Source organism: Allobosea sp. MMO-172 (assembly GCF_037147855.1).
Classification (GTDB): domain Bacteria; phylum Pseudomonadota; class Alphaproteobacteria; order Rhizobiales; family Beijerinckiaceae; genus Allobosea.
In genome coordinates this window covers 108,586-164,754 of record NZ_JBBCUM010000014.1, presented here as the reverse complement: position 1 = coordinate 164,754, position 56,169 = coordinate 108,586, and the positions used below count along the sequence as shown (strand labels likewise).

The following is a 56,169-nucleotide window of genomic DNA, read 5'->3' as shown; positions in this document are numbered from 1 at the left end:
TCCGGCCTTCGATCACGGCGGCGGGCTGGGCATGCCACCGGGATTTTGCAGCAGGATCGGGGGCTTGTTGCCGATGGCCCCGTGCGGCCGATCCTCGTTGTAGTATCTGAGCCAAGCCTCCATCTTTTCGGCCGCATCCGCAAGCGTCATGAACCAGTGCGTGTTCAGGCACTCGCTGCGGAAGCGTCCGTTGAACGCCTCGATGAAAGCGTTGTCGGTCGGCTTCCCCGGCCGCGAGAAGTCGAGCGTGACGCCCTTGGCATAGGCCCACAGATCGAGATCGCGGCTGACGAACTCGGAGCCCTGATCGACCCCGATCGTCTTCGGATAGCCCAGCTTCGCGCAGACCCTTTCGAGCGTGGCGACGACATCCTCGGCCCGGTAGCTGAAGCGCGGATCGGCGGCCGGCGAGAAGCGCGAGAAGGTGTCGACCACCGTCAGAACCCGGATCTTGCGCCCCGTGGCGAGCTGGTCATGGACGAAGTCCATCGCCCAGACATCGTTCGGCCGTGTCGCCGGGGCGCGATCCTCGCGCAGCTTCGCCTTGACCCGGCGTTTGGGCGTCTTGTTCCTGAGCTGCAAGCCTAACTCATTGTAGATCCTTCGAATCCGCTTCTGATTGACATGCCAGCCCTCGCCCTCGTGCCGCAGCAGCACGTCGACACGACGATAGCCATAGCGAATGCGGGTCTCGCAGATTGCTTTGATCCGGGCAGCCAAGGGGGCCTGGTCGGGCCGGCACGATTTGTAGTGGTAGCTCGACGTGTCGAGCTCCAGGACCGCACAGGCCCGCCGGATCGACACCTGCCATTCGCCACACATCACGCCGACGAGCTCGCGCTTGCGACCAGGCCTCAGAGCTTTCGGCGGATCACGTCCTGCAGCATCTCGCGGTCCAGCGCGAGATCGGCGACGAGCTTGCGCAGCTTCGCGTTCTCGTCCTCAAGCTGCTTCAGCCGGCGCATCTCGGCCGGCAGAAGCCCCTCGTACTTCTTCTTCCAGTTGAAGTAGGTCGCCTGGCTGATTCCGGCCCGCCGGCAGATCTCCGCCACCGGAATCCCGTCCGCGCCCTGCTTCAGGATGAACGCCTTCTGGGCGTCCGAGAACTTCGAATCCTTCATCGTCTTCCGCTCCTCCCAGCCCAAGGGAAACGACGCGGAAAACTCTAACCCAAAGCGGTCCAGTTTTAAGGGCTCAGATCAATCATCTCCGGCCTCAGGCGTCTTGCTTTTCCAGCATGGGTTTGAGGGCGAGCTCGACGGGCGTGATGTTGCAGAGGGCCGAGTGGGGTCGGCGGCTGATGGGGATCGCGCGCTCGACCAGTTCCGACAAGCCGACCACCAGCATCGACGACACAGCGCTCGTCGAGACGATGGCGGCGATCCCCGACAGCTTCGAGGCCGATGGCTGTCGTCGTCCTCTCCGCCTGCGCCGTGCTATCGTCGGCGTCTTGAGACCAACGACGACGCCTTCTTTGCAGTCCTGGCCGAAGCCCTCCGAGACAATCCTAGCCTGGCACGCAAAGCAGGAACTCGGCTCCTCCTCGCAAGCTGACGCTTGCAAGATACGTCAATAGTGGCCTTGGACCCCAAAGGAGAATGCCCGGGATACTATGACGCGGCCGCAACCACTGCAGCCCACGGACTGGTCGGATGCGCCATCCCGATGAAGCCGCGCTTGGAGGCCATCACGGCGGAGGGAATCGAGAAGTTCACGGGATAGAGCGTGTCCTCGACGATCTCGACCGGGAACGCACCCGCCACGGTCGCCGCGACGTCCGCCTCGGCGCGCGCGTCGATCTTGATGCGCGGGGTCGAGGCATCGATGCGCGGGCGGTGAAACGCCTCCTCGAGCGACAGGCCGAAATCGGCTAGGCCCGAGATCAGCTGCAGAACCGTCGGGAAGATCGTGCGCCCGCCGGCAGCGCCGATGGCAAGCACGGGGCGGCCGCCCTGGCTGAGCACGAGCGGGCACATATTGGCGAGCGGCTTCCTGCCCGCCGCGATACTGTTGGGCTGGCCGGGGCGCGGATCGAACCACATCATGCCGTTGTTCATGATGATGCCGCTCTGCGGCAGCGCGACTTTTGCGCCGAAGCGCGAAAGCAGCGTGTTGGTGAGCGAGACCATCGTGCCAGTGCGGTCGACCACGCTGACATGGGAGGTGCAGCCGGCTTCCGGCGTCGCGGCGTGGCCGAGCGTGTTGAGCCGCTTTTCATAGGCTGCGCGGATGGCGGTCGCGTAGAGCAGGGCAGCCTGGGCTGCCGATGTCTCGCGTGACAGCGGCCCGTCGGCGAGGCGCTGCGCGGCGTCGAAGAAGGTCGGGCCACCGCTGAGGCCCGGCACCGCGGCGATGTGGAAATCGCGATAGCGGCCGGTCAGAGCCGGCGCCCAGACCACGTCGTAGGCGGCCAGATCACGGGCGCGCAGCGGCGAACCGCCTGCTTCAAGGTCGGCGGCGATGGATGTGGCGCTCTCGCCTTCATAAAAATCGCACGCTCCCGCCTTGGCGAGCCGCCTCAGCAGCTTGGCCTTGAGCGTCATCGGCTTGAAGCGCTGTGTGTCGGCGCCGGCCTTCGGGCCATGGCCGTCATCAAGCAAGATCGCCGACAGCGTCGGATCGCGCGCAAGGCCCGGGGCCTCGATCGCAATGCAGAGCGCGGCGAACCAGTCGATTTCCAGGCCGCGTTCGGCATGCTCGATCGCGGGCTGCAGCGCTTCTTCCCAGGAGATCGAGCCATGGCGTTCCAGCGCGGCGGCGAGGCCTGCGATCGCGCCGGGCACGCAGATCGCGCCATAGCCGGAGACGTTGCGGTCCCCGACCACCGAGGGCCAGCTGAACCAGTTGCCGGCCTGCGCATCGGCCAGCGGATAATCCGCCGGGTCGAGCCCCGCGGCGGAGCGCACGTTGAAGTCGAGCGTCTCGGTCGCGCCGGTCCGGCCGTCGGCATGGACGAGGAAACCGCCGCCGCCGATACCCGAGAGCCAGGGCTCGACGGTGCTCAGCACCAGCGCGGCCACGACAGCCGCGTCCATGGCGTTGCCGCCGCGCGAGAGAACATCCGCCCCGGCCTGCGCCGCATGACTATTCTGGGCGGCAACGAGACCATGCGCCGAATGCACGGCCGGCCTCCGGATGCTGAAGGTCTGCATCAGCGCGGCGCCTTGAAGCGATGGGGGGCGCTCGCTTCCGGCAGTCGCATCGACACACTGAAGCGCGCGGCATTGTCGCTGGCGGCATGATGCGCCGCGAGTTCGCCGACGGTCGCGATCCAGGTTCCCGGCGAGGTCGTGATCACGTCGAGCAGCTTTTCCAGCATGCGGACACGGCCGGCCCTTCCGGAAATCCAGTCATGGATCGTCAGCATCATCATGCGGCCTTCGCGGTGGAGCACGTGCCATTCGTCGAGCCAGGCTTCGAGGATGCCGCCTTGCGGCGACGGCGGTGCGCGATCGGTCGGGCTGCCGGTAAAGCGGAAATAGATCGCGTCGTCGACGGCCCAGAGCACCGGTACCTGCGTGACGCCGTCGATCGTGTAGGGGTGGTCGAAACCCATCAGCGAGGAATCGTAGAGGCCCCGACGCTTGACCTCGGCCAGCATGAACGGCGTCATCTCCCAGGCCGGCGAGCGGAAGCCTTTGGGCACGATGCCAGCCTGACTCTTGAACAGCGCCAGCGATTCGTCGAGCGCGCGGGCGAATTCCTCCGGGCCTGCTTCGGTGGCGAGCTCGTGGAAATAGCCGTGCAATCCAACCTCATGACCGCGCGCGACGAAGGCCGGCAGCAGCTCCGGATGGTTCCTGGCAACGAGCCCCGGCACGAACATCGTCGCCTTGATGCCGTAGCGGTCGAGCAGGTCGAGGATCCGCCAGATCCCGATACGCGGCCCGAACAGACGCTGCTCGATCTGGCCGAGCGTCTGCGGGGCGTCAGTCGCGAGGCTCCATTGATAGGGACTCTCGGCATCGACATCGACGCTGAAGCAGAAGGCGCCGCTCTTGCCCTGCGGCCATTCATAGGCGGAGACGGGAAAACGTGCCGGCGCGAGCGGAGGCATGACCTGGTTCATGGCAGTCCTCTTACAGCGCGCTCTTCTTGTCCTGATGGACCACGAGAGAGCCGATCGAGTTGCCGCCATCAACCGTCAGCGTCGCGCCAGTGACATAGGATGACGCGTCGCTGGCGAGGTAAAGCAACGCATTACCGACATCCGCGCGTGAAGACGGCCGCCCCAGCGGAATCTGTGAGATCGTGCTCTGGATATGCGCCTGCGTCAGGCTGCTGACCGTGCTGCCGGCCGCGAAGCCGGGCTCGAGCGCGTTCACGCGGATACCGTATTCGGCCAACTCCACGCCAAAGCCCTTGGTCAGGCGGTCGAGCGCCGTCTTCGAGGTGGAGTAGACGGCAGCAGTCCGTCGCATCTTGCGCGAGGCACCCGAGGAGATGTTGATGATCGAGCCCTTGACGCCCTTGCGAACCATCTGCGTCGCCAGCTCCCGGTTCAGGATGAAAGGCGCGCGCAGGTTGATCGAGAAGATGCGGTCGAACTCCTCCGTGGACGTGTCGAGCAGGAAGGCGCTGGGATAGATTCCGGCATTGTTGACGAGGATGTCGGCGGCGCCCCAGCGCTTGCCGATTTCTTCCGTCAGCGCCTTGATCGAAGCCTCGTCGGTGAGATCGGCGGCCTTGACGAAGCTATCGCCGCCGAGGTCCAGCGTCCTGGCGAAGGCTTCGAGCTCGCCTTCCTTGGCGTCGGTGAGCGCCAGCGTGGCGCCGGCCTCGTGCAGCGTCTCGGTGATCCATTTCCCGATCACGCCGCAAGCCCCGGTGACGAGCGCGCGCTTGCCCTTGATGTCGTCGAACATGGTGCGATCCTTAGCGAAAATGGGGGTCAAGGCGATCGCGCACGGCATCGCCAGTCAGGTTGACGGTGAGCACCAGCGCGAACAGGCAAAGTCCGGGCAGCGTCGCGACCCACCAGGCGGTAGCGACGTAATTGCGGCCGGTGGAGAGCATCGAGCCCCAGCTCGCGGTCGGCGGCTGAACGCCGAGGCCGAGGAAGGAGAGCCCAGCCTCGAACAGGACCATCAGGCCGAACTCCAGGGTCGCAACGACGATAAGCGTGCCCGCGATGTTGGGCAGGATGTGCAGGAAGAGAATTCGCGCATTGCCGGCGCCCGAGAGCACCGCGTTCTCGACATAGGCCATGCCGGCCGTCGCCAATGTTTGCGCATGTGCGACGCGGGCATAGCGCGGCCAGCGCGTGAGGGCGAGCACGAGGACGACATTGACCAGGCTGGGCCCCAGCACCGCGACGGTGATGATGGCGAGAAGCACCGCCGGGATGGACAGGAACACGTCGGCGATGCGCATCACCGCAATCTCGACCCAACCGCGCCGATAGCCGGCGATCAGCCCGAGCGCGGTTCCGAACGCTCCGGAGAGCAGGACGGAGAGCACGGCGACGAGCAGCGAGACGCGCGTGCCGTAGATGATCCGGCTGAGGAGATCGCGGCCGAGTTCGTCAGAGCCGAGCCAGTAGTAGAAGCTGCGCGAAACCGTGCCCGGTGGCTTCAGCCGCCCGACGAGGTTCTGGGCATTCGGATCATAGGGAGCCAGCAGGGGCGCGCAGATCGCCGTCAGGACGAAGACCGCGAGAATGGCGATCGGCCACCAGCGTTTCAGTGGGAAGCGCCGGCGGGACGGCGAAACAGCCGGAGCGCTCATCGTCCGCCCCCCAATGCGATGCGCGGGTCGACGACGCTGTAGAGGAAATCCGAGAGCAGATTGAGCCCGATCGTGACCAGGGCCCCCAGCATGACGACGCCCTGCACGACCAGGAAGTCGCGTGCGAGGATGGCCTGAACCGTAACCTGGCCGAGGCCGGGCCAGGCAAACACCGTCTCGACGATGACCGCGCCGGCCAGCAGGTTCGAGATTTCGAGCGCGGCGACGGTGATGATGGGAATCGCCGCGTTCTTCGCGACATGCCGCAGCAGAATGCGCACCGGACCGACACCTCTTGCGCGGGCCGTGCGGACATAGTCGCGCGTGAACTCCTCGATCAGCGCCGCCCGCGTGATCCGGGCGAAGGTCGCCATCGAAAGCAGGCCGAGCGCAATGGACGGCATGATCAGGTGCGAGAAGCCGCCCGTCGAAGACGGCGGCAGCCAGCCGAGGGTCACGGCAAAGAGCAGGATCAGAAGGATGCCGCTCCAGAAGGTCGGCATGCTCTGGGCCGCGAGCACGAAGCCGGCGGCCGCCTTTGCCGCGGCGCTGTCGCGGAACAATGCGAGCAGGATTCCGATGGGTATGCCGATGCCGCAGGCGACCGTCAGCGCCCCGCCCGCGAGCATCAGCGTGTAGGGCAGGCGCGAGGCGATGATGTCGATCACCGGCACGCGCTGCACCACAGACTGGCCGAGATCGAAACGGGCGAGATCGGCAAGGAAGCCGAGATACTGGACGATCAGCGGCCGGTCGAAGCCCAGCGCGTGGCGCAGGGCTTCGATATCGGCTTGCGTAGCGGTTTCCGGCACGAGGAGATAGGTCGGATCCCCCGTCAGCCGCTGGACGAAGAAGATCAGCGTCGCCACGCCGAAGATCGTGACGAACGCCTGCCCGGCGCGCTGGAGGAGGAAGCCGACCACGCCGCGTCAGTCCTTCCAGCTCATACGGTTGACGAAGATGCTTTCATTGGGCGTGGGGGTCCAAACGAGGTTCTTGGACGTGCCGTACATCTGTGCCGCCTGATAGAGCGGGATCACGAAGTACTCGCTGGCGATGCGTTCGTGCACGGTCTTGTATGCGGCGAGACGCTTGGCCGGATCGAGTGTCTGGCGCCCGGTTTCAAGCGCTTCCTCGATCGTCTTATCCTTGGCGTTGGCCCAGCCGCTGGCGCTGTGCAGAATCGGGAACAGCACGCCGTCCGCGTCCTGGCAGCCGCAGGACCAGCGGCTGAACGCCATCACGGGGATGGAATCGGGGCCACTCTGCATGCGCTTGAGCCAGGAGCCCATGTCGGTCATCTCGATCTTCACGCTGAGGCCGGCATCGACCAGCATCTGCTGCAGGGCCTGAACGACGCGCTGGTCGTAGACCGGCGCGGTGACCAGGGCGATCTCCTGCTTGGCCTTGGGGCCGACCGCCGCAAGCTCCGCCTTGGCCTTGGCGAGATCGAAGGGCAGATCCTTGATCCCCTCGACGAAGCCCTCATGCGCAGGCGAGAGCATCTGGGCCAGCGGCTTCTCGGTGCCGCCGAGCACGCCGTCGGTGATGGCTTGCTTGTCGATCGCCTGGGCGATGGCGCGGCGGACGCGCGGATCGTTCAGCGGCTCCTTCTGAACGTTCATCGCGAGATAGGCGACGCGCTCGGTCAGCACCGGCACGGGCTTGGCGCGCTGCGAGGTCTTGAGCTGGGCGGCGAGATCGCCATCGAGATTGGCGGCGAGGTCCGAGGCGCCGGCCATCAGATTGGCGACGCGCGTCGCGGCATCGGGAATCGCGCGGAAGACGACGCTCGGGAACGCTGCCTTGGTGCCCCAATAGGCGTCGTTGCGGTTGAGCGTCACGGACACGCCGCGCTGCCACGCGCCGAACTTGTAGGGGCCGCTGCCGACCGGCGCCAGATTGAAGGCATCCTTGCCTACGGCCTCGACGACCTTCTTCGGTACGACCGAGAGCTTGACGAGCTGCGCGAGCAGGGCCGGATAGGCACCCTGCGTGGTCAGCGTCACCGTTTTGGCATCGTCTGCGACGGCGTCGATGATCTTGTCGAACTGGCCGAGTTGCGGGCTGGCGAACTTCGGATCGGTGATGCGCTTGACGCTGAAGACGACGTCGTCGGCGGTCAGCTTAGAGCCGTCATGGAAGGTGATGTCGTCGCGCAGCTGGAACTGGATCTTCGTGTCGGAAAGTTGCTTCCACGAAGTTGCGACCTGCGGAGCGATCACCCCCCTGTCGTCGCGTGTAACGAGATTGTCGAAGATGTTGCGGTAGACGTAGTAACTGTCCGGGTTCCACTGGACATGCGGGTCGAGCGAGTTCGGTTCGCCGACGAGGTCGATCGTCAGGCGTTCCTTGGCGGCGAAGGCCGCGCCCCCCGGTAGCGACAGGGAAGCGGCGAGCAGCGCGCTTGCGAGCATTCGGCGTGTTCGCGTCATCAGTCATTCCCCTTTTTGGTTGGCAGCGCCCGGTCTCCTCCCGGCGCCTTGGGCTTGCAGGGCTGCTGGCGGCCGTTACGGCTCAGTCGTTCCAGCTCATCCGGTTCAGGAACATGCTTTCGTTCGGCGTCGGCGTGAAATTCAGGTTCTTGGTCGCGCCATAGATCACGACCGCCTGATAGAGCGGGATCACCGGCGCCTCGGCGGCCACGATCTCATGGACCTGCTTGTAAGCGGCGAGGCGCTTGTCCTTGTCGAGGGTCTGGCGGGCCTCTTCCAGCAGGGCGTCCGTCTTGGGATTGCGGTAGGCCGACCAGCCGCTGCTCTTGTGCAGCAGCGGAAAGAGCACGCCGTCAGCATCCTGGCAGGCGCAGGACCAGCGCCCGAAGCTGAGCGTCGAGGTGCCTTCCGGCCCGGCCTGCGCACGCTTCAGATAGCTCGCCATATCCGACATCGCGATCTTGACGTTGAGCCCGGCATCGCCGAGCTGCTGCTGCACGGCCTGGACGATGCGCTGGTCAAAGACGGGTGCCGTCGAAAGCTCGATTTCGGCCTTCGCCGCAGGGCCGGCTTCGGCGACCAGGGCCTTCGCCTTGGCGAGGTCGTGTTTCGGGCCGGACAGACCGTCGATCCAGCCGAAGATCGCCGGCGTCAGCAACTGTCCCACAGGCTTGTCGAAGCCGCCGAGCAACCCATCGACCAGCCCCTCCTTGTCGATGGCGAGAGCGGCGGCCTGGCGCACCTTGACGTTGTCGAAAGGCGCCTTGGTCGTGTTCAGGCGCAGATAGGCGACACGCTCGGTCAGGCCTGTCAGCGGTTTGGCCTTCGCCGCAGTCTTGAGCTGCGCCGCCTGGTCGCTGTCGAGCGTGACGCCGAGATCGCTGGTGCCCGCCTGGAGATTGGCAAGACGGGTGGCGCTGTCAGGCACGGCCCGGAAGATCACGCTCGGAAACGGCCCCTTCGTGCCCCAATAGGCATCGTTGCGCGAGAGCGTCACTGCAACGCCGCGCTGCCAGCCCTCGAACTTGTACGGCCCGCTGCCGACCGGCTTCAGGTTGAAGGCGTCCTTGCCCACCGCCTCGACGACGGCCTTGGGCACGATCGAGAGCTTGACGAGCTGCGCCAGCAAGGCGGGATAGGGGCCGTTGGTCGTCAGCTTGACCCGTGTCGGCGAGAGTGCGGCGGCATCAGTGATCTTGTCGAACTGGCCGAGTTGGGGGCTGCCGAACTTGGGATCGGTTATGCGCTTGACGCTGAAGACGACATCGTCCGCGGTCAGCTTCGAGCCGTCATGGAAAGCGATGTCGGACCGAAGCTCGAACTCGATCTCGTTGTCGGACAGGTATTTCCAGGAGGTCGCCACCTGCGGGACGATCTCGCCCTTGTCGTCGCGGGTGACGAGATTGTCGAAGATGTTTCGGTAGACGTAGTAGCTATCGGGGTTCCATTGAACCTGCGGGTCCAGCGAGGAAGGCTCGTTGACGAGGTCGACCACGAAGCGCTCTTTGGAGGCTTGAGCGGGAGCGACGCTCCCCAAAGCGAAGATCGCGGCACAGGCCGCGGCGAGAGGATAGTTTCGCCAGGCAACGGTCATGACTGCTTCTCCTTCGACGGGGGGATCGGCCGATCGGCTGTGACAAGCGGCGACTGGGTGGCGCGGCCTCGGCGGGCGGAACGCGCTTGCGGGCGAGCGGGCTGCGCCGACATCGCCAGAAAGCCGTGGGCGATCGCGTCGGCGAAGTGCTTTTGGTCGCGTTCGACCGCTCGCCTGGCGAGATCGCCGTCGCCCGCGCCGAGCGCGGCGACCAGCTCGCCGAGATCCGCAGAGGGGATGGCGTGGCCGCTGAGGTCGAGCATCCGCACGATCCGGTCCGAATGATCCCAGATCTCGCCGAGCCAATCGCTGGCGAAGACGCCCGCGCCGGCAGCAAGCAGGTTGCGCAGTTGGCGCTCGGCGGCGCGGGCCGTAGCAAGCGCTGCGAGTTCGGTCCGCCCCGATACCGACCGGATCATCCCGAGCAGCGCAGTTGCCGTGGAGAGCGCGGGCTCTGCCAGCCTGTGCGCTGCCAAGGTAGGCTCGAGCCGGCGACGCCCGTCGATCACCGCTCCGATCAGCGCACCGTCGATCGGCGCAATCCGCCAGCCCTGCCGGGCATGCCGGCTGACAAAGCGACCCGCTGCCAACTCGGTCAGCGCGACACGAACGCTGGCGCGGCCCAGCCCGAAGCGCTCGGCGAGGGCCGCCTCATGGACGAAGTCACCGGGCGTGAGCTCGCAGGAGACGACAGCCGTGCGCAGCCGGCGGCTGGCGACATCGAGCAGCGCCTCGGCATGAGGAGCAGGAAGGAAAGGGGAGCTTGCATCGAGCATGATCCGAAGCTTGGCTCGCTTCCTGAGATTTCACAAGCCTTTTGTAAGATTTTAAGCGGCTTGCAGATTGCGCCAGTGCAGCTCGTTGCTACGCAGCGATCCGCAGTGCCCGGTTCCTCAACATGGCGCTGAAGGGCGCAGCGAAGCGGGAGCGCACAAAGGCAAACATCGTGTGTCTCGGAGCGCGTCAGCAAAACTCAATCTGCAATAATCGCCGAATCTTCGGGCCAAAATTCAGCCGTTCTGCCGCCCGCCGTGTAGTAGCCTCTCGACGCTGGGGCTGCCGACACCTGGCGATCGTGGCGCCCGCGACCTTCGGCGGCCTCTATGGCGCGGATGCCACCTCGGGAGATGGCTGTGCAGAATACCGATAAGATTTGGACGATCGTCGATTCCAAGCAAGCTGACTATATCGAGTTGAGCGACCGCGTCTTTGAAATGCCCGAGCTCAACTACCGGGAGGTCAAGTCAGCTGCAGCTCATGCCGAGCAGCTTCGGCGCGAGGGATTTCGCGTGGAGACGGGCATTGCCGGCTTGCCGACGGCGGTCATGGGCGAGGCGGGAGAAGACGGCCCGGTGATCGCCATACTTGGCGAATACGATGCGCTGCCGGAGCTATCGCAAGCCCCTGGGATTTCCGAGCACCAGCCACTTCCAAACCAGCCGGCAGGCCATGGCTGCGGCCATAACCTGCTCGGGGCCGGTGCCATGCTGGCGGCAGCGGCGGTGAAGGATTTCCTCGCGGAGCGTGGGCTCAAGGGCCGCGTCCGATATTATGGCTGCCCGGCCGAGGAAGGCGGAGCGGGCAAGGCGTTCATGGTCAAGGAAGGCGCCTTCAAGGATGTCGACATCGCGATCTCCTGGCATCCGGCCGATTTCGCGGCGGTGACGGCAGCCATATCCCTTGCCAACACGACGATCGACTTCGAGTTCTCCGGCCGCGCCAGCCATGCCGCTGCCGCGCCGCATCTCGGCCGTTCGGCACTCGATGCCGCCGAGCTGATGAATGTCGGCGTCAACTACATGCGCGAGCACATACCGAGCGATGCCCGCATCCACTATGCCTATCTGGATGCAGGCGGCATCGCGCCGAATGTCGTGCAGGCCAAGGCCAAGCTACGCTACGTCGTGCGCGCGACGATGGTCTCCCAGGTCCATGAACTCCTCGCCCGCGTCCGGAAGATCGCCGAAGGCGCGGCGCTGATGACGGAAACCACCGTCACCAATGAGGTCGTCAGCGCAATGAGCAGCTTGCTGGCCAACACGCCGCTGGAAGATGCAATGCAGCGTAATTTCGACCGACTTGGCCCGCCGCCTTTCGATGCGGAAGACGTGGCCTTCGCCAGGCAGATGCAGAAGACGGTGACGCCCGCGCATGTCGAAAGCGCCTTCCGCCGCTCGGGATTGCCGATGACGGATTTCCCTCTGTGCAATGCGATCGCGCCCAAGGAGGTGCCGGGGCCGCGGATGATGGGTTCGACCGATGTCGGCGACGTCTCCTGGGCGGTGCCGACGGTCCAGGCGCGCGGCGCGACCTATACGATCGGCACGCCAGGCCACTCCTGGCAGTTGACGGCCCATGGGCAGTCGCCGCTGGCTCACAAGGGCATGGTTCACGTCGCGAAGGTCATGGCAGGTGTCGCCGTGGACGTGCTCGCCGAACCGGGTTTGCTGGAACAGGCCAAGGCCGATTTCCAGGAGCGCCTCATCCGGACGCCCTATAAGGCGCTGTTGCCCGATGATGCCAAGCCGCCTTTCCACATGTTCTGACGCATGAAGGCCGGTGGCCCGGCCTGCGGCTGGCCGGGCCATTCGATGAACAAGGAGATCGTGATCAAACGAAGGACGCCAGTGTGCATTGCGCACAGATCGGCCGCACGCCGGCTGAATTTGCGCGCCGGATCGCCTATCGCTTCGGCGACAGCGTCCGCTGGAGCGAGGCCAAAGAGTTCTTCTTCTTCTTCCGGCCGAAATCAGATGACGCCGACCGCCTCATCCGGATCGCTGAAGTCATCATCCACGAATGGGTGACGGATCCCGCCACCCAGACCCGCCTGGTCAGCTACAAGTCGCTGGGAAAGGGTACGTCGAAGCACTTCCCCGGTCCTGATCGGCTTCATGCCACCCAACACGCGGTCTACCTGCGAGAGATTCTGCTCTCGCAGGTAGGGTCGCCGTCCGAACTGGTCGGTTCTCAGTCATGGCCTAGTTCAGGGCGTTCGGAAGCGGTTCGAAATAGCGGCCCGAAACATCCCACGTGATTGTGCGGCGCGAGCGTGTTGGCGAAGCGCTGCTAGGCGTTAGCGCCTGTCAGCCCTCTCCCAACCTTGGCGTGAAGCATTTTTTGCCTGACGCTTTTCGCGGCAGTGGTGCTTCCGGCCTTAGAAGCTGTAGCTCTCCCATGTCGGCTTTGGCTTTGGCCTCCATCAGAATGGCACGCATCTCGTCGATCAAGGGCTCGTTATGCCGGTAATCTGGCTGAGATCTGCTTCTGACAGCAGGCTGTTGCGGCCATAACGGCCTCCGGCTCCAGCCGTGCCGGCATGGCCGAGGACCCGGTTCCGGGTTCGATCGGACAATTTCAGCTGATCGATCATGTCCGCCATGGTGTGGCGCGTGCTATAGAGCGTCACGTCCTGCCGGGTATGACGCCTTTGCTCTTCAGATATTGCCAGCTTTTGGTGTTGGCCTGGCTCCACCGCTCGCGCCCATCCTTCTTGGTGTAGTTCTCGACGTCGGGGAACAGCCGCGGTTCGCCGATTTCTTGCATGTGATCACGATGGTCGAGCAGGCCCAGATCGATCAGAAGAGGGTGCAGCGGCACGATCCTGGCCGAGTTGCTCGTTTTGAGTTGACGCGTCTCAGCCCGGCTCACACGCTCGCGGCTGGCATCGAAGGGGCGCTGGTCGATATAGGCGTAATCGTCGGTCTGCTTTATGTCGGTGATCTTGAGGGGCGCGACCTCGCCGGGACGCATGCCCGTCAACAGCAAGATCAGGAAATTCCAGCAGTCCGCGAGCAGACGGCTGATAGCGCTGTTGATCGCTCTGCGACGTCTGCAAGGGTATAAGCCATGTCATCCGATCCGCCAGAAGGTGGCGGGCAAGCGCATAGTCGCTGGTTCCCAATGAAAATCGGACTAAGCGACTGGGTAAGCGGGGACTGAACGTCCGCAGTCGCATTTGGAGATAATAGCGGCCGCCTTCACGGCGGGAGAGGTGGGACGAGCGGGCACGCGAAGCCTCGGAAACGAGAGGAATCGGTGTGAGACATCCCCGTGAGATATCTCACAATCCGCAGGCGCGGGACGCTTTCCAAAATTCGATTGATTTCAGAGTCTTGAACGCGATCGGAGGTTCAAGAAAAGAAGTGGTAGCGGGAGAGGGACTTGAACCCCCGACACGCGGATTATGATTCCGCTGCTCTAACCAGCTGAGCTACCCCGCCACAGGGTCGAAGCCGGCAAGCCGGCTCGTCGTCGAGGCGCGATATAGGCGCCGCGACCCGGCCTCGTCAAGCCTTGCGCTCAGCTCTTGTCAACAGAGGCGCGCTTGCGCAGCCGGACGACCTTGAAATAGCCGCGCCCGACATGGACGGTCTCATAGCGGCCCGTCGCCTTCGCCCAGTCGGTCAGGCGGCTGACCTTGAAGTCGGAGCTCCAGCCGACAGCCTTCGAGAGCGGTGCGACCGCGCTCCAGAACGGCGCCAGCATGCCGCCATCGTCGACGAGGCGGCTGGAGATGATGATCTCGCCGCCCGGCTTCAGCACGCGGTCCATCTCGGCCAGAGCCTGCTCGGGATTCGGCACGAGCGTGATCACGAATTGCGCGGTGACGGCATCGAAACGCTCGTCGCCGAAGCCCAGCCGGCAGGCATCCATCACCATCAGGCCACGGACATGGTCGAGCTTCTGGTTCACCACCTTGCGATGGGCGACCCTGAGCATGTCGAGCGAGAGATCGGCGCCCAGCACCCTCGAGCTCGGCGTGAAATAGGGCAGGGTGAGACCGGTGCCGACGCCGATCTCGAGGATGTCCGGGCCGCAGGCGCAGGCTGCTTCCACCGCCTCGCGCTGCGGGCGCGCCAGCATGTTCTGGTAGATCCGGTCGTAGAACTTGGCCCAGGTCGCGTAGACGCGCTTCTGGCCGTCGAGGTCGTAAGTCACCGGCATGATGGGGAATCCGAGCGGAAGAGCGGGCCTGAGCGATCAGGACAGGGCGAGGGCGGCCGGCGCGGATGCGGCCGGCAAGGCGAGGGGGCGCCGCAGGATGGTGCCGCCGCCAAGGACGCGGGAGCCGGGGCCGGCATCGGCATAGATCACGCAGGCCTGGCCCGGCGACACGCCTTCCTCGTCGCTGGCGAGCTCGATGCGCAGGCCGTCCTCGTCGCGGAAGAGGCGGGCCTCGCGGGGAGCGCGGGTCGAGCGGACGCGCACGGCGACGTCGAGCCCTTCCGGCGGCAGGGCGTCGAGCGACGTCTCGCCCAGCCAGTTGAGGTCGCGCAGGCGAACCTCGCGCACGCTCAGCGCCTCGCGCGGGCCGACGATGACGCGGGCCTCGTCGGCGTCGAGGCGCAGCACATAGAGCGGCTCGCTGGCGCTGATGCCGAGGCCCTTGCGCTGGCCGACCGTGTAATGGAGCACGCCGTCATGATGGCCGAGGATGCGGCCGTCGAGATGGACGATGTCGCCGGGGCGGGCCGCGCCGGGCTTCAGGCGCTCGATGACATCGGCATAGCGGCCGTTCGGGACGAAGCAGATGTCCTGGCTGTCGGGCTTGTCGGCGATGGCGAGGCCGAGCTCGGCCGCGAGCGCACGGGTCTGCGCCTTGTCGATATGGCCGAGCGGGAAGCGCAGCAGGTCGAGCTGCTCCTGCGTCGTGGCATAGAGGAAATAGCTCTGGTCGCGGCTGGCATCGGCGGCGCGGAACAGGCCGCGATGACCGTTGCCGAGATCGCGGCTGAGCACGTAGTGGCCGGTCGCCAGCGCGTCGGCGCCAAGCTCCTTGGCGAGATCGAGCAGGTCGCGGAACTTCACGGTCCGGTTGCACTCGACGCAGGGGATCGGCGTCTCGCCGGCGAGATAGCTCTCGGCGAAGCGCTCGATCACCGCGTCGCGGAAGCGGCTTTCGTAATCGAGCACGTAATGGGGGATGCCGATTGTCTCGGCGACGCGGCGGGCGTCGTGAATGTCCTGCCCGGCGCAGCAGGCGCCGGCGCGATGGACAGCGGCGCCATGGTCGTAAAGCTGGAGCGTGACGCCGATGACATCATAGCCCTCGCGCTTGAGCAGGGCTGCGACCACGGAGGAATCGACGCCGCCGGACATCGCCGCGACGACGCGTGTGGCCGCGGGCGGCTTGGCGATGTCGAGGGAATTGCGGAGGGGCGCGGTCATTCTCGGCTGTGTCGTGGCTGGCTCGGGAGGCTCGAAAGGCGGCGTCGGCGCGTCTGCCGGCTCTATACCGGCTTTGCTCCGATGCCGCCAGCAGGATCGGCAAATCCTGCCGGCCTGGGCGTGTCGGACCGGGTCCATATTGCCCGTCCTTCCGGTCAGATGGTTGTAAGTCCTTGATTCAGCAAGGGGCGTTTCTGGCTCGCAACTTGCTGGACCGGGTCGGGCGCGTTGTTGCCCACGTCACGGGACCGTTCATGCCGATCCAGTCTGCGTTCACAAGTCAGGCCCCAGCCGAAGCGCCGGTTGCCCGGTCGCGCGCCGGTCAAACCGAGCAGCGCGAGGGCGGCGAGGTCTTTGCGCTGCCCGAAGCCGAGGCGGCGACCGCCGGAGCCAGCAAGGCGGGGCCGGCCGGCAAGGGCACGGCTTCGCCGGAAGCGGCCGCGGCCAAGGATGCGACCGGTGCGGAGCATGTCATCGATCCGGCCAAGGTGAAGGCGCAATTGGAGGCTTCGAAGGCCGTGGCCTCGCCTGCCGTTCCGACCTCTTCCCCCGTCCAGACCGGCACGGCCGCGCCGCAGGAGCCAAAGACCGATGCGAGCGGGGTCGCGTTCCTGATCGCGATGACCGCCGCCCAGATGGGCGCGCAGGCCAAGCCCTCTGGCGAAGGCAAGGTGACTGAAACCGGCGAGGCTGCCGGCGAAACGCAGGACGGCTCAAAGACAGAGAGCAAGGCCGCAGGCGAAGGTGAGGCTGCGGCCGCAACTCCGGTTCCTGTCCCCGAAGCTCAGGTTCCGTCCCCGGGCGCGCCCATCCCCGTCATGGTCCTGCCTGCGTTGCTGCCGCAAGGTCCGCTCCTGGCTGTCGATGCCGCCGAGGGCGAGGCTGTCGAGGCAATGTCGAGCGAGGGCGGCGCGAAGAAGGATGCGCGGCCGCAATTCGCTGCCGCAGCCGCGGGGTTGCCTGTCATCGCCATGCCGGCGACGGAACAGGCACCGGCCGCAGGCGCTGCCGCTGGCGAGACCAAGGCCGCGCCGGGCGTGCAGGCGGTTGGAACCGCCGGGCCGGGCGTGAAAGAGCTTGCGGAAATACTGGCCAAGGTGGACCAGCCTGTGGCCGCCAACGGCACGCAGATGCCCGCCGAGGTCAAGGCGCTCGACACGCTTCAGCAGCAGCCGGCGACGCCGTTCGACCTTTCGACCCTGTTGCAGCAGGCGCCCGGGAAATCCGGGCATGAGCGTCTGGTCCAGCCGTTCGATCCGAATGTGGCGGCTGGTGCCGCTCCCGGTGCGCCGGGGCAAGGCACGGCAAGCGGCCAGCCGACGCCGATCCATGTCGTGCCGATCGAGATCGGCCTGCGCGCGATGTCGGGCTCGCGGCAATTCGATATCCGGCTCGATCCGGACGAACTCGGTCGCGTCGATGTCAGCCTGTCGATCTCCGACAAGGGCGAGGTTAGCGCAAAGCTGGTCGTCGATCGGGTCGAGACCCTGCATCTCCTGCAGCGCGACGCGCGCACGCTGGAGCGCGCCTTCGAGCAGGCGGGCCTGAAGCCGTCCGACGCCGGCGTCGACATCACCCTGCGCGATCCGTCCGATCAATCGGCCTTCCGCCAGAACCGCCAGCAGGACGAGGCGCCGCAGCGCTCGCGCCAGCCCGAGGGCGCCGATCTGGCCGAGGACGCTCCCCTTTCCATCGACCCCGTTCCGCAGCGCCGCTTCGTCCGGCTCGGCGGCGTCGATCTCAGCATCTGAACGAGGACAAGCGCCATGGCGGTCTCCGGCACATCAGGCACATCCGGTACATCGGGCACCAGCAACAGCTCGGTGACCGGTTCCACGACCGGCATTGCCAATAATTTCGACCAGTTCCTGACGCTGCTGACGACGCAGCTCAAGAACCAGTCGCCGCTGGACCCGCTCGACACCAACCAGTTCACCCAGCAGCTCGTGCAGTTCGCCGGCGTCGAGCAGCAGCTCAGGACGAACGAGACGCTCGCCTCCCTGCTCAGCCTCAGCGCGGCGGGGACAGCGACCAACGCGGTCGGGTTCATCGGTTCGACGGTCACGGCCGATGGCGCCACGGCACGGCTGCTCAATGGCAAGGCCGACTGGAAGGTCACCATGCCCGCCGCGGGCACCGCGACGATCACGATCAAGGATTCCAAGGGCAGCGTGGTCCAGACGGAAACCAGGTCGTTCAGCGCCGGCGATCAGACCTATAGCTGGAACGGCACGACCTCCACGGGCAGCAAGGCGGCGGACGGCGAGTACACCGTCACGATCGACGCCAAGAGCGTGGCGGGTGACGCCATCACGGCGAAGACGCAGATCAGCGGCGTGGTCGACGGCGTCGATTTCACCTCGTCGATCCCGATGCTCAAGATCGGCGGGATCAGCATCCCGATCGACAAGGTCAAGAGCGTGGTCCGCGGCGAGTGACCGCGGGCGAATCAGTCGTGGACATCCGAGGCGATCGTTTTAGCCAATTCTTAAAACCACCCGCCTATGCTGCCCTCAGTAGCTCTGTTGAGTTGTGTGAGAGTACCATGACCGAGCCATTGCGACCGCGGGTGAAGTACGTGATCGGACCGGACGGAAGTCCGCTGACGATCGCGGACCTGCCCCCGATGAATACCAGGCGCTGGGTCATCCGGCGGAAGGCCGAGGTGGTGGCTGCCGTGCGCGGCGGGCTGCTCAGCCTCGAAGAGGCCTGCCAGCGCTATACGCTGACCGTCGATGAGTTCCTGAGCTGGCAGATGTCGATCGACCAGCACGGCCTCGCCGGCCTGCGGACAACCCGCATCCAGCACTACCGCCAGTAAGAAGCAGATATTTCCGTTTCTTTTCAAAGGCGTCGGCCCCAGCAGGGCCGGCGCCTTTGGCGTTTCCACCACACGGCCGGCGAGAAAGTTTAACGACCCGCACCCAAAAATTAACCAGCCGCTAACCATGCACCGGGAAAAACTTGCCTAGTGGGGCGGGACAGGTGTGCCGTCCCCTGCGATTCTGTGGGACGGATGGCGGCGTGAACGGCCTGATCGAGCAGTTTGCCAAATTTGGCGCGGCGCGCCTGGCGGCCATGCTTGCCGTCACGCTGGTGCTCGTCGGCTTCTTCGGTTTCGTCATGCTCCGGATGTCGCAGCCGGCGATGAGTGTGCTGTTCTCGGAACTGGGAAGCCAGGACGTGAGCGCGATCCTCAAGGACCTCGACGCGCGCGGCATCAAATACGAGCTGCGCGGCGACGGCCAGACGGTGCTGGTGCCCAAGGCCGACGTGCCGCGCCTGCGGCTCGACCTCGCCAGCAAGGGCATCCCGGCCGGCGGCGGCGTCGGCTACGAAATCTTCGACAAGGGCGACGCCTTCTCCTCGACCAGCTTCGTCCAGAACATCAATCATCTGCGCGCGCTCGAAGGCGAGCTTTCGCGCACCATCCGCTCGATCGGGCGGGTGCAGGCCGCGCGCGTCCATCTCGTCATCCCGGAACGGCGCCTGTTCGAGCGCGACCGCGAGCCGCCGCGCGCTTCGATCGCGCTCAAGCTCGCCGGTGATCTCGACGCCGCGCAGGTCCGGGCCGTGCGCCATCTCGTCGCCTCGGCTGTCGATGGCCTGAAGCCGGAGCGGGTCTCGATCGTCGACGAGCGCGGCCGGCTCCTGGCCGATGGCGCCCAGAGCGACCAGGGCCTGATCGGGCTCGGCATCGAGGAGCGCCAGACCGCGATCGAGAAGCGCATCAAGGGTCAGGTCGAGGACATCGTCGCCAGCGTCGTCGGTTATGGCCGGGCCCGGGTCCAGGTCTCGGCTGCGCTCGATACCAACCGGGTCGAGAGCCGCTCCGAGAGCTACGATCCGGAAAGCCGCGTCCTGCGCTCCAGCCAGAACCGTACGGAAGCCTCGACCACGAGCGAAGGCGGCAACGGCACGGTCACCGTCGGCAACGAATTGCCGGGCGCGCAGCAGACGCAAGGCACGCAGCAGAACCAGCGCGAGAACTCGCAGAAGAACGAGGAAGTCGCCAATTACGAGATTTCGCGCACGACCCGCACCGAGGTTCTCGAAGGTGGGCGCGTCCGGAAGCTCTCCGTCGCCGTCCTCGTCGACGGCAACTACACGCGCAGCCCGGCCGGCGAGGTGTCCTACCAGCCGCGCAACAACGAGGAGCTGGAGCGCATCGGCGAGCTGGTGCGCACTGCCGTCGGTTTCGACCAGGGCCGTGGCGACAAGGTCGAGGTGGTCAACCTGCGCTTCGCCGAAGCGCCGCCGCCGCCGGCCGACCTCACCGAGCAGACGCTGTTGCAGCAGCTTGTCTCCTTCACGAAGGAAGACCTGATCCGCTTCGCCGAGCTTGCCGTCATCTCGCTGCTCACCGTGATCGTGCTGATGACGGTGGTGCGCCCGCTGCTGAAGCAGGTGCTGGCCGCTGACAACAGCAATGTCCGCGCGATCCCCTCCTTCATGCGCAATGGCGCCGTCCTGGCCGGTCCCGCCGGCGAAACCGGCGATCCGGCCGGCAGCGGGCGGGCCTTGACGGTCGGTGCCGATGGCGAGCCGCTGCCCATCGACGTCGATGCGGCGCCCTCCGAGCGGATGCTGGCGATCGCCCAGGTCAAGGGACAGCTCAAGGCGCAGTCCGTGGAAAAGATCGGGGCTCTGGTCTCGCAGAATCCGGCCGACTCGGTCGCGGTGCTGCGCAGCTGGATCCACGAGAAGTCCGCCGCGTGACGGGGCGCTGAGACATGGCCGAGAACCGATCCGTCGCGACGCGGAACTCCAGTCTCCCGGATGCCATCGAAGGCGGCGGCTTCGGCGTGACCACCATCGCCGAGATGACCGGCCCGCAGCGCGCCGCCGTCATCCTGCTCGTGCTCGGCGAGGAGCACGGCCGCAAGATCTGGCAGGAATTCGACGACGACGAGATCCGGATCATCACGCGCGCCATGGCCGAGCTCGGCACGGTCGATGCCGATGAAGTCGAACGCCTGATGCTCGATTTCGTCGGCAAGCTCTCCAGCGCCGGCGCGGTGACGGGCTCGTTCGACCGCACGATCTCACTGCTCGAGAAGATCCTGCCGACCGATCAGGTCGCGCTGATCATGGAGGAGATCCGCGGGCCTGCCGGCCGCAACATGTGGCAGAAGCTCGGCAATATCGATGCCGTGGTGCTCGCGAACTTCCTCAAGAACGAATATCCGCAGACCATCGCGGTGATCCTGTCGAAGATCCGGGCTGAGCACGCCGCCAATGTGCTGCGCAACCTGCCCAACGAGCTCTCGATCGAGGTGGTCGGGCGGATGCTGCGGCTGGAATCGGTGCAGAAGGAAGCGCTCGACCATATCGAGAACACGCTGCGCACCGAGTTCGTCTCGACCCTGACCCAGACGCGCCGCCGCGATCCGCACGAGATGATGGCCGAGATATTCAACGGCTTCGACCGGCAGACCGAGCTGCGCTTCCTTTCGGCATTGGATGCCTCGAACCAGGATGCGGCGGAGCGCATCCGCGCCCTGATGTTCACCTTCGAGGACCTCGGCAAGCTCGACCCCGCCGGGTTGCAGACCCTGGTGAGCCAGGCCGACAAGGAAACGCTGGCCCGCGCACTCAAGGGCGCCAGCCAGTCGATGCGCGACTTCTTCTTCGGCGCCATGTCGCAGCGCGCCTCCAAGAACATGCAGGACGACCTGGAGACCATGGGTCCCTTGCGCCTCAAGGAGGTCGACGAGGCGCAGACCAAGCTCGTGCAATTGACCAAGGACCTCGCCGACAAGGGCGAGATCGTGCTGTCGAAGGGCAGCGCCGAAGACGAGTTGGTGTACTGATGACCACCGCGAAGAAATTCCTGTTCGGGACGGATTTCCGCGAAGGCAGCCGCAAGGCCGCCGGCGAGGCCGATCTCGCTGCGGCGCGGGCCGAAGGCTTCCATGCCGGGCAGGAGCAGGCGCATCGCGAGGCGCAGGCCCAGCTCGTCGGCCTGACTGGGCAGCTCGCGCGTTCGGCCGAGCGGCTCTTCGCGCAGGAGGCCGCGCGCATGGCGGCGATCGAGGAACATGCGGCCCATGTCGCGGTCGTGACGGCGAAGGCGCTGGCGGGCGCCGCGCTTGCCGAGAAGCCGCTGGCCCTGTTGGCCGGCGCGATCCGCGAATGCCTGACCCACGCCCGCACGGCGCCGCATCTGGTGCTGCGCGTACATGAGAGCGTGGTCGAGGCCGCCGAGGAACTGGTCCGCAAGCTTGCGGCCGAGCACGGTTTCACCGGCAAGCTGATCGTGCTCGGACAGTCCGACATCATGCCCGGCGACGGGCGCATCGAATGGGCGGAGGGCGGCTTCGTCCTCGACAGCCAGCAACTCACGGCTCTGGTCGAACAGGCGGTTTCGCGCGTGTTCGGCCATGGCCATGCGGAATCATGAAGGTCTGAGCCATGAGCCAGGAGAACGATCTCAACCTGCCGCCGCTGAACCAGGCCGATCTGTCCTTCGACCAGGGCGAGATGTCGGTGGCGCGTTCGGGCCCGGTGCCGATCAAGACGGCCGAGGACCTGGAACAGGTCTTCGACGTGCCGGTGACGGTCTCTGCCGTGCTGGGCTCCTCGAAGGTCGCGGTCGGCGATCTCCTGCAGATCGTGCCGGGCGCCGTGCTCGAACTTGACCGGCGCGTCGGCGAGGCCATCGACATCTTCGTCAACGAGCGATTGGTGGCACGCGGCGAGGTCGTCGTCGTCGAGGACCGGCTCGGCGTGACCATGACGGAAATCATCAAGGCGGACCGGTGACGGCCCGCCCCATGACATCGACGAACAGAAGGACCTGAGCCATGCGCCTCATCATCGCCGGCGGTCTCAAGGGACAGATCATCGCAGCCGCCAAGATCGCCATGTCCCATGGCGCGGCCGTGACCCATACCGAAAGCGTCGACCAGACGCTCGCCGTGCTGCGCGCCAAGGGCGCCGACCTGCTCATGGTCGATGTCGCCCAGCCGATCGCGGGATATGTCGCGGCGCTGGAAGCCGAGCGCATCCGCACGCCGCTCGTCGCCTGCGGCACCTCGACCGATACCCGCGCCGCGGTGGCTGCGATCCAGGCCGGCGCGCGCGAATACGTGCCGCTGCCGCCTGACCCGGAACTGATCGCGGCGGTGCTGGAAGCGGTCGCCGCCGACCAGTCCAGCCTGATCTGGCGCGACCCGGCGATGGAGCGCGTGGTGCAGCTGGCGACGCAGATCGCGCGCTCGGAAGCACCGGTGCTGGTCACCGGCGAGAGCGGCACCGGCAAGGAGGTGATCGCGCGTCACCTGCACCAGAAATCCGGCCGTAAGGACCGCCCCTTTGTCGCGGTGAACTGCGCCGCTATTCCCGACAACCTGCTTGAGTCGGAACTGTTCGGCCATGAGAAGGGCGCCTTCACCGGCGCCATCGCGCGGCGCGTCGGCAAGTTCGAAGAGGCCAATGGCGGCACGCTGCTGCTCGACGAAATCTCGGAAATGGATGTTCGCCTGCAGGCCAAGCTGCTGCGCGCGCTGCAGGAGCGCATGATCGACCGCGTCGGCGGCACGCAGCCGGTCAAGGTCGATATCCGGATCATCGCGACCTCGAACCGCAATCTGGCCGATGCGGTGAAGGAAGGTTCCTTTCGCGAAGACCTGCTCTACCGCCTCAACGTCGTGCATCTGCGCCTGCCGGCGCTGCGCGAGCGGCCGGCCGACATCCTGGTGCTGGCGGATCACTTCGCCAGGAAATATGCCGAGCTGAATGGGTTGCCGGCGCGGCCGATCGCGGCCGATGCGCGCAAGCTGCTTTTGACCAGCGCCTGGCGCGGCAATGTTCGCGAGCTGGAAAACACGATGCACCGGGCGGTGCTGCTGGCGAGCGGCACCGAGATCGCGGCCTCGGCCGTGCTCAGCCCGGAAGGGGAGGCGCTGTCGCCGGCGCCGTCGCGCGATCCGGCCGCGCGGGCCGCCCAGACGGCGGAAGCGATGACGCGTTCGCTGGTTGGGCACACCGTTGCCGATGTCGAGCGCGAGTTGATCCTCGATACTCTCGATCACTGCCTCGGCAACCGCACGCATGCGGCCAAAATACTGGGGATCTCGATCCGCACGCTGCGTAACAAGCTTAGCGAATATACCTCGGCCGGGATCACGGTGGCCGAGCCGGGTCAGACGCGCATCAGCGCAGCCTGACCCGAGAGCCGATCAATAGTAGCGCCGACGATAATAGTAGCGCGGCCGGGCATAATAGCGCGGGCGGTAGTAGTAGCGCGGGCGCACGTAATAGCGCGGGCGGGCATAATAGCGCGGCCGGCGATAGTAGTAGTACTGGCTGAATTCGGCGTCGGTCTTGTCGAGCGCCTCCTTCATCTCGGCGGTCACGGCCTCCTCGCCCTTGGCGGGCTCGGCGTCCGGCTTCGGGACCAGTTTAGGCTGTGCGGCCTCGGCTGCGGCGATTCCGCCCATGCCGGCCGCGGCGAAGCCACCGACCAATGTCATCAGGAATGAGCGTCTATCCACGACGGCCTCCAGACTGTTGTCACCACATCTCCAACGACATTCTTAGAGAGGGAATGTCGGCGAGGAATAATGCATTTAAATGATGCTTTGTTCCATTCGACCGGTTTTCGCCCGCTATGGTTACGGAAGGCCCCGGCGTCAGTCGACGGCGTTGAGCGGCCGCGCCACGCTTTCGAGCGGCTTGCGCTCGGCCGGAAAGGCGAAGCGCGCGGCGATGGCCGCCGCCGCCAGCATCAGGAACGCGCCGAGCAGATAGCCGCCGAAGACGCTGCCGCGCGAGCCGGTATCGATGAGGATGCCGAAGAGCCAGGGGCCGGCGATGCCGCCCGCGCCGGTGCCGATCGCATAGAACATCGCGATGGCAAGCGCGCGCATCTCGACCGGGAAGGTCTCGGAGACCGTGAGATAGGCCGAACTCGCGGCAGCCGAGGCGAAGAAGAAGACGACGCTCCAGCACAGGGTGAGCTGCGAGGCGGTGAGCCAGTCCTTCCAGAACAGGTAGCCCGTGCCGGTGAGTAGCAGGCCCGACAGGGCATAGGTCGCGGCGATCATGATGCGGCGGCCGATGGTGTCGAAGAGCCGCCCGATCAGGAGGGGGCCGAGGAAATTGCCGGCGGCGAAGGGCAGGATGAACCAGCCGATATTCTGCGACGATACGGCATAGAAGTCGGTCAGGATCAGCGCATAGGTGAAGAAGATCGCGTTGTAGAAGAAGGCCTGCGACAGCATCAGGGCGAGACCGACCAGCGCGCGCTCGCGATGGACGACGAAGAGCGCGTGGAAGACCTCGCCGAGCGGTGTCGCGGCGCGCGGGCGCAGGCGGGTCAGCGGCAGGGCCTCGCCGGCAGGTGCGACGAAGCCGGCGCGGCGCTCGATATCGGCGACGATTGCCGCGGCGCGCTCGGGCTGGCCATGGCTGATCAGCCAGCGCGGGCTTTCCGGGATCCACTGCCTGAGGAAGAGGATGATCAGGCCGAGCGCCGCGCCGATGAAGAAGGCGAGGCGCCAGCCATATTCGGGATCGATCCAGGCGGGGTCGAGCAAGACGATGGAGCCGAGCGCGCCCAAGGCGGCGCCGACCCAGAACGAGCCGTTGATGACGAGATCGGTCCAGCCGCGCACGCGGGCCGGGATCAGTTCCTGGATCGTCGAGTTGATCGCGGTGTACTCGCCGCCGATGCCCATGCCTGTCAGGAAGCGGAAGAGGATGAAGCTCCAGACATTCCAGGAGAAGGCGGTGGCCGCGGTCGCCGCGAGATAGACGAGCACGGTGATCGTGAAGAGCTTCTTGCGGCCGAGCCGGTCGGTCAGCCAGCCGAAGAACACGGCGCCCAGCACCGCGCCGGCGATATAGGCGGCGCCGGCAAGCCCGATCTCGGTATTGGTGAACCTGAGGGCCGGGCTCTCCTTGAGCGCGCCCGAAACCGAGCCGGCGAGCGTGACCTCGAGTCCGTCGAGGATCCAGGTGATGCCGAGCGCGGTGACGACGAGCGTGTGGAAGCGCGACCAGGGCAGGCGGTCGAGCCGTGCGGGCACATCCGTGGTGACGATGCTGGGGTCGGTTCCCTGAAGCTGGGTCTGCTGCACGGGTTGCCCCCGGATGGAAACGGCGCTCTTGCGGCGCTTTGAAAGGCGGGCCGACGCGGCGCAGATGGCGGCACGGCGGCGATGCGGATGGCGTCGGAAGGCAACGGTCCCCGGCCGATAAGGTTCCGGTGGCGCATTCGGGCACAGGCTGCCGAAGACCCGTTTAACCAATCGTTCACCATAGGCCCGGCAAGAATTGCCGAGCTGCGTCCTGCTTCGGGGCGCGTCCTGTCATGGACAGGCAACGGGCGTGGGGCGGAACGGTCGATGACCGATGTGACGGCAGGGCAGGGCAAAGGCTTCACCGTTCCTGACCGGGGAGCGCTCGCAAAGCTGTTCAACCGGCCCGACCTGTTCCTCGCCGTCGGCGTCATGGGCATCCTCGTGGTGCTCATCTTCCCGATGCCGGCGCTGCTGCTCGACCTGATGCTGGCGCTGTCGATCATCCTGTCGGTACTGGTGCTGATGACCGCGCTCTTCATCGAGGAGCCGCTGGAATTCTCGGCCTTCCCGACAGTGCTGCTGATCGTCACCATGTTCCGGCTGGCGCTGAACCTCGCCTCGACGCGCCTGATCCTCGCCCATGGCCATGAAGGCACTTCGGCCGCCGGTCATGTCATCGAGGCCTTCGCCGGCTTCGTGATGAGCGGCAATTTCGTGATCGGCGTGATCGTCTTCACGATCCTGATCATCGTGAACTTCGTCGTCATCACCAAGGGCTCCGGCCGTATCGCCGAAGTCGCGGCCCGGTTCAGCCTCGACGCCATGCCCGGCAAGCAGATGGCGATCGACGCCGACCTCTCCGCCGGCCTGATCGACCAGGAGACCGCCAAGGTCCGCCGCCGGGCGCTGGAGGACGAATCCTCCTTCTTCGGCTCGATGGACGGCGCCTCGAAATTCGTGCGCGGCGACGCCATCGCCGGCCTGCTCATCACCTTCATCAACGTGCTCGGCGGCATCGTCATCGGCGTCGCGCAGCAGGGTCTGAGCTTCAGCCAGGCGGCCCATAACTACACGCTGCTCACCGTCGGCGACGGCCTCGTCAGCCAGGTTCCGGCGCTGATCGTCTCGACCGCGGCCGGCCTGCTCGTCTCGAAGGCGGGCGTGCGCGGCGCGGCCGACAAGGCGCTCGGCAAGCAGCTCTCCGGCTATCCCAAGGCGCTCGGCATGTCGGCGGCGGTGATGCTGCTGATCGCGCTGCTGCCGGGCATCCCGATGCTGCCCTTCCTGCTTCTGGCGGGCGGCGCTGCCTATCTCGCCCGCCGCTTCGGCCAGGCGGCCAAGGCCCGCGAGGCGGAGCAGGGCCTGCTCGATCCGGCGCAGGCCGGCGGCGCGGTCTCGGCGGACGGCACGCCGCGCGAGGAGACGCTGAACGAGCTCCTGAAGATGGACGAACTCAAGATCGAGATCGGCTACGGGCTCCTGCCGCTGGTCAATGCGCCGAGCGGGCAGGATCGGCTGACCGATCAGGTCCGGGCGCTGCGCCGGCAGCTGGCCGCCGAACTCGGCTTCGTCATGCCGGCGGTGCGCATCGTCGACAACGTCCAGCTCGAGGCGAACCACTACTTCATCAAGATCAAGGAGATCGATGCCGGGCAGGGCATCGTCTATGCCGGCCAGTACATGGCGATGGACCCGATGGGCGGCGCCGTGAACCTGCCGGGCCACAACGTGCTGGAGCCGACCTTCGGCCTGCCGGCGACCTGGATCGACTCGGCCTTGCAGGACGAGGCGCAGCTGCGCGGCTATACCGTGGTCGATGCCGCTACCGTGATCTCGACGCATCTCACCGAGGTGCTGAAGTCGAACATGCCGGAGCTGCTCTCGCATTCCGAGGTGCAGAAGCTGCTGCGCGAATTGCCGAAGGACCATGCCGATCTCGTCAAGGAGATCGTGCCGAGCCAGATTTCGACCACCGGCATCCAGCGCGTGCTCCAGCTCCTGCTCTCCGAGCGCATCTCGATCCGCGACCTGCCGACCATCATCGAAGGGATCGCCGAGGTTTCGTCCGGCATGCGCAACCCGCGCGAGATCGCCGAGCATGTCCGCGCCCGGCTTGCCCGCCAGATCTGCGCGCAGTTCTCGAACGGGCTCGGCGTTCTGCCGATCATCACGCTGTCGCCGGCCTGGGAGGGTGTCTTCGCCGAGTCGATCATCGGCCAGGGCGAGGAGCGGCATCTGGCCATGCAGCCCTCGCGGCTGCAGGAATTCGTGCATCACGTCCGCGACAAGTTCGAGGATGCGGCCCGCATCGGCGAGATGCCGGCGCTGGTCACCTCGGCGATGGCGCGGCCCTTCGCCCGCCAGATCATCGAGCGCTTCCGCCGGGAGACGCCGGTGCTGTCGCAGGCGGAAATCCACCCCCGAGTGCGGCTCAAGACGGTCGGCAGCGTCTGAGGCGTTTCGGAAGACCCTCGCGAGCCCTCATCCTGAGGAGCCATTCCTCCAGGAATGGCGTCTCGAAGGATGCTTCAGAAGGCTCCGGAACCATCTGGAGCATCCTTCGAGACGCGATCTGCGATCGCTCCTCAGGATGAGGGCTTGAGGGGGGCAAGCAGGCTTTCGCGCCTCCGCTTTCCACGGCCCCCCGATGCCTGCGGCGCAATGGTCAGCCTGAGGGCCCGAGGCTAAGCGGGAGAGATGTCGCGCAACGCCGCCCTCTTCGCCGTGATGTGCCTCGTCTGGGGGCTGACCTGGCTGCCGGTCAAGGTCGGCTCGATGCATGTCCCGCCGGTCTTTCTGGCGGCGGCGCGTTTCTCGGTTGCCGGGATCATCATGCTGCTCTGGGCCGGGCGGCATGTGCTCAAGGTGCCGGGCGGGGCCTGGCCTCGCTTGATCGGCACGGCGCTCCTGCTCAACACCGCCAATTACACGCTGCTGTTCTGGGGCACGAAGCATGCGCCGAGCGGGCTCGCGGCCATCGTCAATTTCGCGACGATCCCGATCTATACGCTGCTGGCGAGCCGGGTCATCGAGGGCGTGCGCATCGACGGGCGCAAGCTTGCGGCGATCGCGCTCGGCACCGTCGGCCTGGGCTTCCTGTTCGCGACGCGGGCGATGGGCGGGCTCTCTGCCGCCCATGGCGACCCGCTGGAGGCGATGGGGCTCGCGGCCGTGGCCGGCGGCACGCTGTTCTACTGCGTCGGCGCCGTGCTCTCGCGGCCGATCGCCGGGACGATGCCGACATTGACGCTGGCCGGCTGGCAGACGCTGATCGGCGGCATCGGGCTGACGGTCGTCTCGCTCACGCTGGAGTCGGTCGGCCTTGCCGATGTCAGGGCGCTGGCGAGCTGGCCGGTGCTGCCGGCGGTGCTCTTCCTGATCGTCGGCGGCTCGCTGATGGGCTTCACCATCTATATGCGGCTGCTGCGCGACTGGGGCGCGTTCCGCGCCGGGCTCTATGCCTTCGTCAGCCCGGCCGTTGCCGTTGCGGTCGGCGTCGTCGCGCTCAGCGAGCCCTTCGGCTGGTCGGAAGCCATCGGCGCGCTGCTGATGTTCGGCGCGGCGGCGATCGCGCTCAAGCGCTGACAGGCTTTTCAAGCATCGGCTTGCCCCGAAAACCTGTTTCCACTTTTCGGGCCGTTGCTATGGCGGCGGGGCGATGCGGGTGCTGCGCTTGAGCTGCGCCCGCTCGAAGGCGAGCACGATCGGCAGCGAGAAGACCAGTGGCAGGATGAGGTAGAACATCCGCCAGATCAGCAGCGCGGCGAAGACCGCCGGCGCAGGCACGCCCGGCATCACGGCGAGGAAGACCGCCTCCATCACGCCGACGCCGCCCGGAACCTGGCTGAGCAAACCGGCCGAGAACGAGAGCAGGAAGGCGCCGAGCACGATCAGGAAGCCCGGATTGCCCTGGTCCGGCAGGGCGAAATAGATGATGCCGGCGGCGCCCGCGAGTTCGAGCGGGGCTGCGAGATACTGCCGGGCGACGATCGGCAGGCGCGGATAGATGATCTCGAACTTGCCGATCTTGAGCGGCTTGAAGCGCAGCCAGGAACCGATCGTGTAGAGCGCGACGAAGGCAAGCATACCGACGCCGATCAGGCGCGCGGTGTTGTCCGAGATCGCGAACCATCTCGACATCCGTTCGAGCGGATGCAGGATCTGCGGCTCGTAGATGAGCACAAGGCCCATCAGGAAGATCGTGCCGAAGGCGAAGGTGAAGGAGCAGAGCGCCACGAGTACCGCGACCTCCGCCGCCGTCAGGCCCTTCGCCGTATAGGCGCGGTAGCGCACCATGCCGCCCGAGAAGACCGAGGCGCCGATATTGTGCGAGAGCGCATAGGTCACGAACGAGCAGAGCGAGATATAGAACCAGGAGATGCCCTTCTCCTTGCCGAGATGGATTAGGGCGATGCGGTCGTACCAGGCGAGCGCGGCATAGGCGACCAGGGTCGCAAGCGCCGCATGGAGGAAGGCCTCGGGCGGGATCACCGCGATCTTGTGGCCGATCCTATGGGCGATGATCTTCACGCTCTGCCAGAGCCCGGCATCGGCGAGCAGGGCCTCGATCGTGGCGTCCGAGCCGGCCTCGGCCTTGAGCTTGTCCCAGAGCAGCTCGACGGACCAGACGACCGCGATGAGCCCGATGATCGGCCAGAGATAGTCGAGATAGCGTTTCATGGAGGCCGCGGGCTCGGGACAGGATGGTGACGGGTCGGGTGGCCCACGTCGTCACCGCTGCGGCGCGAACCTTGTCTCTCTGTGCCAGTGGGGAGGGGCGAGGGCAAGCGCCTGAGCTTGCCCGCCCTCACCCAAGGTCAGGGGCGTGAAGCTGAGGTCACTTGCCGTTCTTCTTCAGCCAGTCCCGCATCATCGCGACTTCCTTCTCCTGATCGCGGATGACGCTTTCGGCGAGCTTGCGGATCTCCGGGTCCTTGCCATGGGCGAGGACGATTTTGGCCATGTCGATCGCGCCCTGATGATGCGGGATCATGCCACGGACGAAATCGGCATCGGCATCGCCGGAATAGGGGATGTCCATGTCCTTGTGCATTTTCGTATTGGCGTCGCGATAGGCCTTGGTCGAGGCGCTGTCGCCGGGCTTGGCGGCCGCAGCGGCGCCGTGGCCGGCATGGCCGCCATGGGATTGCTGGGCCTGGGCCGCGCCGGCAAGCAGGCCGGCGGCGAGAAGGGCTGCCAGGACGGTAGCGGTGCGGTTCATCTGGTCTCAATCCTCGATCAGGCGTGAAGGCGGATCGCGCCTCGCCGGCGCTTGGATCCATCGTGATATCCGGCCGGGGAGGCGGGACGGGGCGCGATGCCGTGACGCCGGGCATGCATCGGCATGCGGTGATCTTTCGACCCCGATCATGTCATGATCGCGGCAGATTCACTGACGAGCCGTCGAACAGCCTTTCATGACCCAGAACCTGACCATCACCCTGACCGGAACGACCGACCTGCCGCCCGGCAAGATCGCCACCATCGTGACCTCGCTGGAAATGTTCGCGCGGCCACCGGAGCGGCCCGACCCGGCCGGGATCGCGGGCTTTACGCTCGATGCGATCGGCCGTTCCGATGTCGAGCGCTATCTCGCCGTCTACCGCCTGCTCGGCGAGCGCTGGATGTGGTTCAGCCGCCTGACGAAGCCGCGTGCGGAGATCGAGGCGATCCTCGCCGATCCGGCTGTCGAACTCTACGCTGTTCGCTTCGAGGGGCGCGATGTCGGCTTGCTCGAGCTGGATTTCCGTGTGCCGGGCGAGGGCGAACTCGCCTTCTTCGGGCTCGACGAGGCCGTGGTCGGCAAGGGGGCCGGCCGCTGGCTGATGAACCGGGCGCTGGCACTCGCCTGGGCCAAGCCGATCGCACGCTTCTGGGTGCATACCTGCACGCTCGATCATCCGGCCGCGCTCGCCTTCTACCAGCGCTCGGGCTTCACGGTGTTCAAGCGCGGGGTCGAGGTCGACGACGATCCACGCCTGACCGGCAAGCTGCGGCGCGACTCCGTCGAGCACCACCCCGTCATCGCATGACAAAAGGGCGGCGCCCCGAGGACGCCGCCCTTTTCGTCTGAACTCTGGAAACCGGCTCAGGCGCGCGAGCGCAGCCCGATCGCGTCCATGGTGGCCTGGTCGCGGGCGGCTTCCGCCGCGCGCTCCGAAGCCCGCTCGCGATCGTCGAGGATCTCGACCTTCTTCATGTCCTCGAAGGCTTCCTGCAATTCGGCCTTGGCCTCGTCGAGCTGGCCCTTCAGGTTGTCGGCCGACTGGCGCAGGTTGTCGCGGCGGCCGAGGGCTGCCTTGGCATAGGTCGGATAGGCGAAATGGGCGGGGTCCGCGATGCCGGCGCGCGATTCCTCGGCCTGGATCTCGCGATCGAGATCGCTCGCCATCCGGTGAAAATCGGCGATCATCATCTCGATCTGGCTTACCCGGCGACGTTTCTCGTCGACCTGGAAGCGCTTGAGCCGAAGAAGCGTCTCTCGCGACTTCATGTCGTTTTCAACTCCTGATTACGCATCGGCGGCACCGACCCCTCGGCGCACGCCAGAACTCCATCCGCGAGACGAGGAGCAACATGGCGCAAGGAGGTTGACCTTTCCTTACCGGAACGGGCTGCCTTTGACGCATGATCCGCCCGCGTCGCGGCTGCTGCCGCCGGCTGTCGGGATCATCTAGTGAGACAGGGAGCGTGGCCGTTCGGCCGATTTGCCTCCCGCGGATATCCTGTCTTGGCTGCCTCTTCTCGTTTCGGCGGGCACGGCCCCCTGCTTTCCGGCCTGGCGCTGACCCGCATCATCGGCTGGGGCTCGACCTTCTATTCGCCCTCGGTACTGGTCGGCGCACTCGACCGCGAGATCGGGCTCAACGCCGAGATCGTCTTCGGCGGCATCACCATCCTGCTGATCACCGGGGCGCTGGTCGCGCCCGCGATCGGACGCATCCTCGATCGCGAGGGCACGCGGCGCTCGATGTGCATCGGCGCGGTAATCTGCGCGCTCGGGCTCGGCGTGCTGTCCCTGGCGCAGGGGCCGGTGAGCTATCTTGCGAGCTGGTTCGTGATCGGGCTCGGCCATGCGATGTCGCTGGCCAATACCGGCAACGTCACCATCTCCCAGTTGATGGGGGACCGGACGCGGCGCGTGATCGGCCTGATGATGCTGGTCACCGGGCTCGCCTCCAGCGTGTTCTGGCCCCTGACCGCGGCGCTGATGAACGCCTTCGGCTGGCGGGTGACGCTGCTGATCTTCGCGGCGATGCAGCTTCTGATCGTGCTGCCGATCTATGCGGCGATCCCGCACTATCGCCGCGCCGCCGCGCCGGCCGCTGCCTTGGCGACGGCTCAGGGGACTGGAACGGCTGGCGAGCATGGCAGCGTGCCGGCGCATGCACGGCGAGCGGCCTTCTGGCTGGTGGCGCTCGCCTTCTCCGCCAGCGGGCTCGTCTCCTGGGGGCTGCCGCTGCACCTGATCAGCCTGTTCCAGGAAGCCGGGCTGACCCAGGCCGAGGCTGTCTGGGTGGCAACGCTCAGCGGGCCGGCGACGCTCGCGGCGCGGGCCATCGACGCGACCTTGGGCGAGCGGCTTCCGGCCGAGAAGGTCGCGCTGTTCGGCCTGCTGTTGGGGCCGGTCCTGTGCCTGGCGCTGCCCTTCGTGGCTATGACGATCACGGCGGCGGCGATCTTCGTGACGCTGTTCAGCGCGGCGCTCGGCGTGATCTCGATCGCGCGGGCGACGCTGCCGCTGGCCCTGTTCGGGCGCAACGGCTTCGCGACAATGCTCGGCAAGCTCACCGTGCCGCAGAACATGACCTTCGCCGCAGCGCCGCTGCTCTTCGCGGTGATGGTCGAGCGTCTCGGCGCCAGCTCGACATTGATGATCTCGGCGGCCATTCAGGCCGTCGGCTTCGCCGCGATGCTTGCGCTGGTGCGGATGGTGGCGCGCCGCTGAGCCAGGTCAGATCCGGGCGAGCAGGGCGGCGATGGCCAACGCGGCGGGCAGGGCCTGGATATAGAGGATCTTGCGGCTGGCGGTCGCCGCGCCGAACAACCCGGCGACGAGGACGCAGGCCAGGAAGAACAGCTTGATCGCGAAGCCTTCCGCGCCGAGCCAGAGCCCCCAGACGAGGCCGGCGACGAGGAAGCCGTTATAGAGCCCCTGATTGGCGGCGAGCACCTTCGAACGCGCGGCGAATTCCGGCGTGAGGCCGAAGGCCTTGTGGCCGCGCGGGGTGTCCCACCAGACCATCTCCAGAATGACGATGTAGACATGGATGAGGGCGACAAGGCCGATCAGAAAGGCTGCGATCATCGGTCGGGCATCCTGCGGCGGGAGACTTTGGCGAGCATCAGACGGTTCCGCTCATGATGGCGGCGAGGCGGGCGTAGCATTCATGCAGCGGGGTCGCGTCGTCCTTGGCCTGCTTGAGGAAGGCCTCGAGCGCGGGATGGAGGCGGATCGCCTCGTCGACCTCGGCCGAGGCGCCCTGGCGATAGGCGCCGAGGCGAATCAGTTCTTCCATGTCGGCATAGGTCGCGAGCGTCGAGCGCGCCTTCTGCACCACTGGATAATAGGCCGGGTCGCAGGAACGCGGCATGGTTCGCGAGACCGATTTCAGGATGTTGACCGCCGGATAGCGGCCGCGCTCGGCAATGGAGCGCTCCATGACGATATGGCCGTCGAGGATGCCGCGCACCGCGTCGGCGACCGGCTCGTCATGGTCACCGCCATCGACCAGCACGGTGAAGAGGCCGGTGATCGCGCCGTCGCCGGTGCCGGGGCCGGCGCGTTCGAGCAGGCGCGGCAATTCGGCGAAGACGGTCGGGGTGTAGCCCTTGGTGGTCGGCGGCTCGCCGGCGGCCAGCCCGATCTCGCGCATCGCCATGGCGAAGCGCGTCACCGAATCCATCAGGCACATCACCTGCAGGCCGCGGTCGCGGAAATATTCGGCGAGCGTCAGCGTGGTCAGCGCCGCCTGCTTGCGCATCAGCGCCGGTTCGTCAGAGGTCGCGACGACGACGATCGAGCGGGCGAGGCCCTGCGGCCCGAGGTCCTCCTGCAAGAACTCCTGCACCTCGCGGCCGCGCTCGCCGACGAGGCCGATGATGTTGACGTCAGCCTGCGCGTAGCGGGCGAGCATCGAGAGCAGCACGGACTTGCCGACGCCGGAGCCGGCGAAGATGCCCATGCGCTGGCCGATGCAGCAGGTCAGGAAGGTGTTGAGCGCGCGCACGCCGAGATCGAGCGGGCGCCCGACCCGGCGCCGCTTGTGGGCGTTCGGGGGATCGTTGCGATAGGCGAAGAGCGTGTCGCCCTGCGGCAAGGGCGGGCCGCCATCGACCGGGCGGCCGAGCGCATCGACGACGCGGCCGAGCCATGCCGGGGTGGGGCGCAGGCCCGGCTGGGCGCGGTCGACATGGACGGGGCAGCCGCGGCGCACGCCGTCCAGCCCGCCGAAAGGCATGACCAGCGCCTTGTCGCCGGAGAAGCCGACGACCTCGCAGGGGACGCGCGTGCCGGGCGCGATCTCGATGCCGACGCGCCCGCCAAGGCTCATCGCGCCGATCGGGCCGGCGACCTCGACGAGCAGGCCGCGCACGCCGATGACGCGGCCATAGATCGTCATGCCGTCGATATGCTCGATGGCGGTCGCCAAAGCGGAGAGGCGGTCATGGCCGTGCGAGGGGGAACTCATCGGGATATTTCGAGGTTATCGGTCATGTGCAGATCGGCGCTAGCAGCTGGCGGGACCCCTGTGGATGATTTGGTAAGGGTTCCTAACAAATTGCGCTCATTTACCAGCTGTTAAGCTCTGTGGTTAAGACTGCAGATCGAGGCTGCCGCGTGTCGCAGGGCCATTATCGCCCTGTTTCCCGAAGCTAGCTTCCGCGAAAGGCGCTTTCGCGGCCGAGAAGTTCAGCGATCCGTGTCAAATTCGACTCACTTGGACAAGGATCGTTCACTTTCTCCGAGGAAGCGCTTGCGCTCGGGAATCACGGTTTGTTAACCAGTTTCCTCGTAGCGTGTCGCGTGGCGTTTCATTGGGCAAGTGCGTCGTCGTCCAGGGCCGAACGGTCCGGGCGGAAACAACGGTCAAACCTGCCCTGCGGGCGAAATTGGGGACGTGGACATGCGGGTTCTGCTGATCGAGGACGATAGCGCGACCGCTCAAAGCATCGAGCTCATGCTCAAATCGGAGAGCTTCAACGTCTATACGACGGACCTCGGCGAAGAGGGCGTCGATCTCGGCAAGCTCTACGATTACGACATCATCCTGCTCGACCTGAACCTCCCCGACATGTCGGGTTACGAGGTGCTGCGCTCGCTTCGCGTGGCGAAGGTCAAGACGCCGATCCTGATCCTCTCCGGCCTCGCCGGCATCGAGGACAAGGTGAAGGGCCTCGGCTTCGGCGCCGACGACTATCTCACCAAGCCGTTCCACAAGGACGAGCTCGTCGCCCGCATCCATGCGATCGTGCGCCGCTCGAAGGGCCATGCCCAGTCTGTCATCACCACCGGCGATCTGGTCGTCAATCTCGACACCAAGACGGTCGAGGTCGATGCCGCCCGCGTGCACCTGACCGGCAAGGAATACCAGATGCTGGAGCTGCTCTCGCTCCGCAAGGGCACGACGCTCACCAAGGAGATGTTCCTCAACCATCTCTATGGCGGCATGGACGAGCCCGAGCTCAAGATCATCGACGTCTTCATCTGCAAGCTGCGCAAGAAGCTCGCCAACGCGTCGGACGGCAAGAACTACATCGAGACCGTCTGGGGCCGTGGCTACGTCCTGCGTGAGCCGTCCGAGGTCGACGAGCGCATCCCGGCCTGACGCATTTCCGTCGCCCGCCCGTCATCGGGCGGTCATGAAGCGACGCCATACCAGTTCTTGACCTGATCGTCGGATGTACACGACAGGTCGACGGGGACCCCGCCGAGAGGCGGGGTTTTTGTTTGTGCGGTCATCGGGAGCCGTAAGGCCGGTTCAGCCGCGCAGCGCGGTGGCGGTGATGGCGGGCCGCGGCCGCACGCCCGGCGCCGGGGCGGCGGCAACGGGGGCCATCGCGACATGCCGGTAGAGGCCGCGGTGCTGCGGATCGCAGGTGAGCTTCGTCGCCAGTCCCAGCACGGTCTCCGCCGCGCCGAGCACGAAGGCGCCGTCCGGCACCAGGCGCGGCGTCAGCAGCTCCAGCACCTTCACCTTGGTCGGCACGTCGAAATAGATCAGCACGTTGCGGCAGAAGATCACGTCGAAGCGGCCGAACTGGTCGTTGCGCTCCAGCAGGTTGTGCTGCTTGAATTCGACCATCGCGCGGATGCGCTGCGAGACCTGCCATTTGTCGCCGACCTGCTGGAAATGCTTCAGCAGCATCTGGATCGGCAGGCCGCGCTGGATCTCGAACTGGCTGTAGATGCCGGTCCGGGCCTTCTCCAGAATCTCGGCGGAGATGTCGGTGCCGAGGATGTCGATCTTCCAGCCGGCGAGCCGCTCGCCCAGTTCATCGATCAGCATGGCCAGCGAATAGGCTTCCTGGCCGCTGGAGACGGCGGCGCACCAGATCCGCAGCGAGCGGCTGGCGGCGTTGGCGGCGAGCCGCTCCGGTAGGATCACGTCGCGGAACAGGTTGAACGGCGTCTGGTCGCGAAAGAACAGGGTCTCGTTGGTGGTCATGGCATCGACCACCGCGCTTTCCAGGCCCGCATCGCGACCGAGCCGGAGCTGGCGGACGAGCGCCTCGAGATCGGCAATGCCGCGCCGGCGGCAGAGGATGCCGAGCCGGCTCTCGGCGAGATAGCGCTTGTCGGCGGTCAGTGACAGGCCGGAGCGCTGCTGCAGCAGGAGGCGCAGGAAGGCGAAATCGGCTTCGGTCATGCCGTCTGCACCCCGCGCACGAGGCAGCGGATCGAGGCGCCGATCTCGTCGAGCGCGACGACGGTGCTGGCATGGCGAGCCCGCACCACCGAGCCGGGCATGCCCCAGATCGTGCTGCTCGGCTCGTCCTGGGCGATGACGGCGGCGCCGGCCTTGCGCAGCGCGCCGGCGCCTTCGGTGCCGTCGCTGCCCATGCCGGTGAGGACGAGGCCGAGCGCGGCCGCGCCGAGATGGCGGGCGGCATCGCCGAAGAGCACGTCGACGGCGGGGCGGCAGAAATTGACGGGCGGCTCGTCGCCGATGCGCGCGACGATGTGGCCGAGCCGGCGGTCGATGCCGAGATGGCGGCCGCCCGGCGCGATATAGACGGTGCCGCGCATCAGCCGCTCGCCGTCGAAGGGCTCGCGGGCGGGGACGCCGATATGGTTGGCGACCTGCTCGGCGAAGGAGGCGGTGAACAGCGGCGGCATGTGCTGGACGACGACCGTCGTCAGGTCGTTGAGGCCCTCGCCGATATCGAAGAGCACCTTGGCGACGGCGCGCGGCCCGCCGGTCGAGGCGCCGATCACGAGATAGCGTGGCATCACCGAGACGAGCGGGCGCAGGTTGGTCGGCCCGGCATGCGGCAGGTCGGTATCGATTTCCGGCGGCAATGCTCCGGGCTTCACTGGCGCGTGGACGATGTTGCCGAGCTTGAGCAGGAACTCGCTGCGGAAATCCAGCGACAGCGTCATGCCGCTGCGGCTGTCCCGCTTGGAGACCACGTCCATCGCGCCCCGCGTCATGCATTCCAGCGCGAGGCGCGTGTTGCGCTCGTTCAGGGTCGCGGCGAGCAAGACGCCCGTATTTGGGCTTTCCCTGAGGATCTGGGGCAGGGCGGCGGCGCCGTCGACGCCGGGCATGTCGAGGTCGAGCACCATCACGTCCGGCTTGAAGCGGGTGGCGTGCGCGACAGCGGTCTCGCCGTCTCCGGCGACCGCGACGACATGGAAATTACCGGCTTCGCCCAGCCAGCGCGCGAAGAGCCCGCGCACGACGACGGAATCGTCGGCGATCACCACGGTCTTGTGCCGCGATGCGGGGCTTGCGGGGAGCGCGCGGGGAGACAACATCGGCGTGTTTCTCTCTAGGCCGGCTGCATAGGCGAAGGCGTCTCGATCAAAGCGCGGCCGATGCGCAGCCGCATCGGCACGCCCGGGGTCAGAGCAACCCGACCTGATGGAATTTCGAAGCCACGATCTCCTTGTCGAAGGGCTTCATGATGTATTCGTCGGCGCCGGCATGCATGGCGCGCGCGATATGGGCGATGTCGTTCTCGGTGGTGCAGAACACGACCTTGGGGCGCTTGCCGCCCGGCATCTGGCGCAGCGTGCGCAGGAACTCGTAGCCGTCCATGATCGGCATGTTCCAATCGAGCAGCACGGCATCCGGCATCTCGCCCTTGCAGGCGTCGATGGCGCGCGCGCCGTCCTCGGCCTCGGCGATGCGGAACTGCAGTCCTTCGAGGATGCGGCGGGCCACCTTGCGGATCACCGCTGAGTCGTCGACGACGAGGCAATATTTCATGACTGGGTCTCCAGAACTGTGGCGCCGCCGTCAGGCCGCGCTGCGAAGGTCGAGATCGAGAACGGCGTCGAGGTCGAGGACGACGAGAAGCTCATCGGTGAGGCGATGGATGCCCGTCGCCAGCGCCGCCCAGACGCGATCGAGATGAACCGGAAGCGGCTCGAAAGTGGACCGGTCGAGCCGGATGACCTCGCCGACCGCATCGACGATGAGCGCATAGGCCTCACCGTCATGATCGATGCCGATCGCCGTCAGTTCGGTGCGCCCCTGGCCGTCGAGCTTGAGGCTGACCGGGCGCCCGAGCCGCTTGCGCAGGCAGATCGCCGTGACGATGCGGCCGCGCAGGTTGATCAGGCCGACGATCTCGTCGGGCGCGCGCGGGACGACCGTGATCCGGTTGGCGATGAAGACGTCCTGGACGCGGCCGATCGGCAGGCCGAGCAATTGCTCGCCGACGCGGATCGTCACGTAGTCGAGCGAATCGCCGAAGCCTGGGCCGGCGGGCGCGGGGGAGTGGGGCTCGTTCGCCATCATGCCGCATGCCTCAGGTCGGCGCCTGCCGTATTGAGCTCGCTCAACAGGGCGCGGCGGTCGAATTTCGCGACGACATCGTCGAAGCCGGCCTGAACCGCCCGCATGTGCAGGTCGGGCGTCGCGCAGGTGGTGAGGCCGAGAATGCGCAGGCGCTCGCCCTTGGCGCGCTCGCGCAGCACGGCGGCAAAGGCGAAGGCGGCGTCGCTGTCGCGATCGAGGTCGAGCATCGCGATCATGACCGGCTCGCCGCCGGCGAGCCCGGCTTCGCTGAAATCGGACAGCGTCGCGATGGTCCGGCCCGAGGCCTTCAGGACCGGGCCGAGCATGTCGCGCAGGAAGTCGGAGGGCTCGACCAGCAGGATGCGGCCGGGAAGCTCGGCGCTGCGCCCGGCTGCGAACCAGCCGGGCTCGTTCAGCGGCAGGTAATGGGCGAGATCGAGGACGTCGGTGGCGCGGCCACGGATCATCGCGGAGCCGATGATGCCGCGCTCCTCCGCCGCCGCCATCTCCAGCTCGAAGGTGTCCTCGACGATGTCGACGATCGCTTCGACGGCAAGCGCCACCGTGAGATCGCCGTTCGAGACGATGACCAGCGGCTGGATGCCCTTGTCGCGCAGTTGCGTGTCGCCGACCGGGGTCACGGGAACCAGACGCCCGCGATAATGCAGGAGCGTGCGGCTGCCGCTGCGCTGGAACTCGCCGGCCTCGATCTCTTCCAGTCGTGTCACGAGCGAGAGCGGCAGGGCCTGCAGGGTGCCGGTGCCGGCGCGGAAGACGAGCATGGTGCTGCGCTCGCCGCGATGCACCTGGGCTGCGGCCTCGCGCGGCTCCTCCTCGACATCCTCGGAGATCGTCGCACCGACCAGCCGTGCGACGCCATTGGGATCGACGATGAGCACGACGGTGCCGTCGCCGAGGATCGTGTTGCCGGAAAACAGGTGGATGTGGCGCAGCTTGCTCGACATCGGCTTCACCACGATTTCCTCGGTGTGAAAGACGCTATCGACCAGGATGCCGAATTGCCTCTCGCCGATCTGGGTGACTACGATGAAGCCCTCGCCATCCTTGCGACCGGCATGTTCCGCGCCCGGAGGAGCCATGAGGCCGGGCAGCGAGACGATCGGCAGCAGGCGCCCGCGCAGCCGCAGGACCGGCGCGCCGTTGATCTCCTCGATGCGGTTGTCGTCGCCGGCCTTGGCCCTGACCAGCTCGCGCACGGCGATCTGCGGGATGGCGTAGCGATCCTCGCCCGCGACCACGATCAGCGCGGAGATGATGGCGAGGGTCAGCGGGATCTTGATGGTGATCGTCGTGCCAAGGCCCGGGCGGCTCGCGACATCGACCGTGCCGCCGATCGAATCGACATTCGCCTTGACCACATCCATGCCGACGCCGCGGCCCGAGACCGCCGTCACGCTGTCGGCGGTGGAGAAGCCGGGATGGAAGATGAAGCGGCCGATCTGGCCGTCGCTCAGCCGTTCGAGCTCCGCCTCGGTGGCGAGCCCCTTGGCGATGGCCTTGCCGCGGATGCGCTCGATGTCGAGGCCGCGCCCGTCATCGGCGATCGAGATCGTGACAGAGCCGCCCTCGTGATAGGCGGCGAGGCGGATCGTGCCATGCTCGGGCTTGCCCGCCTCGCGCCGGTCGGCCGGCAGTTCGATCGCATGGTCGGCGCAGTTGCGGACCATGTGGATCAGTGGGTCCTTGATCAGGTCGAGAATCTGCCGGTCGAGCTCGGTCTCGGCGCCTTCGGTGATCAACTCGATGCGCTTGCCCAGTTCGGCGCTGAGATCGCGCACGATGCGCGGCAGCTTCGACCAGGCGTTGCCGATCGGCTGCATGCGGGTCTTCATCACGCCGTCCTGCAGCTCGGCGGTGATGAGAGACAGGCGCTGGAGCGGGGCCTTGAGCCCGGCATCCTCCTGCCGCCTGGAGACCTCGAGGAGCTGGTTGCGCGTCAGGACGAGCTCCGAGACCATCGTCATCAGATGCTCGATCGTGTCGACGTTGACGCGCAGCGTGGCCGGGCCGGAGTTGCTGCTGCGGGCCGGGCCGTGCGCCTCCTCGGCGGGGGCGGCGGCTTCGCTGCCCTCGATCCGGCCGTCGCGCCCACGTTGCGGGCCGGGCGCGCTGCGGAAGACGATATCCTCCGCGCTGGTCGGCTCGGGAGCGGCCTGGCCGTGGCGCGCGAGATAGGCGGCGACCGGGTCGAGCGAAGCATCGGGCGGCGGATTCAGCTTGAGCTCGCCCTTGGCATGCTCGGCCAGCGCGAACAATTCGCCGATCAGCGTCTCGTCATTGCCTTCCGGCTCCTGCCCCTTCTCGGCGAGCTCGGCCAGGATGTCCTTGATCCGGTCGATGGTCTCCAGGATCGCGGTGACGGCACTGGGCTTGACGTTCGCGCCGTCGCGGAACTGCCCGATCACCGACTCCGCGGCATGGGTCAGCGCTTCCAGCCGGGGCAGGCCGATGAAGCCGCAGGTGCCCTTAACCGTATGCACCAGCCGGAAGATGTTCCGCAGGATGTCGCGGTCGTTGGGGTCCTGCTCGAAACGGACGAGTTCCCGATCGACCGTGTCGAGATTCTCGCCGGTCTCCGTCAGGAACTCTTGCAGCAGCTCGTCCATGCAGGAACTTCACTCAACGCGGAACGCTGCAGGAACTAAAGCAGGAGAACGGTTTATGATCGGTTGAGATCGCGCCTCGACCGGTAACGATCGTTCAGGCCGCTTTCGCGGCCTTGATCGTCACGGTGTCGCCTTCGATGGCGAAGGTGATGCCCATATCCGCCGCGCGGGCGACCATGCCGGTATAGAGCGGCTGGACGGCATGGGCGTCGATCGTGCCGGTCTCGGAGCGGCCGGCGATGAGCTCCTCGACATGGGCCGGAATCCGGGCATGCGAGCCCGTCGCGGTGATCTCGAACGTGCCCTGCTCACCCTCGACAGTGGCGCGCGAGACGAGCTTGCCGCCGCGCGGCACGGCCTGCGTCGCCAGCACCAGCAGGTTGAGCAGCAGCTTGACCTGGTTCTTCGGCAGCAGCGCGCGCGGCGCCTCCCAGTCGAGCGAGAGCTTCTCGTCGTTGAGGAAGCCGTTGGCGACATTGCCGGCATCGCCGAGATCGATCATCGCGCCGGCGGAACCGGCTGCGCCGAAGGCGAGACGGGCGAATTGCAGGCGGGCCGAGGCGGCGCGCGCGCTCTTCTTGATCAGCTCCAGCGCGAAGTCGCGCATCGAGGGATCGTCTTCTTCCAGAACTTCGAGAGCGTTGACAATCGCGCCGACGGGGCTGATCACGTCATGACAGACACGGCTGCAGAGAAGCGCGGCCAGATCGAGCGGCTCGAGCGAGATGTCGGTCATGGGGGCGAGGTCCTGGAAACGGGGGTGCGCCGGATTGGGCGTCGTTGTCGCTTGATATGCTGGCATCTTGGTTTTCATGTGGTTAATCGCCATATGAGGGCGGTTATGAGAAGGATGGGCCGCGATGATCGGCCATGACGATCCCCGCCTGCGCGACCGCGACGGGCTGGGCCGCAGACTTGCCGAAGCTGCCGGAGTGAGTGCCGCCGTCCTGCTGGCCAAGCGGGCGGCGCGCGACGTCACGCTCAAGAGCGACGGCTCGCCGGTCTGTTCCGCCGACCTTGCGGCCGACCATGCCGCCAAGGACGCATTGGCGCGCCTGCTGCCGGGCTTTCCGATCGTCAGCGAGGAAACCGCGCAGGACGCGGCGCCCGGCGCGATCTTCATTCTGCTCGACCCGCTCGACGGCACGCGCGAGTTCCTCGCCGGCGGCGACAGCTATTGCGTGGCGATCGCGATCGTCAGCGACGGCCGCCCGATCGCGGGCGCGATCGCGGCCCCGGCCATCGGGCGGCTGTGGTTTTCAGGTGCCCATGCCTATGAGCAGGATTTCGCTCCGGATGGTGCGCTTCTGGGCGAGGCCCGGCTGACGAGCGTTCGCGCGGTGCCGGACGAAGGCCCGGTCGCGCTGGTCAGCCGCTTCCATGGCGACGGCCGCAGCGACGGCATCGCGGCCTCGATGTGCTGCAGCAAGGGCATTCCGGTTTCGTCGGCGGTGAAGTTCGGGATGATCGCCTCGGGCGAGGCCGACATCCATGTCCGCTGCGGCCAGACGATGGAATGGGATATCGCTGCCGGTGATGCCATTCTTTCGGCGGCGGGCGGGATCGTGCTGACGCTGGACGGCACCTTGCCGGATTACGGCCGCAGCGAGCGGCAGTTCCGCAACCCGCCCTTCGTGGCGGCGTCGAGCGAAAAGCTGGCGCGGCAGGCCATCGCCGGGGATTGCGGCGGCTGAGACGCGCCGGTCAGCGGGCGACGGAGAGCAGTACCGCGTTCCAGCGGCTTTCCGCCTGTGCCAGCAAGCCGGTTTCCCGCAGGAAGCGCTGGCGGTTCTCGGCCGAGCGGAACAGGTAAAGGCGCGACCCGACCACCGCGAACAGGCTGGGGTCGCTTTCGACGGCAACGCCATTGGCGACGCCGGTCGGATCGAAACCGCCGAAGGCCGGCGCGTAGACACCCGGCGCGTCGCGGAAGGCTTCGAGATTGGCCTTCGAAGCGAAGCGCCAGACGAAGCGGTTCTGGATGAGCTCGTATTCGGCGCGTCCGGCCTGCGGCTTCGCGCCCAGCCGATAGGAGACCGGGTCGAAGCCGCTGATCGCGAGCCCGGTATGCAGGTCCCGCTGCATCACCTCACCGAGCGAAGGCATGTCCGGCAGCGCCGGGAAGGGCACGGGCGTCGCCGCAGCCGGCGCGGCGGATGGGGGATTGGCCAGAGCGGCCTGTCCGATCAGGGATAGCGAGACGAGGCCGGCGGCGAGCAGGATCAGGCGCTGCCTTGTTGCGGCCTTCATCACAATCGAATCCTCTTGGAAGTCCCATCCCGGGCCGACACGGCTCTCCGGAATCTTCACGCCTTGGATAGATTTGCGGCGTATCAAATTCGTTACCGAATTGATTCGCATTCGCCGAGCGTCAGGTTTCGACGCTCGGTCGGGCGGCGGATGGCCCAGGATCGGCCCGCCCCCCGGCCCGTATCGCATCCATCCCGGACCGGCTGCCATGCAGCCGCCGTCGGTGCCGAGCGGACGGACGATCGAACCGCCCTGGCGCTCTGCCTCGTCTGGCGCCCTGCCTGGAGATGTCGCTGATGACCCAGACCCGCCGCAACCTGATCACGGGCGGTCTCGCCGTGGCCGGCGCGAGCCTGAGCGGAATGCCGCTTCCGGCGCTCGCCCAGAGATACAAGGAACAGCAGTCGTTCAGCCAGAACGAGCTCGTCGGCTCCGGCCACAAGTTCTTCGGCAACGTCTCGCGCGGGCTTGCGCTGACGATCGAGGAGGCGGTGCGCCGCTGGGGCGAGCCGAACGGCTATGTCCTCGGCCAGGAAGCCTCCGGCGCCTTCGTCGGCGGCCTGCGCTATGGCGAGGGCCAGCTCTATACCCGCAATGCCGGCGACCGCCGCGTGTTCTGGCAGGGGCCGTCGATCGGCTTCGATTTCGGCGGCGAAGGCGCGCGCACGATGATGCTGGTCTATAATCTGCCGAGGGTCGACGCGCTCTACCAGCGCTTTGCCGGCGTGGATGGCTCGGCCTACTTCATCGGCGGCTTCGGCTTCACGGCGCTGACCGCGGAGGGCATCACGCTGGTGCCGATCCGCACGGGCGTCGGCTGGCGGCTCGGCGTCAATCTCGGCTATCTCAAGTTCACGCCGCAGGCGACCTGGAACCCCTTCTAAGCTAGGGCGACTATCGCTGGCCATGGCGCCGCCGCCATGGCAGATTCGATCTCAGCCCATAGCCGGGAGTTCTGAGACTTGATCGAAGCCGCCATGCTGTTCGCGCTCGGCTTCCTCTGCGCCGCCCTCATGGCCCTGGCGGCCGTGCCGGCGCTGGCGCGGCGGGCCGACAGGCTGGCGCGCAAGCGGGCCGAGGCGGCGTTCCCGCTCTCGCTCGCCGAAATCGCCGCGGATCGCGACCATCTGCGGGCCGAACTCGCCCTGCGCATGCGCTCGGCCGAGCAGGATGCCGAGCGTGGCTTCGCCGCAAAGGCCGGCGCGATGCAGGAACTCGGCCGGCGCGACATGACGATCGGCCGGCTGGAACGCGAGCTTGGCGAGCGCGACACCCGGATCGGCGGGCTCGAAACCGATCTCGCCCAGACACGCGGCGAACTTGCCGATACGCAGACCGCGCTCGCCGGTGAGCGCACCGGCCATGGCGAGACGACGGCCACGCTGGAGAAGCGGGTGGCCGATCTCGCCAGTCTCGAACGCAATCTGGAAGAGACGCGCGCGGCCTTGACCGGCACGGGCGCCGATCTGGTGGCACGCAGCGGTGAGCTGGAGCGTGAGCGTGAAACCGTCGGGCGGGTCGAGACGCTGCTGGCGGAGCGCGAGCGGGAGCTGGCCGAGAGCCGCAGCGGCGCCGAGAAGCTGCGCGTCGCGCAGGTCGAGGATGGAACCCGCATCATGGTTCTGCAGGCCAAGGGCGATGAACTCGCGGACAAGCTCGCCGTGACCGAGAAACGTCTCGTCCAGAGCGAGGCAGCTTTGCATGCGATGACCGGCGAGCGCGATGGCGAGCGGGTGCGGGCCGATGCCTTCGACGCGCGGGCGGCGCAGGCCGAAGCCGGGCTCGCCGCGGCCGATGCCCGCGCCAGCGCGGCGGGCGTGGCGGCGCAGCAGCTCGAGAGGCAGCTCCGGCAGGAAGAGGCCGGGCATGCCGCGACCAGGGATATGCGCGGAGCGCTGGACCTGGCGCTGACCGCCGCAAAGGACGACCATGAGGCGGCCAGGCGGCGAAACCGGGAGGAGGTCGCGACCTTGCAGGACGCCCAGAACGAACGCGAGAGCCAGATCGAGATGCTGCGGGCCGAGCTTCAGACGCTGCAGGGTGCGCTGACCCAGGCGCGCGCCGACCGGACCCAGCTCATGGACGAAATCTCGGCCTTGCGCAGGGCGGGAGGCACCGGAACCCATGATGCCGCCTTGCGCCAGGAGATCGTCAAGCTGGCGGATCGGCTGATGAGCGCGGCGCCGAAGCGCGAGGCGGCGGAATAGGCGCGGCCGCAGGCGTTTTCCGCTTTTCTGCGGAACCGCGGCGTCATCCCGGGCTTGACCCGGGGTCCATTCCGGAGCGCTGCCGATCAATGTTCAGGCATGGATCCCGGATTTCCGCTGCACTCCGTCCGGGATGACCCGCGTTTTTCGAAATGCATCCTGTCCGCTCTCTCGCGGATTTCACTTTGCCATTCGATGTTCTAGGAAGGCTGTGTTCCCCGGCGTTCCCGCGCCATCTGAATGGTTTGAAACGTGACCGACAGCCGCTTCGATCTTCTTTGCCTCGGCGAACCGCTCGGCGAGTTCAATGCGACCCGCGCCGAGAGCGGCGCCTTCCTGTTCGGCCATGGCGGCGATACCTCGAACTGCGCGGTCGCGGCTGCGCGCCAGGGCATGTCGGTCGGCTATCTCGGGGCGCTGGGCGATGACAGCGCCGGCCACTCGATCCGTGGCCTGTGGAAGCGCGAAGGCGTCGACGACAGCCATGTCGCGACCCATCCGAGCGCGCCGACCGGCCTCTATTTCGTCGATCACGGCCCCTCCGGCCATGTCTTCTCCTATCTGCGCGCCGGCTCTGCCGCGAGCCTCTATGGCCCGCGCGACCTGCCGCGCGACCTGATCCGCTCCGCCCGGATCATCCAGGCTTCCGGCATCAGCCAGGCGATCTCGGCCAGCGCCTGCGATGCCGTGTTCGATGCGTTCGACACCGCCCGCAAGGCCGGCGTGCTGACCGCCTACGACACCAATCTGCGCCTGAAGCTCTGGCCGCTGACCCGCGCCAAGGCGATCATCCATGCCGCCTGCGCCATGGCCGACATCATCCTGCCAGGCCTTGACGACGCGACGCAGCTGTCCGGCCTGAACAACCCCGATGCCATCGCCGATTTCTATCTCGGCCTCGGTGCGCGGGTGGTGGCGCTGACGCTCGGCCATGAGGGCTCGCTGGTGGCGACGCCGGTGCGGCGCGAGCGCTTCCGGCCGATCAAGGTCGATGCGATCGACGCGACCGGCGCCGGCGACTGCTATGACGGCGCCTTTCTCGCCGAATACCTGCGCACGGGGGGCGATGCCTTCGCCGCCGGCGCCTATGCCAATGTCGCGGCGGCCCTGTCGACGCTGGGCTATGGCGCGGTGGCGCCGCTGCCGCGCCGCGCCGATGTCGAGGCGCGCATCGCCGCGGAGGCGCGTTCCTGATGAGCGTTCCGGTTCTGAAGCGGGCGGGCGATCTCCTCGCCCGCTACGATGTGCTGATCAGCGATGTCTGGGGCGTGGTGCATGACGGGCTTTGGGCGCTGGAGCCGGCCTGCGAGGCGCTGATGGCCTATCGCGAGCGTGGCGGTACGGTGGTGCTGCTCTCGAATGCGCCGGGGCCATCGCAGCAGGTCGCGGGGCTGCTCGACGCCAAGCGCGTGCCGCGCGAGGCCTGGGACCGGCTGGTCACCTCCGGCGACGTCACGCGGGCGCTGATCGCGCAGAGCCACCACAAGCGCGCCTACCATATCGGCTGGCAGAGCGACCGGGCCGTGTTCGACGGACTCGATGTCACGCTCGTCGATGAGGACAAGGCGGATATCGTCGTTGCGACCGAACTCAACGACTACCGCACCGAGACGCCAGAGCAGTACCGGCCGCTGCTGGAGCGCTTCGCCCGGCGTGGCCTGCCTTTCATCTGCGGCAACCCCGATCTCGTCGTGCATGTCGGCGAGGACCTGCTGCCCTGCGCCGGCGCGCTGGCGACGATCTACGAGGAACTCGGCGGCTCCGTCGCCTGGGCCGGCAAGCCCTATCGGCCGGCCTATGATCTTGCGCTCGCGGCGGCGGCCGATGCCCGTGGCGGCCGGTCGGTCGAGACCGGCAAGGTGCTGGTGATCGGCGATGCGGTGCGCACCGATCTGGCTGGCGCGCGCCTGATGGGCTTCGACAGCCTGTTCATCGCGGGCGGCATTCATCGCGACGAGACGATGCGGGGCGGGGAGGTCGCTCCCGCCGGCCTCGCCAAGGTGCTGGACGGCCTCTCCGTCCAGCCAATCGCGGCGATGGGCGCGCTGGCCTGAAAGGGATCATCGCAGGGCTAGGGCAGATTTTCCGTCATTGAAACGCGAGTCATCCCGGCCGCAGCGAAGCCTAGAGCCGGGATCCATGCCTGAACCTTGATCGGTGGCGTTCTGGCATGGATCCCGGGTCAAGCCCGGGATGACGCCGTGTTCCCGCATACAACGAGTACCGTCAGTGCGCGTCGCCCGTGCGGGCGTCGCGCAGGGTCGTCAGCGTGATGACGATGCAGAGCAGCATGCCGATGATCGACAGGATCGCTGCCGCGCGGAAGCCGACCATGAAGGCTTCACTGGCCCGCGCCAGCATCGGCCCGGCCTGATCGGGCGAAAGCCCCGTTGCCAGCGCCAGCGCACCGCCCAGGGTCGAGCGGGCCGGTGCGAGCGCATCCGTACTGATGCCGGGCACCGTGACATCCGCCATGCGGCTGCGATAGAGCGCGGCGCCCAAGCTGCCGAGCACGGCGATGCCGAGCGCGCCGCCCAGCTCGGCTGAGGTTTCCGACATGGCCGAGGCCGCGCCGGTGCGCTCCGGCGGGGCCGAGCCGACGACGATGCCGGTCGTCAGCGTGATCACCGGCGTGAAGCCGATCGAGAACACGACCGAGGCCGCGACGATCTGGACCAGGCTCGGCGCGAAGACGAGCCAGACGAAGCCGAGGGCCGAGAGCGCCATGCCGCCGGCCATCAAGGTTGCGGGTTTGTAGCGCCCGACCAGTGCCGGCGTGACGAAGGAGGCGAGCGTGAAGGCGATGGCCGAGGGCAGTGACCAGAGCCCGGCCTGAAGCGGCGTCAAACCGGCGACGAGCTGGAAATACTGCGCCATGAAGATGAAGCTGCCGAACATGAAGAGGATGCCGGCGAGATTGATCGCCAGCGCCGCCCGGAAGGCCGGAATCCGGAACATGGCGAGATCGACCATCGGATCGGCGAGCCGCTTCTGGCGCCGGATGAAGATCAGGACGAAGGCGAGGCCGATCAGAATCGCGGCTGCAGCCTTCCAGTCGAAGCCCTCGGCCGCCCAGTGCTTGATGCCGTAGACGAGCCCGAGCACCGCGGCGAGCGAGAGCAGCGCGCTGAAGACATCGAGGCTGCCGGCATTGGGGGCGCGGTATTCCGGCAGCAGGATCGGGCCGATCGCAAGCAGGAGCAGCATCGGCGGCACGGCGATCAGGAAGACCGAGCCCCACCAGAAATACTCGATCAGAAAGCCGCCCACGACCGGGCCGATGATCGCGCCGGCCGAGAAGCTGGCGATCCACATCGAGATCGCGAAGGTGCGCTCCTTCTCGTCGGTGAACATCACGGTGATCAGCGAGAGCGTCGAGGGCGCCAGCGTCGCGCCGGCGATGCCGAGCACGGCGCGCATCGCGATCAGCATCTCCGCGCTGTTCGAGAAGGCGGCCACCGTCGAGGCGACGCCGAAGAAGGCGGCGCCGATCATCAGCAGGCGGCGCCGGCCGATGCGGTCCCCCAGCGTGCCCATGGTCATCAGGAAGCCGGCGACCATGAAGCCGTAGATGTCGATGATCCAGAGCAGCTGGCTCGCGCTCGGCTTCAACTCGCGCGTCAGCGTCGGCACCGCGAGGTTCAGCACCGTCAGATCCATCGAATAGATCATGCAGGGCAGGGCGATCGCGATCAGGCCGAGCCATTCGCGCCGGGTCGCCTTCTCGCCCCGGGTCGAAGCGGGTGCCGTCGTCATCGTCGTCTCGCAAGTCTGGTTGTCAGGCGGGGCTCTCTGCCACGATTGCGCGGCCAGAACTGGCAGGAGAGGTGATTTTCGCTGCTGCCCGCTGGCCGTCCGCTAGCCCGGCTGTGTTGCCGGAGGCTTGCGCAGATGCGTGGCGATGTCATGCCAGAGCCCTTGCAGCGGACGGAAGACGAAGCGCACCGTCGACTTGCCGGGCGGCACCACAACGGCCCGGAACAGGACATTGGCGCGCAGCAATTCGGCCGGCTGGCCATCGATTTCGACCTGCCACCAATGGTGCCAGACATCGTTCAGCACGAGATAGCCGCCGCGCGCCGTCTCGGCCGCGAGCGTCACGGTCGTGGTGCCGTAATCGCGGATCGCGACGCTGTTTTGCCCGAGCGGACCGGCCGGCAAGGGCGGAGGATCACGGTCGAGCAGCACGGTGCGGCGCGGATCAAAGCCTTCGGGCCATGCGCCGGTCTTGAGGATCGCGTCGAAATCCGCCTTCCGGGCCTCGGTCACCAGCAGCACGCGCGGCAGGGCGCGCGGATTCTCGTAGACGAAGGCGTCCTTGGTTCGGGCGATCTGCCTGAGGTCGCCGGGCTTGAGGCCCTTGTCGATCTGCTCGACGGGCACGCCGGTCGCGATGAAGCGCAGGCCCAGCATGTCGGCGAGCAGCGAGCGATAGCCCGGCATCAGCGGGGAGAAGGTGCGCTGGTCGGGCAGCGCGACATGGTCTCCCGCGCCGGTCGCCTTGCTGTAGAGGCCGAGCCGCAGCGGGTTGTAGCCGAGCGTGTTGTCGAGATCGTGGACGAGGCTGGCATTGGGCCAGTGGAAATCGATGGCGGCGAGCTCGATGCGGTCGCGCCGGTCGGGCGCCATGGTGCGTGCCGTCTCGCGCTTCAGCAGGGCGATGGTGTCGTTGGCGCTGTCCTTGCGCAGCACGTCATAGGTCTGCGCCGGCAGGGCGGTGGATTCGCTCGGGCCATTGTTGACCGAGATATCCATGGTCAGCGTGGCGGCGAGAACCATGGTCGCGGCGAGGAGGGAGCCGCGCCTTGCGAGCCCGCGCGCCGCGATAAGCCCGCCGAACGAGAGCATGCCGCAGAGCGCCGCGATGACGAGCGGCATGGTCGCGACCGGAATGCGTCCGACCGTCCAGGCGAGCCAGAGCGCCAGCGCAAGCGTGCCGGCGAAGATCAGGGCTTCGAGGGCGATCTGCCAGGGCCGCGCTTTCGGGGCAGTGCCCGTCAAGACGAGATGGGTCAGGTAGCCGCCGAGCAAGGCGAGCAGGGCGCCGAGGATGAAGAGCGCGTCGGCGGGGCGGCGGTAGAAGCTGATGCCGGGCAATTCGAACAGCACCCTGAAGGCCGGCGTGTAGCGGCCGAGCGCGAAGAGCAGAACGATGATCGCCGCGACGGTGAGCGGAACGATCTCCCGCCGCCAGAGCGCGCCGCGGACAAGGCCGATCGTGAGGATCAGCCCCATCGGCAGCAGGCCCAGATAGAGTTGGCTCATGTTGCGGGCGAGGAAGAGGCCGAGCGGCCCGAAGCGCGCTTCCCAGGCCGGGCTCGGCGCGCCCCAGAAATTGTCGAGCGGGCCGGCCGCGCCATAGAGATTGGCGAAGAGCCCGGTCAGGAGCGCGGCCGGATGAAGCGAGCCCTTGCCGGCCTCGACGAAATCGATGGCCGGGCGGTTCGATTCCTGCGCGATGAAGGCTGTCAGCAGGATCGGGACCGTCGCGACGAGGATCGCGCCGACCATTCCGGCAACGAGCGGCGGCAGGCTGGCACGGAAGGCGCGCCACGGGCTCTGGGCCATCAGGATCGCGGAGATCGTGAGCCCTGCGAGCACATAGACGCCAAGCAGGGCGACCTGGTCGCGGCCCAGAACCATGAAACCGGAGACGACGCCGGCGGCGAAGCCATAGGCGATCGAACCACGTTCCAGCGCCCGCGAGAGCAGGAAGAGCGTGATCGCGAAATAGCCGAGGCTCAGCACCTGCCCGACATGCTGGATACGCCAGGCGGCCGCCGCCCCGAAGGCGAAGGAGAGCGCCGCCACCACGGCGCCCGCCGGATGCCAGCTGCGATCGCGGAAGATCGCGACGATCGACAAGGCGCCGAGCAGCAGGGTGCCGAGCAGGGCGCCGTCGCTCCAGCGGAATTCGGGAGCCGGGTTCAGCGCGGCGATGAGCGCGAAGGTGGGTGAAAAGATCAGCGATTGCGGATCGGCGACCTGTGGCGAGCCGGAGAAGACAAAGGGCGTCCAGAAGGGCGAGAGGCCCTTGTGGAAGGCGTCGGCGAGGAACTGGAGCTGCGGGTGGAAATGCGCCTTGGCATCCCAGGGGATTGTCAGCGTGCCGGAGAGCCAGGGCCAGGACAGCGCAAGCCAGGCGATGAACACGATCGCGCAGACGCTGGCGAGTGGCCAGCGCGCTGGGCTGTCTGGGGAGGTCTTGTCGGGCTCGGGCATCAGCCTGGCCTGATCACGGGCGGGAGCGCGGTCAATCCGTCGGGGCGGCGCGCGCCATCAGCGCGTCCATGTCGATGAAATGGCCGGCACGGTCGCGCTTGGAGGCGAGATAGCGGACATTATGCGCGTTCGGGCGGCCGAGCACGCGCTGGGTCGCTGCGACCTCGAGCCCGGCAGCCTCGATCGCGCCGATCTTCTGCGGGTTGTTGGTCAGCGCGACCACCCGCGAGACGCCGAGCTGCTTCAGCATGGTCGCGGCGAAGTCGAAATGGCGCTGGTCCAGATCGAAGCCGAGAACCTCGTCGGCGTCATAGGTGTCCCAGCCCTGGCTCTGCAGCTTGTAGGCGCGCATCTTGTTGGAGATGCCGTTGCCGCGTCCTTCCTGGTCGAGATATAGCAGGACACCGCCCTCGTTCTCGGCCATCCACTGCACAGTTTCGCGCAGCTGGTCGCCGCAATCGCATTTCAGCGAGCCGAAGAGATCGCCGGTCAGGCAGGCCGAATGCAGGCGCACCGGCACGGCGGCGGCAAGATCGGGCTTGCCGACGATGATCGCGACCTGATCGCGCAGGCCCTCGCCACCGCGGAAGACGACGAATTCGGTATCCGGCGCGCCTTCGAGCGGCACCGGCGCGCGGCCGACGATCTTCAACGTGGCCGCCTGCTCGGCGCGATAGCCGTTGACGGCGGCGATTTCGACCGCGACGAGCGGCTCGTTGGCGACCGCCTCTGCGGTCACGGGCACGAGGATCACGGCCGGCAGCACCAGCGACAGGCGGGCCAGTTCGAGCGCGGCCTCGTCGAGAGCGGAGGCCGGGGCGACGGGCGCGTCCATGCGGCCATCGATCTTGAGCGCGAGCGTCTCGATGCGGGCGATGTCGATAGCGGGCAGTGCGAAGATGCCGGTCTCCAGCCGCCCCTTGGCGCCGAGGCGGCGCAGGCGCGCGGCGCTCAGCACGAGATGGCCGCGGCCATGCGCGAGCGCATCGAAGCGGCGGACCAGCTCGGCGTCGGCAAGCTCGGCGGAGAGAGCCAAAGCCAGCCGCTCGCCATCGCGGAGCAGGACCGGGCGGCCGGCGCGAAGCTCGGCAATCGCCCGCTCGACCTTCACGAGATCCGTCTGGAGGGATGGGCCGAAGAGCGTACGCGACTCAGGCATCGAAAAGTCCGTCAGATTGGGCCGGAGGCCGGCCGAGGGAGCGTCCAGGGCACCATCGCGTATCGATATAGGGCCTTGCATCGCGCTCTGCCAGCAACGTGGCGGGCGGGGCGCCGGTTCCATGATCAAAACCGCGTCAGATGGCGTCCGTCGGCAAGCGAAAACGGGAACTTCCGGAGCGTCTCGCCGTCCTATGGGCGCACACGCTTGAACGTGAGATGAATATCGTTCCGGCGTGAGGTGAGGAGGCTTTCCGATGCAAGGCGAGATGCCGGCAACCCGCGCCTACAGCCCGGTCGCACGGGCGCTGCACTGGATCACGGTGGTCGCCGTCTTCGCGATGATCCCCGTGGGCCTCGCCATGAGCTATCGCGGCAATGTCCTGAACATCTGGGACGGGCTGACCAACGGGCTCTACAGCGCGCATAAGCTCGTGGGATTCCTGCTGCTCTGGCTGATGGCCGGCCGGCTCGCCTATCGCCTGCTGCATGGCGCGCCGCCGGATGAGCCGACGCTGGCCCGGTGGCAGAAGGCGGCCTCGCATCTGGTGCATTGGCTGCTCTACGGCCTGCTGCTGGTCGTGCCGCTGCTCGGCTGGATCGGCGTCTCGCTGTTTCCGGCGCTGACGATCTTCGATCTGTTCGACCTCCCGGCGCTGGCGAAGCCCAATGAAGAAGCGGCCAAGCGCGTGCTCGACATCCATGGCAAGCTCGCGCTCGCGACAGGGGCGCTGGCGCTGATGCATATCGGCGCGGCGCTGCATCACTACCTGATCCTGAAGGACGGCGTGATGCGGCGGATGCTGCCGTGGCTGAAATAGCGGGCCGCTAGATCGGCCGGGCCCAGAGATCCTGATGGCCGATCAGCGCCGACCCGGCTTCGCGGCGGGCGGCGAGCCAATCCGCGATCGCCTGCGGGTCGAGGCGGCCGGTCTCGCCGACGGCCGTTGCGATGCCTTCGGCGAGCGCTTCCTGCAGAGGCCGGCGCTTGGCGTCGAGCAGCCAGTTGCTGTCGCCACTCGAAACCGCGAAGCCCGACTTGCGGAAGGCTTCAGCCATGATCTCGCTGGCATCCGGGCCAGCAGCGGGGCCAAAACCCTTGTCGCGGTGCTGATGGTCGGTGAAGGCGGCATGGATGCCGGCATCGGCGGGGTGGCTGGGCTGCCACTCCTCGCGGCCGTCATGGGTCAGCACGGCGTAGAGCGGCAGATGCTGGCTGGCGAGCGCGGCGACGAAGCGCTCGATCCAGCGCTTCGAGGCGAGGTCGAAGAGGGCGGCGGCGGTGACGAGGTCGGGCTGCCAGCCCAGCACCCATTCGAGATCCTTGTTCAGGTCGACCTTGCGGGTGTCGACCGTGATCGTCTTGTCGCCCTTGGCGAGCACGAGTTCCTCGCCCTGCTCGCGCGCCTCGTCGGCCCAATCCATGAGGCGTTCGCGGGCGAAGCCGAGCAGTTCGGCATCGTGATCGACCAGCGTCCAATGCTGGCGGCCGGGAAGGGCGGCGTAGCTGGCGCGCAGGTTGGAGCCCGCGCCGCAGCCGAGATCGAGCACCGAGAGCGAGGCCTTGTCGGCGAAATAGCTGCCGATCGCCGCGAGAACCTGCGGATTGCGTGCCGCATGATCAGCGGGCTCGCGCAAGGCGAGCCATTCCGGAGAGAAACCAGCCATTACCCCACCTTTCGGCCGCAAGAGAGCCGGACTGAATATCGTATTCAGTCCGGCTCTCTTGTTCTTTGATCTTGCATCGGCTTTTCCCGAAAACCGCGTGCCACTTTTCGGG

At 67.0% G+C, this 56,169-nt stretch carries 53 protein-coding genes and 1 tRNA gene (1 of these 54 only partly in view); 21 read left to right on the top strand and 33 right to left on the bottom strand.

The window, feature by feature from the left end; translation table 11 throughout:
* Positions 1-12: 12 nt before the first annotated feature.
* From WFK61_RS20115 to WFK61_RS20070, 10 genes are all read right to left on the bottom strand, one after another.
* Positions 13-1,121 (bottom strand): IS3 family transposase gene (locus WFK61_RS20115; protein WP_336813852.1). Its coding sequence is split into 2 segments (ribosomal slippage): positions 13-860 and positions 860-1,121, totalling 1,110 coding nucleotides; the frame shifts between segments, so codons are not numbered across the junction.
* Between the two features lie 94 nt (positions 1,122-1,215).
* A complete protein-coding gene (locus WFK61_RS20110; protein WP_336813851.1) occupies positions 1,216-1,347 on the bottom strand; it encodes a hypothetical protein in 132 nt (43 codons plus the stop codon).
* A gap of 263 nt (positions 1,348-1,610) precedes the next feature.
* Positions 1,611-3,152: a gamma-glutamyltransferase gene (locus WFK61_RS20105; RefSeq protein ID WP_336813850.1), complete on the bottom strand. Its 1,542-nt coding sequence runs from the start codon at positions 3,150-3,152 to the stop codon at positions 1,611-1,613.
* Positions 3,152-4,069 (bottom strand): polysaccharide deacetylase family protein, encoded by a 918-nt coding sequence (locus tag WFK61_RS20100; protein WP_336813849.1) that lies wholly within the window; start codon positions 4,067-4,069, stop codon positions 3,152-3,154. Before WFK61_RS20100 ends, WFK61_RS20105 begins: the two co-directional genes overlap by 1 nt.
* Before the next feature lie 10 nt (positions 4,070-4,079).
* On the bottom strand, positions 4,080-4,865 hold the full coding sequence (locus tag WFK61_RS20095) for an SDR family NAD(P)-dependent oxidoreductase (protein WP_336813848.1): 786 nt from the start codon (positions 4,863-4,865) through the stop codon (positions 4,080-4,082).
* A gap of 10 nt (positions 4,866-4,875) precedes the next feature.
* Positions 4,876-5,727, bottom strand: coding sequence for an ABC transporter permease (locus tag WFK61_RS20090; protein WP_336813847.1), 852 nt, complete (start codon positions 5,725-5,727; stop codon positions 4,876-4,878).
* Positions 5,724-6,650 (bottom strand): ABC transporter permease, encoded by a 927-nt coding sequence (locus WFK61_RS20085; protein ID WP_336813846.1) that lies wholly within the window; start codon positions 6,648-6,650, stop codon positions 5,724-5,726. The genes WFK61_RS20090 and WFK61_RS20085 overlap by 4 nt, the downstream gene beginning before the upstream one ends.
* A 6-nt stretch (positions 6,651-6,656) precedes the next feature.
* On the bottom strand, positions 6,657-8,162 hold the full coding sequence (locus WFK61_RS20080) for an ABC transporter substrate-binding protein (protein ID WP_336813845.1): 1,506 nt from the start codon (positions 8,160-8,162) through the stop codon (positions 6,657-6,659).
* An 82-nt stretch (positions 8,163-8,244) separates the two neighbouring features.
* Positions 8,245-9,756, bottom strand: coding sequence for an ABC transporter substrate-binding protein (locus WFK61_RS20075; RefSeq protein WP_336813844.1), 1,512 nt, complete (start codon positions 9,754-9,756; stop codon positions 8,245-8,247).
* Positions 9,753-10,532: a GntR family transcriptional regulator gene (locus WFK61_RS20070; RefSeq protein ID WP_336813843.1), complete on the bottom strand. Its 780-nt coding sequence runs from the start codon at positions 10,530-10,532 to the stop codon at positions 9,753-9,755. The genes WFK61_RS20075 and WFK61_RS20070 overlap by 4 nt, the downstream gene beginning before the upstream one ends.
* A gap of 357 nt (positions 10,533-10,889) precedes the next feature.
* On the opposite strand from WFK61_RS20070, the gene WFK61_RS20065 reads away from it, so the two are divergent.
* Positions 10,890-12,302: a M20 family metallopeptidase gene (locus WFK61_RS20065; protein WP_336813842.1), complete on the top strand. Its 1,413-nt coding sequence runs from the start codon at positions 10,890-10,892 to the stop codon at positions 12,300-12,302.
* 83 nt (positions 12,303-12,385) lie between these two features.
* The gene (locus WFK61_RS20060; protein WP_336813841.1) at positions 12,386-12,793 is read left to right on the top strand and encodes a hypothetical protein; all 408 of its coding nucleotides are present in this window, start codon (positions 12,386-12,388) and stop codon (positions 12,791-12,793) included.
* 368 nt (positions 12,794-13,161) lie between these two features.
* Here the strand turns inward: WFK61_RS20060 and WFK61_RS20055 are convergent, their stop codons facing one another.
* The 4 genes from WFK61_RS20055 to mnmA all read right to left on the bottom strand — a co-directional run bounded on the left by WFK61_RS20055 (position 13,162) and on the right by mnmA (position 15,927).
* Positions 13,162-13,524 carry a site-specific integrase gene (locus tag WFK61_RS20055; protein WP_336813840.1) on the bottom strand — a complete coding sequence of 121 codons (363 nt, stop codon included), beginning with the start codon at positions 13,522-13,524 and terminating at the stop codon, positions 13,162-13,164.
* A gap of 378 nt (positions 13,525-13,902) precedes the next feature.
* A tRNA-Met gene (locus tag WFK61_RS20050) sits at positions 13,903-13,979 on the bottom strand.
* Between the two features lie 79 nt (positions 13,980-14,058).
* On the bottom strand, positions 14,059-14,703 hold the full coding sequence (locus WFK61_RS20045) for a class I SAM-dependent methyltransferase (protein ID WP_336813839.1): 645 nt from the start codon (positions 14,701-14,703) through the stop codon (positions 14,059-14,061).
* A gap of 36 nt (positions 14,704-14,739) precedes the next feature.
* Positions 14,740-15,927, bottom strand: a complete 1,188-nt coding sequence (mnmA, locus tag WFK61_RS20040) for a tRNA 2-thiouridine(34) synthase MnmA (protein ID WP_336813838.1) — start codon at positions 15,925-15,927, stop codon at positions 14,740-14,742.
* Positions 15,928-16,181: 254 nt separating this feature from the next.
* On the opposite strand from mnmA, the gene WFK61_RS20035 reads away from it, so the two are divergent.
* The 8 genes from WFK61_RS20035 (at position 16,182) to flbD (ending at position 24,098) form a co-directional block, all read left to right on the top strand.
* A complete protein-coding gene (locus WFK61_RS20035) occupies positions 16,182-17,678 on the top strand; it encodes a flagellar hook-length control protein FliK (protein WP_336813837.1) in 1,497 nt (498 codons plus the stop codon).
* A gap of 15 nt (positions 17,679-17,693) precedes the next feature.
* Positions 17,694-18,365, top strand: coding sequence for a flagellar hook assembly protein FlgD (locus WFK61_RS20030; RefSeq protein WP_336813836.1), 672 nt, complete (start codon positions 17,694-17,696; stop codon positions 18,363-18,365).
* A gap of 107 nt (positions 18,366-18,472) precedes the next feature.
* A complete protein-coding gene (gene sciP, locus WFK61_RS20025) occupies positions 18,473-18,748 on the top strand; it encodes a CtrA inhibitor SciP (protein WP_038359348.1) in 276 nt (91 codons plus the stop codon).
* Positions 18,749-18,951: 203 nt separating this feature from the next.
* Positions 18,952-20,646, top strand: a complete 1,695-nt coding sequence (gene fliF, locus WFK61_RS20020) for a flagellar basal-body MS-ring/collar protein FliF (protein WP_336813835.1) — start codon at positions 18,952-18,954, stop codon at positions 20,644-20,646.
* A gap of 104 nt (positions 20,647-20,750) precedes the next feature.
* Positions 20,751-21,740, top strand: coding sequence for a flagellar motor switch protein FliG (gene fliG / locus WFK61_RS20015; protein ID WP_336813859.1), 990 nt, complete (start codon positions 20,751-20,753; stop codon positions 21,738-21,740).
* Positions 21,740-22,330 (top strand): FliH/SctL family protein, encoded by a 591-nt coding sequence (locus tag WFK61_RS20010; protein WP_336813834.1) that lies wholly within the window; start codon positions 21,740-21,742, stop codon positions 22,328-22,330. The genes fliG and WFK61_RS20010 overlap by 1 nt, the downstream gene beginning before the upstream one ends.
* An 11-nt stretch (positions 22,331-22,341) precedes the next feature.
* A complete protein-coding gene (fliN, locus tag WFK61_RS20005; protein ID WP_442896338.1) occupies positions 22,342-22,692 on the top strand; it encodes a flagellar motor switch protein FliN in 351 nt (116 codons plus the stop codon).
* A gap of 41 nt (positions 22,693-22,733) precedes the next feature.
* The gene (flbD, locus tag WFK61_RS20000) at positions 22,734-24,098 is read left to right on the top strand and encodes a sigma-54-dependent transcriptional regulator FlbD (protein WP_336813833.1); all 1,365 of its coding nucleotides are present in this window, start codon (positions 22,734-22,736) and stop codon (positions 24,096-24,098) included.
* Between the two features lie 12 nt (positions 24,099-24,110).
* Here the strand turns inward: flbD and WFK61_RS19995 are convergent, their stop codons facing one another.
* Both WFK61_RS19995 and WFK61_RS19990 read right to left on the bottom strand, forming a co-directional pair.
* Complete coding sequence (locus WFK61_RS19995; RefSeq protein ID WP_336813832.1) at positions 24,111-24,425, bottom strand: hypothetical protein; 315 nt, start codon at positions 24,423-24,425, stop codon at positions 24,111-24,113.
* A 138-nt stretch (positions 24,426-24,563) separates the two neighbouring features.
* Complete coding sequence (locus tag WFK61_RS19990; RefSeq protein ID WP_336813831.1) at positions 24,564-26,012, bottom strand: MFS transporter; 1,449 nt, start codon at positions 26,010-26,012, stop codon at positions 24,564-24,566.
* A 267-nt stretch (positions 26,013-26,279) separates the two neighbouring features.
* On the opposite strand from WFK61_RS19990, the gene flhA reads away from it, so the two are divergent.
* Entirely contained in the window at positions 26,280-28,409 is a 2,130-nt protein-coding gene (gene flhA / locus WFK61_RS19985; protein WP_336813830.1) for a flagellar biosynthesis protein FlhA, read from the top strand.
* A gap of 243 nt (positions 28,410-28,652) precedes the next feature.
* Positions 28,653-29,540 (top strand): DMT family transporter, encoded by an 888-nt coding sequence (locus WFK61_RS19980; protein ID WP_336813829.1) that lies wholly within the window; start codon positions 28,653-28,655, stop codon positions 29,538-29,540.
* A 57-nt stretch (positions 29,541-29,597) separates the two neighbouring features.
* On the opposite strand, the gene WFK61_RS19975 is transcribed toward WFK61_RS19980, so the two are convergent.
* Both WFK61_RS19975 and copM read right to left on the bottom strand, forming a co-directional pair.
* Positions 29,598-30,635, bottom strand: coding sequence for a lysylphosphatidylglycerol synthase transmembrane domain-containing protein (locus tag WFK61_RS19975; protein WP_336813828.1), 1,038 nt, complete (start codon positions 30,633-30,635; stop codon positions 29,598-29,600).
* A 157-nt stretch (positions 30,636-30,792) separates the two neighbouring features.
* A complete protein-coding gene (gene copM / locus WFK61_RS19970) occupies positions 30,793-31,176 on the bottom strand; it encodes a CopM family metallochaperone (protein WP_336813827.1) in 384 nt (127 codons plus the stop codon).
* A 196-nt stretch (positions 31,177-31,372) separates the two neighbouring features.
* Here copM and WFK61_RS19965 point away from each other — a divergent pair, with 196 nt between their 5' ends.
* Positions 31,373-31,987, top strand: coding sequence for a GNAT family N-acetyltransferase (locus WFK61_RS19965; RefSeq protein ID WP_336813826.1), 615 nt, complete (start codon positions 31,373-31,375; stop codon positions 31,985-31,987).
* Positions 31,988-32,043: 56 nt separating this feature from the next.
* Here WFK61_RS19965 and fliJ read toward each other — a convergent pair whose 3' ends face one another.
* Positions 32,044-32,448, bottom strand: coding sequence for a flagellar export protein FliJ (fliJ, locus tag WFK61_RS19960; RefSeq protein ID WP_173044742.1), 405 nt, complete (start codon positions 32,446-32,448; stop codon positions 32,044-32,046).
* A gap of 237 nt (positions 32,449-32,685) precedes the next feature.
* Here fliJ and WFK61_RS19955 point away from each other — a divergent pair, with 237 nt between their 5' ends.
* Complete coding sequence (locus WFK61_RS19955) at positions 32,686-33,903, top strand: MFS transporter (protein WP_336813825.1); 1,218 nt, start codon at positions 32,686-32,688, stop codon at positions 33,901-33,903.
* 6 nt (positions 33,904-33,909) lie between these two features.
* On the opposite strand, the gene WFK61_RS19950 is transcribed toward WFK61_RS19955, so the two are convergent.
* Together WFK61_RS19950 and fliI are read right to left on the bottom strand one after the other, a co-directional pair.
* On the bottom strand, positions 33,910-34,263 hold the full coding sequence (locus WFK61_RS19950) for a DUF1304 domain-containing protein (RefSeq protein WP_336813824.1): 354 nt from the start codon (positions 34,261-34,263) through the stop codon (positions 33,910-33,912).
* Positions 34,264-34,300: 37 nt separating this feature from the next.
* Positions 34,301-35,647, bottom strand: a complete 1,347-nt coding sequence (gene fliI / locus WFK61_RS19945) for a flagellar protein export ATPase FliI (RefSeq protein WP_336813823.1) — start codon at positions 35,645-35,647, stop codon at positions 34,301-34,303.
* 435 nt (positions 35,648-36,082) lie between these two features.
* On the opposite strand from fliI, the gene ctrA reads away from it, so the two are divergent.
* Positions 36,083-36,784, top strand: a complete 702-nt coding sequence (gene ctrA / locus WFK61_RS19940) for a response regulator transcription factor CtrA (protein WP_265055836.1) — start codon at positions 36,083-36,085, stop codon at positions 36,782-36,784.
* Between the two features lie 153 nt (positions 36,785-36,937).
* Here the strand turns inward: ctrA and WFK61_RS19935 are convergent, their stop codons facing one another.
* The 6 genes from WFK61_RS19935 to chpT form a co-directional block, all read right to left on the bottom strand.
* Positions 36,938-37,825, bottom strand: coding sequence for a CheR family methyltransferase (locus WFK61_RS19935; protein WP_336813822.1), 888 nt, complete (start codon positions 37,823-37,825; stop codon positions 36,938-36,940).
* Entirely contained in the window at positions 37,822-38,937 is a 1,116-nt protein-coding gene (cheB, locus tag WFK61_RS19930; protein WP_336813821.1) for a chemotaxis-specific protein-glutamate methyltransferase CheB, read from the bottom strand. Before cheB ends, WFK61_RS19935 begins: the two co-directional genes overlap by 4 nt.
* A gap of 88 nt (positions 38,938-39,025) precedes the next feature.
* The gene (locus WFK61_RS19925) at positions 39,026-39,391 is read right to left on the bottom strand and encodes a response regulator (RefSeq protein WP_038359309.1); all 366 of its coding nucleotides are present in this window, start codon (positions 39,389-39,391) and stop codon (positions 39,026-39,028) included.
* Positions 39,392-39,421: 30 nt separating this feature from the next.
* Positions 39,422-39,925, bottom strand: coding sequence for a chemotaxis protein CheW (locus WFK61_RS19920; RefSeq protein WP_336813820.1), 504 nt, complete (start codon positions 39,923-39,925; stop codon positions 39,422-39,424).
* On the bottom strand, positions 39,922-42,552 hold the full coding sequence (locus WFK61_RS19915) for a chemotaxis protein CheW (RefSeq protein ID WP_336813819.1): 2,631 nt from the start codon (positions 42,550-42,552) through the stop codon (positions 39,922-39,924). The genes WFK61_RS19920 and WFK61_RS19915 overlap by 4 nt, the downstream gene beginning before the upstream one ends.
* A 94-nt stretch (positions 42,553-42,646) precedes the next feature.
* Positions 42,647-43,288, bottom strand: a complete 642-nt coding sequence (gene chpT / locus WFK61_RS19910) for a histidine phosphotransferase ChpT (protein WP_336813818.1) — start codon at positions 43,286-43,288, stop codon at positions 42,647-42,649.
* Between the two features lie 124 nt (positions 43,289-43,412).
* Here chpT and WFK61_RS19905 point away from each other — a divergent pair, with 124 nt between their 5' ends.
* The gene (locus tag WFK61_RS19905; protein WP_336813817.1) at positions 43,413-44,246 is read left to right on the top strand and encodes a 3'(2'),5'-bisphosphate nucleotidase CysQ family protein; all 834 of its coding nucleotides are present in this window, start codon (positions 43,413-43,415) and stop codon (positions 44,244-44,246) included.
* A gap of 10 nt (positions 44,247-44,256) precedes the next feature.
* Here the strand turns inward: WFK61_RS19905 and WFK61_RS19900 are convergent, their stop codons facing one another.
* Positions 44,257-44,802 carry a YHS domain-containing (seleno)protein gene (locus tag WFK61_RS19900; protein ID WP_336813816.1) on the bottom strand — a complete coding sequence of 182 codons (546 nt, stop codon included), beginning with the start codon at positions 44,800-44,802 and terminating at the stop codon, positions 44,257-44,259.
* Positions 44,803-45,164: 362 nt separating this feature from the next.
* On the opposite strand from WFK61_RS19900, the gene WFK61_RS19895 reads away from it, so the two are divergent.
* From WFK61_RS19895 to WFK61_RS19880, 4 genes are all read left to right on the top strand, one after another.
* A complete protein-coding gene (locus WFK61_RS19895) occupies positions 45,165-45,686 on the top strand; it encodes a DUF1134 domain-containing protein (protein ID WP_336813858.1) in 522 nt (173 codons plus the stop codon).
* 78 nt (positions 45,687-45,764) lie between these two features.
* Positions 45,765-47,009 (top strand): coiled-coil domain-containing protein, encoded by a 1,245-nt coding sequence (locus WFK61_RS19890; RefSeq protein WP_336813815.1) that lies wholly within the window; start codon positions 45,765-45,767, stop codon positions 47,007-47,009.
* Between the two features lie 252 nt (positions 47,010-47,261).
* Complete coding sequence (locus tag WFK61_RS19885) at positions 47,262-48,203, top strand: sugar kinase (RefSeq protein ID WP_336813814.1); 942 nt, start codon at positions 47,262-47,264, stop codon at positions 48,201-48,203.
* The gene (locus WFK61_RS19880; protein ID WP_336813813.1) at positions 48,203-49,063 is read left to right on the top strand and encodes a TIGR01459 family HAD-type hydrolase; all 861 of its coding nucleotides are present in this window, start codon (positions 48,203-48,205) and stop codon (positions 49,061-49,063) included. Before WFK61_RS19885 ends, WFK61_RS19880 begins: the two co-directional genes overlap by 1 nt.
* A gap of 172 nt (positions 49,064-49,235) precedes the next feature.
* Here the strand turns inward: WFK61_RS19880 and WFK61_RS19875 are convergent, their stop codons facing one another.
* The 3 genes from WFK61_RS19875 to ribA all read right to left on the bottom strand — a co-directional run bounded on the left by WFK61_RS19875 (position 49,236) and on the right by ribA (position 54,390).
* The gene (locus WFK61_RS19875; RefSeq protein ID WP_336813812.1) at positions 49,236-50,765 is read right to left on the bottom strand and encodes an MFS transporter; all 1,530 of its coding nucleotides are present in this window, start codon (positions 50,763-50,765) and stop codon (positions 49,236-49,238) included.
* Positions 50,766-50,867: 102 nt separating this feature from the next.
* Entirely contained in the window at positions 50,868-53,231 is a 2,364-nt protein-coding gene (locus WFK61_RS19870) for a glycosyltransferase family protein (protein WP_336813811.1), read from the bottom strand.
* 31 nt (positions 53,232-53,262) lie between these two features.
* The gene (gene ribA / locus WFK61_RS19865) at positions 53,263-54,390 is read right to left on the bottom strand and encodes a GTP cyclohydrolase II RibA (protein WP_336813810.1); all 1,128 of its coding nucleotides are present in this window, start codon (positions 54,388-54,390) and stop codon (positions 53,263-53,265) included.
* 256 nt (positions 54,391-54,646) lie between these two features.
* Between ribA and WFK61_RS19860 the strand changes: the two genes are divergently transcribed.
* Positions 54,647-55,210, top strand: a complete 564-nt coding sequence (locus WFK61_RS19860) for a cytochrome b (RefSeq protein WP_336813809.1) — start codon at positions 54,647-54,649, stop codon at positions 55,208-55,210.
* Between the two features lie 7 nt (positions 55,211-55,217).
* On the opposite strand, the gene WFK61_RS19855 is transcribed toward WFK61_RS19860, so the two are convergent.
* Positions 55,218-56,057, bottom strand: a complete 840-nt coding sequence (locus WFK61_RS19855) for a class I SAM-dependent methyltransferase (RefSeq protein WP_336813808.1) — start codon at positions 56,055-56,057, stop codon at positions 55,218-55,220.
* 44 nt (positions 56,058-56,101) lie between these two features.
* Positions 56,102-56,169, bottom strand: partial view of a glycosyltransferase family 4 protein gene (locus tag WFK61_RS19850; RefSeq protein WP_336813807.1) — the 3' end only. Its footprint extends 1,054 nt past the window's final position; only the last 68 of its 1,122 coding nucleotides appear in the window; its start codon lies off the right edge, out of view; its stop codon occupies positions 56,102-56,104.

Excerpts from the sequence above, each read along its gene's own strand:
- flbD (WP_336813833.1), top strand. The coding sequence starts at position 22,734 with ATGCGCCTCATCATCGCCGGCGGTCTCAAGGGACAGATCATCGCAGCC.
- fliN (WP_442896338.1), top strand. The coding sequence starts at position 22,342 with ATGAGCCAGGAGAACGATCTCAACCTGCCGCCGCTGAACCAGGCCGAT.
- fliJ (WP_173044742.1), bottom strand. The coding sequence starts at position 32,448 with ATGAAGTCGCGAGAGACGCTTCTTCGGCTCAAGCGCTTCCAGGTCGAC.
- sciP (WP_038359348.1), top strand. The coding sequence starts at position 18,473 with ATGACCGAGCCATTGCGACCGCGGGTGAAGTACGTGATCGGACCGGAC.
- chpT (WP_336813818.1), bottom strand. The coding sequence starts at position 43,288 with ATGACCGACATCTCGCTCGAGCCGCTCGATCTGGCCGCGCTTCTCTGC.
- WFK61_RS19875 (WP_336813812.1), bottom strand. The coding sequence starts at position 50,765 with ATGACGACGGCACCCGCTTCGACCCGGGGCGAGAAGGCGACCCGGCGC.
- WFK61_RS19860 (WP_336813809.1), top strand. The coding sequence starts at position 54,647 with ATGCAAGGCGAGATGCCGGCAACCCGCGCCTACAGCCCGGTCGCACGG.
- cheB (WP_336813821.1), bottom strand. The coding sequence starts at position 38,937 with ATGTTGTCTCCCCGCGCGCTCCCCGCAAGCCCCGCATCGCGGCACAAG.
- ctrA (WP_265055836.1), top strand. The coding sequence starts at position 36,083 with ATGCGGGTTCTGCTGATCGAGGACGATAGCGCGACCGCTCAAAGCATC.
- WFK61_RS19855 (WP_336813808.1), bottom strand. The coding sequence starts at position 56,057 with ATGGCTGGTTTCTCTCCGGAATGGCTCGCCTTGCGCGAGCCCGCTGAT.
- WFK61_RS19975 (WP_336813828.1), bottom strand. The coding sequence starts at position 30,635 with ATGAAACGCTATCTCGACTATCTCTGGCCGATCATCGGGCTCATCGCG.
- fliG (WP_336813859.1), top strand. The coding sequence starts at position 20,751 with ATGACCGGCCCGCAGCGCGCCGCCGTCATCCTGCTCGTGCTCGGCGAG.
- WFK61_RS20045 (WP_336813839.1), bottom strand. The coding sequence starts at position 14,703 with ATGCCGGTGACTTACGACCTCGACGGCCAGAAGCGCGTCTACGCGACC.
- fliI (WP_336813823.1), bottom strand. The coding sequence starts at position 35,647 with ATGAGTTCCCCCTCGCACGGCCATGACCGCCTCTCCGCTTTGGCGACC.
- WFK61_RS19915 (WP_336813819.1), bottom strand. The coding sequence starts at position 42,552 with ATGGACGAGCTGCTGCAAGAGTTCCTGACGGAGACCGGCGAGAATCTC.
- flhA (WP_336813830.1), top strand. The coding sequence starts at position 26,280 with ATGACCGATGTGACGGCAGGGCAGGGCAAAGGCTTCACCGTTCCTGAC.
- WFK61_RS19950 (WP_336813824.1), bottom strand. The coding sequence starts at position 34,263 with ATGATCGCAGCCTTTCTGATCGGCCTTGTCGCCCTCATCCATGTCTAC.
- WFK61_RS20035 (WP_336813837.1), top strand. The coding sequence starts at position 16,182 with ATGCCGATCCAGTCTGCGTTCACAAGTCAGGCCCCAGCCGAAGCGCCG.
- mnmA (WP_336813838.1), bottom strand. The coding sequence starts at position 15,927 with ATGACCGCGCCCCTCCGCAATTCCCTCGACATCGCCAAGCCGCCCGCG.
- WFK61_RS20095 (WP_336813848.1), bottom strand. The coding sequence starts at position 4,865 with ATGTTCGACGACATCAAGGGCAAGCGCGCGCTCGTCACCGGGGCTTGC.
- WFK61_RS19880 (WP_336813813.1), top strand. The coding sequence starts at position 48,203 with ATGAGCGTTCCGGTTCTGAAGCGGGCGGGCGATCTCCTCGCCCGCTAC.
- WFK61_RS20105 (WP_336813850.1), bottom strand. The coding sequence starts at position 3,152 with ATGCAGACCTTCAGCATCCGGAGGCCGGCCGTGCATTCGGCGCATGGT.
- WFK61_RS19870 (WP_336813811.1), bottom strand. The coding sequence starts at position 53,231 with ATGCCCGAGCCCGACAAGACCTCCCCAGACAGCCCAGCGCGCTGGCCA.
- WFK61_RS19900 (WP_336813816.1), bottom strand. The coding sequence starts at position 44,802 with ATGAAGGCCGCAACAAGGCAGCGCCTGATCCTGCTCGCCGCCGGCCTC.
- ribA (WP_336813810.1), bottom strand. The coding sequence starts at position 54,390 with ATGCCTGAGTCGCGTACGCTCTTCGGCCCATCCCTCCAGACGGATCTC.
- WFK61_RS20030 (WP_336813836.1), top strand. The coding sequence starts at position 17,694 with ATGGCGGTCTCCGGCACATCAGGCACATCCGGTACATCGGGCACCAGC.
- WFK61_RS20100 (WP_336813849.1), bottom strand. The coding sequence starts at position 4,069 with ATGAACCAGGTCATGCCTCCGCTCGCGCCGGCACGTTTTCCCGTCTCC.
- WFK61_RS20080 (WP_336813845.1), bottom strand. The coding sequence starts at position 8,162 with ATGACGCGAACACGCCGAATGCTCGCAAGCGCGCTGCTCGCCGCTTCC.
- WFK61_RS19965 (WP_336813826.1), top strand. The coding sequence starts at position 31,373 with ATGACCCAGAACCTGACCATCACCCTGACCGGAACGACCGACCTGCCG.
- WFK61_RS19935 (WP_336813822.1), bottom strand. The coding sequence starts at position 37,825 with ATGACCGAAGCCGATTTCGCCTTCCTGCGCCTCCTGCTGCAGCAGCGC.
- copM (WP_336813827.1), bottom strand. The coding sequence starts at position 31,176 with ATGAACCGCACCGCTACCGTCCTGGCAGCCCTTCTCGCCGCCGGCCTG.
- WFK61_RS20090 (WP_336813847.1), bottom strand. The coding sequence starts at position 5,727 with ATGAGCGCTCCGGCTGTTTCGCCGTCCCGCCGGCGCTTCCCACTGAAA.
- WFK61_RS20110 (WP_336813851.1), bottom strand. The coding sequence starts at position 1,347 with ATGCTGGTGGTCGGCTTGTCGGAACTGGTCGAGCGCGCGATCCCCATC.
- WFK61_RS19920 (WP_336813820.1), bottom strand. The coding sequence starts at position 39,925 with ATGATGGCGAACGAGCCCCACTCCCCCGCGCCCGCCGGCCCAGGCTTC.
- WFK61_RS20070 (WP_336813843.1), bottom strand. The coding sequence starts at position 10,532 with ATGCTCGATGCAAGCTCCCCTTTCCTTCCTGCTCCTCATGCCGAGGCG.
- WFK61_RS19905 (WP_336813817.1), top strand. The coding sequence starts at position 43,413 with ATGATCGGCCATGACGATCCCCGCCTGCGCGACCGCGACGGGCTGGGC.
- WFK61_RS19895 (WP_336813858.1), top strand. The coding sequence starts at position 45,165 with ATGCCGCTTCCGGCGCTCGCCCAGAGATACAAGGAACAGCAGTCGTTC.
- WFK61_RS19980 (WP_336813829.1), top strand. The coding sequence starts at position 28,653 with ATGTCGCGCAACGCCGCCCTCTTCGCCGTGATGTGCCTCGTCTGGGGG.
- WFK61_RS19925 (WP_038359309.1), bottom strand. The coding sequence starts at position 39,391 with ATGAAATATTGCCTCGTCGTCGACGACTCAGCGGTGATCCGCAAGGTG.
- WFK61_RS20010 (WP_336813834.1), top strand. The coding sequence starts at position 21,740 with ATGACCACCGCGAAGAAATTCCTGTTCGGGACGGATTTCCGCGAAGGC.
- WFK61_RS20075 (WP_336813844.1), bottom strand. The coding sequence starts at position 9,756 with ATGACCGTTGCCTGGCGAAACTATCCTCTCGCCGCGGCCTGTGCCGCG.